Raw genomic sequence first — 57,671 nt, forward strand, 5'->3', positions numbered from 1 at the left:
TCCTGGTACGGGAGGGACACGGCGTACGCCCGGGGCGAGGTCAGGACGTCCTCGATGGCGGTCACGTCGGAGACCACGTCGCCGCCGTCGACGTAGGCGCCGCCGACCGAGCGCACCACCTCCCACCGCAGGGCGTTGCTCGCCGCGGCGTACCCGTGCGGGGCCTCCTTCGCCCGCTCGGCGGCGGTGTACGGGTGCGTCACCGCCGGGTTGCCCGCGTGGAAGTACTCGTCGACGTCGACCAGCACCACCCCGTTGTCCCGGGCCCAGCGCAGCATGGACCGGACCGCGTCCGCCCGCTCGGACGAACCGGTCGCGGCGCGGTGGACCTCGGCCCTGGTCACGTCGGTCCACAGCACCTGCCGCCAGTGCGGGTGCCGGCGCGCCCGGTCCGCCACCCGGTCGCGGAACTCCCGCGTGACGCCCCGGTCGGCCAGGGGTCCGCCCAGCCAGATCGAGTGCATCAGCGCGGGCAGGTGCAGCACCTCCGGGAGCGGCTGGCCCGTCCAGCTCGCCGCGGGCGCCCAGGCGGACAGGTCGGTGCCCCGGCGGTCGTCGACCCAGCACCAGTCGTCGGCGTCCGGCAGTGCCGACGCGGTGATCGGCGCGTCGGGCCCCGCGGACGCCAGGTCCATCGCCTCCAGCAGGCTGACGACCTGACCGGCGGTCAGCGCGTCGTGGTCCAGCCCCTCCAGGAACCACGGCGTCGGCGGCGGCACGCGCAGCCCGAACAGGTCCGGGCCGAACACCTCGGCGTGCTCGGGCGCCGCCCACCGGGCGTCGGTGGACGCCGCGGAGTCGGCGAGCCACCCCGCCCACCGCGAGGCCGACGAGCCGTCGCCGACGGGCGCGACCTCGGCGGTCTCCGGCGCGCGGGGCCGGCGCACCGGCGAAGGCGCCCCTTCCGGCGCCTCCGCCGCCGAGACGTTCCGCAGCAGGGCCGTCATGCGGTTCGCGATCCGCCACAGGTGGCGCGGTTTGAGCCGGGGACCGGCCTGCGCGCCGAGCACCCGGAGGGGGGAGCCCATGATCCCGTCGTCGTGGACCACGGCGCGGCTCGTCGGCCGGTGCAGGAAGACGGGGTCGTTCCACCCCGGCTGGTGGTACTCGTCGTCGAGCCCGAGCGCGTGGCCGATCTCGTGGGCGGCGGTGGCGGGCGCGATGTCCACCGGCCACCGGTCCTGCTCCACTCCCCCGCCCGCCGCGTCCGGATCGGCCAGGCGCACGCGCAGGTGCGCCCGCGCCGGGTCGTCGACGAACTCCACCGTGACGTGGAACTGCTCGCCCCACGGCAACCGGTAGCCCTGGTTGAACACCGCGTCCACGCCGTGCTCGACCGCGCGGCGGACGGCGTCGACCTCCGACGCCGGGACGGGCCGCCGGTCCTCGCCGCCCAGGTGCACCCGGACGCCGAAGTCGCGGACGACGACGTCACCGACCTCGACCACGCGCACGTCGTAGCCGATGGCGCTCTCGACGCGCTCGAACCGGAACTGCCCCGGCCCTGATCGCGCGGCGGACTGGACGTGGACGCTCTCGCCGCGCACCTCGCCCACCACCCGGGCACGCGCCCGCGCCGCCCGGATCGCCGACGACGGCGCGGGCGTCCGGGGCGCGAACCACTCGGCGTCGGGAGCCGTGCTGTGGCGCCAGCCGCGGTCGTCCAGCACCGCGGACGACCCGCGGACCAGGTCCGGGAGGAAGGCGGCGACCCCGGCCGGGAGCGCCGCCGGCCCGGCGGAGGGAACCGGGGGCGCAGGCTCCGCGTCCGGCCCGGACCGCGCCGACTCGACCGGTACCGACTCGACCGGCGTGAACCCGGCCAACGGGGTCCGGCCCGCGACGGGCCGCGCCGCGCCGATCGCGCTGTCGAACGCGACCCGGTGCGCCGCGAACTCCACGCCGAGCCCGGCGCCCCGCTCGACCTCGGGCGCACCCGGCCTCGCGAGCAGACCACCGGCGGCCACGGCCGACACCACGTACCGCACGTCGTCCACCAGGGCCCACCGGTCGGCCAGCGAAGCGCCGACCGAGGCGCCCCCGACCTTCGCGCGCAGCGCCGCCGGCGTCCCGGCCGCGTCCCGGAGGGCGGTCTCCGCCGCCTCCAGGACGGACTGCCCGTCGGGCACCACCGGGGCCCGACCGCCCGTGAGGTCGGTGACGGCCCGGTGCGCGAGCAGTTCGGGCCGCATCCGGATCGAGGGCGGAGGGGTCCCGAGGCCCGTGCGCCACAACGCGTTCTCGACCACGGTCACGAGGTCGTCGAGCGCCCCCTCGTCCAGGTCCCGGTGGTGCGCCGCCGCGACGGCCACGAACTCGCGCGCGCGGGCCCGGAACCCGGTGTCGGGCCGATCGGGCGTCCCGATCCCCGCCGACGCCATCGCCGCCCTGGCCGCGCGGGCGCCCGCCGCCAGCTTCTCCGGCGTCCACGGCCGCGGCGCGGGGCCCTGGCCGCGGGCGGCGGGACCGTCCGCGATCGCCCGGACCGCGCGGACCACGTCCGCCTCGCCGTTCACCCTGGCCAGCAGCGCCGCCGCGAGGTGCAGGACGTCGTCCCGCAGCTCCGGGTCGAGGTCCAGGGCGCCACCGACCCGCGCGACCACCTCGCGCGCCCTCGGGTACACCAGCGCCCACAGCCACGCCGAGTGGTGCTCCAGCATGAACGCGCGGGCTTCGTCGGCCTCGTGCCGGACCCAGCCCCGCGTCCACCGCTCCGGGCCGCGCTCCAGGAGCTCCCGGTCCAGCGGCCGGGCCGGCACCCCGGTGGGGAGCTGGTCGACCCGGGGTGCGCGCGCCGCGTCCGCGACGAGCCGATCGACTTCCACCAGCCGGTCGGCCAGGGCGTCGACGTGCCGGCGCCACGCCTCGCGGACTTCGCCGAACAGCGGCGCGAAACGGGCCTCGACCCGGGCCAGTTCCCCCGACGCCTCCCGGATCGCCTCCTCCACCAGCGCGATGTCCTCTTCGGCGCGGACCAGTTCGGAGCCGAGGAGCGCCAGCTGATGCTCGTTGTCCGCGTGGGCGCGCAGCACCCGCCGCGTCCGGCTGTCCAGCCGGGCCATCCTCGTGAGGATGCGCCGGTCCTCGGCGTCGGCGAGCAGCGGGGTCGCCGTCAGGTTCCCGGCCACCGACCGGCGTTCCAGGACGAGCCGCCCTCGCTCCTGCTGCAGGGCGTTCACCTCGGCGACCAGCCGGTCCCCGTCAGCCATCAGCCTGGACCGCTCCCGCTCGAAGTCCGAACGCCGCCGCCTGAGGATCTGCGCCTGGTCGCGGGCGGCGTCCAATCTCTCCTGCGCGTGGTCCTGGCGGCGGGGCAGTCCGACCAGTTCGCGCATCGCCCGCGAGTACCGCCCATCGGCCAGACCCGACTCCCCCGTCGCCGTCCTGGCCGGCGGGAACGTGCAGGAGAGGGGATGGCTGCCCGCCCCGGGAGCCCAGCGGTCGGGCCATGCGGCGTTCCGGCTCCCCAGGGCCCGCATGGTCTCCTCGACCTCCCGGAGGTCGCGCGGCCCGAAGGCCCCGGGCAGGCTCGGTGCCCGCAGCAGGTCATCGTGCGTGAAGACCGCGCCGACGGGCACCGCGCCGCGACCACTCCCGTCTCCCGGGTGCCGATCGCGCACACCCAGCAGGTGGCCGACGTGGTGGGCGACGGCCAGCGGCGAGGCGTGCACCTCCCAGTCGTACCGGTTCGAATCCCGCCAGTCCGTGAGGCCGATGAGGACGTGCGCGTCCTCGAACGACCTGGCGAACTCGACCGAGACGTTGAACTGCTCGCCGCTCGGCAGGCGGTAACCCCGGTTGAGCACCAGGTCGACCGCGGTCCCGATGTTCTCGCGCACGTGCGGGATCACCTCGGGGCGGAGCCGGTGGGTGTCGAGCTTCACCCTGACGACGAAGTCGCGCACCGGCACGCCGTCGACATCGAAGGCGTACGCGTCGTAGGCGATGATCACGTCCGCGCTCGTCAGGTCCACCTCGTGCGAGAACTCGCGCACGCTGCTCTCGCCGATCGGCTCGCGCTCCCGGGACACCGCCAGACGGCCGGCGTAGCGGACCCCCTCGGTGCGCGGTCGGTTCCGCCGCTCCTCGCGGATGCGCGCCGGTGGAACCGGGTCGTGCGGCAGGAACCAGGAGTCGTCGGCCGCGGCCGGGTGCTCGGCGGTGATCGGGACGGTGGGTCCGCGCTCCTCCCACCGAGGTGGTTCCGGGACCTCGTCGGTCACCTGGTAGGGCGGCGGTCGGCGGTCGAGCTCCCAGTCCACGACCACGTCCACGCCGTCCTCCCGGCCGTCGACCAGGTGCACGCGGGCGAAGGGCAGCGCCACCAGGCGGCCGAAGACCTGTTCGGCAGCGAGCCCCTGCCCGACGACGAAGGCCTCCGGGAGCGGACGACCTGACCGCCGCCGATCCTCCAGGGCGTTCCCGGCGTACCCGAGGAAGGCGGCGAGCCTGTTCTGCTCGTACGGAGTGAGCACGCCGTTGCCCCCGAACCGGCCGGTCAGGGGTGAGTCGGTGATCGACAGCTCGGGGATCGCCCCCGACGGCAGCACGCCCCTCCCCGGTTGCCCGGTGGAGCGCGACGCGGCCGTCCGCAGGTCGTCGGCGATCCACTCGGCGAGCGGGCGGACCCCCCGCTCGTCCCCGTCCCGGTGCGCCAGTTCGGCGGCGATCACCGCGGTGAAGTCGCCCGCCACCTCCGGGGGCACGGGGGTGGTGAGCACGCTGTCGACGACGGCTCGGGCCGGTCGCGGGTCCCACCCGTCCGGGCGCGCACCCCGCTCCCGCTCGCGGCGCGCCAGTTCCGCCCGCGCGTGCTCGGCACGGACCCGCAGAGCCTGCCCGGTCCAGGGCTCGACCGCGCCGGCCAGACCGAGGTCGAACGCGGCCTTGCGCGCGACCGCCTCCGGCGCGGGACCACCCCGACCGGTGGAGCGCATGAGCATGTGCAGCTCGACCAGGTCGGTGAAGGTCCGCTGCAGCCGGTGCGACCCGTCGGCGAGGATCGAGGCGGCCGTGCTCCTCGCCGCGAGCACCACGCGCGCGGGCACGGGCCTCGCGGCATCGGCGAGGGTCAGCGCCAGTCCCGCACCGACGTGGCCGGACAGCGTCTCCTCCGTCCACGGCGCCCACTCGCCGGCGCACGTCAGCTCGGACACGACGCGGTCGGTGACCGCACCCGCCAGGCGCTCGCTGATCCTCGCCACCGCGGTGTCGTCCGACACCAGCTCCACGGAGAATTCCCTCCGGTTCGCCAACTCCACCGTGAGGAACGACTCGAACCCCAGCTGGGTGGCAGCGGGCAGGGAGTGCAGCAGGGCGCGGGAGTTCAGGATCGCCCGAGCCCGCCGTTGCAGCATCATCCTGCGCACCACCGGCATCTCGACCAAGCGGTCGTCCAGTCCGGGGTCCTCGTCCCACGGGTACCGCGGTGCGGCGTCCGGCAGTGCCCGGTCGCCGCGCCGGAGCGCGGCCCGTGCCCGGTTCAGCCAGGCGGGCCTCGTGCTGCCGGAGGACGGGATGTCCCGGGACGTGCGCAGGTCGGCCACGAGGCGCTCGACCTCGGTGCGCGCGACGTCGCGGGACCGGTGCCGGGCCAGGCTGGTGGCGGCGATGTCGGCCAGGGCGGAGCGCAGCTCCGGGTCGACGTCGGCACTGGTGCCGAGGACGCCGGCGACGAGCCACCAGGCGGTGGGCTCGACCACCTCCCGCTCCGACCGGGCGAAGTAGTCGTCCCACCACCGCCGCTGGTGGGCGGCTTCCGCGCGCACCGAGGCGGCCCGCGAACCGCGCTGCCCGGTCACCTCCCGGCCGCGGTCGAGCACGACCGCGCGGTCCGAGCGGGGCGGCCGGACGCCGGGCAGCAGGGTGGTGATGCTGCCGTCGATGCCCACCACCACCTTGGCGTCCATCGCCTCCGCGTCCCCGCGGTGCCCGGCGCCCCTGGCCGCGGCCCTCAGCGCGCGCACGTCGGCGGGCGTGACGTCGCAGGCCGTGACGGTGAGCGTCGCGTCCGGGTCCGCGATGCCCAGCAGCACCACGAGCCGCGCGAACGCCTCGTCGCCCAGGACGGCGGGTGACGAGCCGGCGCTCGGCACCTGGAACCCGGCCGCGTCGTGGTGGGCCAGCACGAAGAACCTGCGCGTACCGCCTCCGGCGGCGGCGCCGAAGCGCGCCGCCGCGCCGTTGCGGAACGCCTCCCGCACCACGTCAGCCTCCTGCCCGCTCAGGAACGCCACGCCGACCACCTCGTCCGCGCCGTCGCGCAGCACGTGGTGCTCGACGTCGTCGACCGGGACGGTTCCCGCGGCGTCGTCCTCCGGCCTCCACCGGTACCGCCGCGAGGCGGGCCCGGCGGCGCGGGCCGGTCGGGCGGGCGGGGGCGAGGTCCGCGACAGGTCCACGAAGACCCCGCGGTCGGTCACCACCCGGTCCAGCACCTCGGTGCGCCGGGGCAGACCGCCGGTGGCCGCCAGGAACGAGACCGGCCCGCCGTCCGCGGCCTCGAAACCCGCGTGGAGGTGCTGGGCGGTCGTGGTCCGGCCGTCGGGCCGGCCCAGTCCGGCGCGGGGGATCCAGGCGATCTTCGCCTCGCCCGGCGGGTGGGGGACGGAGCGGTAGAGCCGGTTCGACGTCACGACCCGCCCGGCCGTCCGGCCGGAGTACACCACCTCGTCGCCCATGACCGCCGGGTGCTCGGTGCGCATCCGCGCCCTCACCCCGTCGGCGTCGCCGTTCATGGCGAGCACCCACGGCGGCACGGTGGCGCGGGCCCACTCCATGGGGTGCTGGGCCGAACGCGGCTTCACCGCGCTGCCGCCGGCCCCGGCCAGGCTGTAGTAGTTCCGGTCCGGCGTCGTTCCGTCCCGCACCCAGTCGAGCGGCACGTGGGCCAGGTCCTCGGTCGAGCCGGGGTAGAACTGGCCGTGCACGCGCCCGGTGAGGGGGTTCACCAGCGGCAGGGAGACCAGGTTGTCCGGTCCCGGCACGAGGCTCGGGACCAGGTCGAAGTCCTCGTCGAGCGCGGTGATCGTGCCGTCGGCCTCGAACACCGCCCTGCCGGGCGCCCAGTGCAGGTCCCGCGAGTAGCCACCGCGGAACATGCCCTCGGCGAACGCACGCGCGTCGACCGCCCCGCCGTCGAGGCCGACGAGCGCGAACGGCTTGGCGTCCGGGTCGGTGCCCGCGGCGGCGCGCACGTGGTCGTCCAGGCGCAGGGGCTCGCTGAGGCCCCGACCGTTGGTGCGCAGGGAGGTGCCGTCCGCGCGCTCGGTCCGGTAGCCGCGCCCGGAGCCGCGCGACGCGAGGAAGAACAGGGGCGGCGCGTCGGGGCGCCACGGCGCGGCGCGCCACCGGCCGGAGGCGTCCCGGACGCGCGCCAGCGTCCGGGGGGTGGCGTTGGCCGCCCACCGCACGACGCGCTCGAACTCCCGCTCGTCGCCCGGCGAGCGCAGCACCACGGCCAGCACGTCCCCGTCCCGGCCGGACACCACGTCGACGACGAGGTCGCCGGGGCGCAGGGCGGAGACCGACGTGAACTTCGGCCGGCCGGCCAGGTCGCGGCCGGTGTAGGCGAAGACGGGGCGGTAGTCGCCCTGCTCGTGCAGCACCGTGCCGTAGTCGTAGGCGGACCCGCCGGGCGCGACGCGCTCGTCGACTCCCCGGCCGATCAGGACCAGCGGCCGGTCGGGGTCGCCGGCGAGCGCCCGGTCGAAGCCCCGGTCGCGCAGCATCCGGTCGGCCACGGCCCGGCCGCCGAGGTGCGCGCGGGCGTCGTCGACGAGGGGGACGTCCACGTAGTACCCGCGGGAGTTCCAGGTCACGACCAGCGGCTTGGCGCCCCACAGCTCCGCGCCGACGCGACCGGCCAGCACGTCCTCGACCAGGGCGGCCGTCTCCCGGTCCGGGCCGTCGGGCCCGGTGAGCCGGAACTCGTCGCCGCGGCGTTCGAGGGCGAGGTCGGCGGGCGACAGGCCGGGCACCTCGACCGGCCGGTGGCCGTCGGCGAAGACCGGCGGGCCCAGGGCCCAGCCCATCCTCCTGCCGTCGCTCACCTCGTCCCACACCGGGCCGACGTAGCGGTAGTGCTGGCGCGGCCCCAGCGTCCGCCTCAGCAGGTCGGTGAGGCGCTGGTCCAGCGCGTCGTCGGGTTGCCCGTCGACGATCGTCACCAGCGGGCGGCGGACACCGTCGTCCTCCAGGTGCCCCAGCCCTTCCGCCCACTCGGCCAGCACGTCGACCACTTCCCGGTCGCTCAGGGTGACGGGCAGCCTGCCGACGTGCGCCCTGGCCGCGTACCCGGTGCCCTCGCGCTCCAGGCGCAGCGTGTACGGGTGCGCGCGGCCCGGTTGGAGGTGCTCCGCCCAGACCGCGGGGAGCGCGGAGGACGGCAGGGCCCGGCGGAGCGCGCCGGGCGGCGCGTGCAGCTCGACCGACTGCACGGTGTCGTCCACGAAGGCGGCGGCGCGGGCCAGCAGCCTGCGCCGGTCGTTGTCGGGGGTGAGCGCCAGGCCGTGGAGCCCGCCGTCGGCGCGCGAGGTCACCGCGGTCAGCAGGTCCCGGGCGAACACCGGTGACACGCGGGTGAAGCGCTCCTCCCACGCGTCGCGGACGTCCTCGACGGGGACGGCGTTCACGACGACGTCGAGGTAGTCGCCCGCGCCGCGCAGGGCGGTGGCGAACCGCGCGGCGGCGACGCGGTAGCGCGCCGGCGGCACCGCGGAGTCGACCAGCAGCATGATCGTGGTGGCCGGGCCGATCCTGTCCATCACCCCGGACCGCCGGACCTTCGCCGCCAGGGCAGGCCCGTCCTGCCACCTGCCGTCGACCAGGAAGCGGTCGCGGTCGCCCACGACGAAGACCTTCAACACGGACAGGTTGCGCCAGTAGGGCGCCATCCTCGACGACAGCTTGTCCCACTTCTCGGCCAGGTCGTGCCGGCCCGATGGCACGACCATCAGGCTCAACGGCGGGTCGGCGTACGGGCTGGGCGCGCGCTCGTCGCCGGGTCCGGGGACGAACCCGGGGCCCAGGTCGCCCAGCACCACGGCGTCCTCGACCCGGTCCGGCGCCTCGTCGACGGGCAGCACGTCCGCCCGCCCGGAGCGGTGCACCACCACGGCCGCTCCGGGGTGGGTGTCCAGCGGACCGTCGTGCCCGAGTTCCCGGCCCCACGCCCGCAGCCGGTCGCCGTCGGCGACGCCACAACTCACCAGGGACACGGCGGCACCGGGTCCGATCAGGTCCATCGCCCGCAGCAGCGCCAGGTACTCGCGGCCGTCGACGACGCGCTCGCCACCGGACTCGAGCGGCAGCGCGAAACGCCCCTCGCCCCGGCCGTGCGCCAGCACGTGGAAGCGGGGCTCCCCGCCGGTCCGCGCCGCCAGGTCGGCCGCGGCGCCGTTGCGGAAGGCGCTGCGCGCCACCTCGGCGTCGCCGGCGCGCAGGAAGCCCACGCCGACGCGGTCGCCCTCGGCGTCGACCAGGTCGACGTGCACGAGGTCGGAAACGAGGGCACGCCGGGCGTTGTACTCGGCGATCCGGCCGTCGACCGCGTTCTTGGCCCGCCACCAGTCGTCCTTCGCGGTGCCGGCCTCGGCGCGCGCCCCGTCCAGCGCCCGCATCTCCTCGGTGAACCGCACGCGCAGGACCGTCGCGCGGTCGGTCGCGTCCGGGTTCGCGGACGCCCGGAGCGCCTCCTCGGCCCGCTCGACGCGGTCCAGTTCCGCGCGCAGCCCCGCGACCAGCTCCCGTTGCTCGTGCAGCTCGAAGCGCAGCACGTTGAGCAACGCGTCCTCGTCGTCGTGGTGGGCGTCCAGCGCCCGCTCGATGGCCCGCTGCTCCCGCTCCGCCGCGTGGAGGGCGTCCCGGGCGGAGAGCACCGCCGGCGGCACCTCCCGCGGCGGGTCCGCCTCGACCTCGGTCGGCGTCGACCCCAGCTCCAGGACGAGGTCCTGCGCAGCGTGCCGGTGCGTGTCCGCGGCGAGTTCGGCGTTGCGCCAGGTGTTCGCGGCGTCGCGCAGGGCGTCCTGCGCCGCCAGCAGCCGGTGGTCGAACGACGTGCCGAGCAGCTGTTCCGCGTCAGCGGCGGGCAGCTGGAGCCGGGCGGCGCGCGGGGCCCGCACGCGGTTCGCCGCGACGCGCCCGTCACCCAGGTCCGCGACGACCAGGTACTCCACGTCGAAGCCGACGACGGCGCTGCGGTCCAGCCTGATGAAGTCCCGCTCCCGGAAGTCGGAGAGCGCGCCCCCGGCGGACCGGGCCGCCTCGGCGCTGCGCTGGACCTCGACGCCGGTCGTCGTGAGGTGAACCGACCGCTCCGGGTCGGCGGTGCCGTCGTCGTGCCGGGCGATGTCGTAGTAGTTGCCGCTGCCCAGGCCGATGCCCACGTCGGTGGTCTCGGACCGCTCCGCGGAGTGCTCGACCGCCGTGGAGTCGGCGGTGATGCCGAAGTCGTACAGGTGATCGGTGAGGCCGCCGAGGACGGGCGCGGTGAGCTTCGCGTACACCCGCACCGCGGCGGTCTCGCCGGGTCCCGTCGACGACTCGTGCAGCCCCGGCACGTCCAGGTGCTCGCCCCGGCCCAGGCCCGGCAGGACGGCCTGGAGCTGTTCGCGGCTCACCGCGGCCTGCAACGCGGTGAACGCGCCGGTGCCCTTGCCGGTCAGCCCCGGCAGCGGGTCCTCGCGGTTGGTGCCCGCGGCCGCCGCGCGGCGCAGCGCGTCGGTGGCCGCCTTCCGCAGCTCCGCCGCGCCCAGCACGTCCTCGACCGACGCCGAGGCGGGCGGCGCGACCGCGTCGGACCGCCACGCGGCAATCCGGTCGTCGGCCGTTTCGCCCGCCGGGAGCGAGGTGATCGCGACCGGCGCGGGCGGCGAGCCGGCGCCCGTGGTCGTCACCGAGTCGGCCTGGCGGCGCAGCAGGAACCGCTCCGCCTCGCTCGCGGCCGCCCCGATGGTCTTCTCGCCCTTCTCCACCACCAGTTCGAACCGAATCGGCAGCGAGTAGCGGGCCATCGGCCCACCGGTGCCGCGCAGGTGGGCGAACACCTCGGAGGTGGCCTCGGCCTCGCCCGTCGAGGCGGTCCGCCCGACCCCCACCGCGGGCATGGCGCCGACGGAGTTGCTGGGCTCGCCGGGTTCGGGGTCGAAGGCGTGCCCGGCGGGCAGCCGGAGGGTGACGCTCAGACCGCTGCTCCGGGCGGCGCCCCTGACGGTCCGGCGGACGCCGGCGGAGAGGTGCTCGATGCTCACGCCGTCGTTGACGACGTCGACGAAATCGGCTTCGTCGGCCAGCTCCGCCTTGAGCGTGACCTGGTAGACCTCCTTGCCCACGAGCCGTTCCGGCCGGTGCAGCGCCAGGGCCGCGCCACCGTCGAACGCGCTGTCGAGCAGTGCCTTGACCCCGGTCGGGGAGGTGAAGTCGGACAGGCGCTGGAGGTTGTTCATCATGTCGTCCAGCACCGAGTCCGGGATGAGCCGGCGCGTCGCGTGCCGGTCGGACGCGGCGATGTCGGCGAGCAGGTGCCGCACGACGCCGCTCAGGTCGGGCTCCGCCCCGGGCTCCAGCATGCCCAGCCCCAGCGAACCCGGCGCACGCGGCACGAGCAGCTCCGGCGCCCGCAGCGCCCTGGCCACCCCACCGCCCCCGGTCGCCCCGCCCCGGTCCGCACGTCCCTCGCCTGGATGCCCCTCGTGCGGGCTCCCATTGGCGGGGTCGTCCACCACCACCGCGGCGAGCGGTTCGGCCACCGGGACGTCGACGACGTCGACGTCGCGCGCCGGACCGGGCCGGAGCACCGCCCGCTCGCCGAGCGGGCGCACCACGTCCTCCCGGACCGCGTCCACGTCGGGCAGCAGGCCCAGCTCCAGGGCGACCTGCTCGGTCACCCGCACGAAGACGCCACCGGGCAGGGTGACCACCGCGCCGGTCCGCCCCAGCGCTCCCCGGTGGAAGGTGTTGGCGTTGCGGCTCTCGCCCACCGCGGTGAACGCGGCGTCCAGCTGCACCAGCGCGGTGCGCCCGGTGGGCGGCGTGAGGCGGTTGCGGTCCACCACGCCGACCACGGTCCTGGCGTCGAACCGGGACCGCAGCCACATCACCCACCTGGCGACCACGTTCGCACCGCCCAGCCCCTCGGGGGACGGGTTGTTCGGCCGCCCGGTGGCGCCCCCGTTGAAGATCAGGTCCACCAGCTTCGTGGACGCCCTGATCCCCGCGACGTGCCAGCCGCCGGTGGTGGAGTTCTCCGACGAGGTGTCGTCGGAGATCGACACCAGCCGCGGGTTGGACAGGGCGACCGACACGCCGAGCGCGCCGACCCGGTCGCTGAGCCACCGGTCGTACCGCAGGCCGGTGTGCACCAGGGCGCCGTCGCGCATGCGGTTCAGGTTGGCCTTGACGTTCGACGGGCTGAGCAGCCGGTCGAGCTGGTCGCGCGCGTGGGTGCCGGGCACGACCAGGGCGCCGTCGCCGCCCGCGGCCCTGGTCACCACCTCCCGGACGGCGTCCTGGAGCCGGTCGTTGTGCGCGACCGCTTCGACGTGCAGCCAGTCGAAGCGCAGCGCTCCCGACCGGTCGGCGGTGAGCATCGAGGCGATCGGCGCGGGCGAGGGCCGCTCGGCCACCTCGGGCTCACCCGGCGCGAACCGCCGCGGGTCCGTGTCCGAGGTGGCCCCGCGGTCCACCCACAGGTGCACCGGGCCGCTGATCGGCGGCAGGGCCGTCGGACCGCCCTCGGTCGCCGGCGTGCCGGGGGCGGCCGTCCGCGCGAGGACCCTCGGTTCCGGCACCCTGCGGTAAGGCGATTCCAGGCCCAGCCGGCGGAGCCAGGAGCGCGGCCGGCTGAACGAGGTGATGCTGACGTCGAACTCGACGTCGTGCCGGAACACCTCCGCGTCGGGGCTGCCGATGCTGAGGGAGGTGTCGCGCGCGGTCGGCCCGGCGTCGGTGCGCGTGGTGTCCACCTTGTGGAAGCGCATCAGCACCTGGAACAGCGAGGTCGCCACGGAGACGCCCCGGTCGACGAAGCCCAGCCGGGCGTCGATGCCCGCGTTCCAGCCCTTGGTGGTGCCGGTGGCCGCGCCGAGTTCGGGGCCGGCGGCAGTGTAGTGGCGCACGTGGCGCTTGGGCGCCGTGCCGAGGTGTTCGCCCGGTCCGAGCTTGGCCTTGACGACGACGTTGACGTACTCGTTGTGGAGCCTGCCCTGGCGCTTGAGCCGGACCTTCACGCCGGAGCCGGTCAGGTCCTCGACGCTCGCCCGCAGTGCCGCGGGTGACAGGTGCGCGGTCAGCGCCCGGAGGTTGGCGACCTGCTCGGCGACCTCGCCCGCGTCCAGGTCGTTCTCGCGGGACGCCGGGAGTTCGCGGTTGAAGGCGGGCAGGAAGTGCTCGAACCCGGGCTGGTCGCGCAGGGCCCGCTCCACCTGGTCCTGCACGCGGTGCGCCGGGGCGAAGCTCCCGACCTTCGCGCTGCCGGTCGCCTGGCCGGCGGCGACGTGCGCCTGCTCGAAGCGGGTGCCGGGGTTCGCGAACCCCGTCGACGCGCCCTCGGGCACCGGAAGGCCCGCCATGGCCGCCTCCCGGAGGCCGACCCGCAGGAACGCCGTGCCGGGCACGACGATGTCCTCACCGTGCTGCGGGCGCACCACGTGGTTCACGCCGACCTCGTAGAGGCCCACCGCGTCGGCGATCTCGATGCCGACCCGGGTGGTGCCGGACGTGCCGGCGACCGCGTCCTCCTGCGTGCGGGCGCTGTAGCCGGTGGTGACGCCGGCCTGGCCGAGCACCGGTTCCGGCAGGCCGTCACCGCCGCCCACGCTCGCGATCAGGCCGAAGCCCGCCGCGGTCGACGCGGTGACGCCGACGCTGGTGGTGAGCTGCTGCCGGTTGCGCAGCTTGCCCCGGTCGTCGACGCCGACCAGTCGCGCGGTGGTCAGCTCGACGCGCGTGCGGACGACGCTCGCGTGCGCCCCCGACGGGCTGGACAGGACCGGTGAGGTGGACCAGCCGCCGAGCATCGACACGAGCCGGTTGCGCAGCGACGCGGGGTGGAAGAGGGCGCGCAGCCGGCTGCGCCCGCCGCCGCCCAGCTTGGTGACCGACCTGTGCATCCGCTTCGACACGAGCGCGGCCACGTGGTCCGGGTCCACGTCGACCACGGCCTCGGGGAACGGGTGATCCAGGTGCTCCCACCAGCGCGGGTCGGCCGGTCGCACCCGTTCGGACAGCGCACCCGCGCGGGCGAAGCGGGGCAGGTCCAGCGGCACGTCGAGGGTGACGCGCAGGTCGGTGTCCGGGCCGCTCGTCACGACCTCGGCGGCCACCATGTCACCGGCGGCGTCCGTGATCGAGACGGTGTAGGTGACCGGCACCTCGACCTCGGCGACCTCCGGGGCGCGCAGGATGTGCTGCTCCTCGACCTCGAAGCCGACGACATTGGTGGTGTGGACGTGCGAGCGCGGCACGCTGCCGATGAACCGCCCGAACGCGCCCAGGCCGGCGCTGACCACGCCGGCGACGGCGAGGTCGCCGGCGGCTTCGCCCGTGGTGGCGGTCGTGCCGCCCTCGGAGTTGGCGAACCTGGTGTCGAGGCCGGCAGGCCGGGCGGGCGGGGGTAGTTCCGCGGCGGTACCGGTGGGCAGGTCGAGCTTCGCCTGGACGCGCACGTCGTACCAGGACCCGCCGACCCGCACCTGGAACTCGCGGCCCTCGCCGAGCAGGGACTCGAAGTCGCGGGTGACGGCCTGGCCGATGGCCTCGACGCCCCTCGGCCGCGCGCGGTCCTCGCCGGTCATGCGCGTCACCACGGTGTCGAGCAGGCCGCGGACCCCCGGTCGGGGCGCCGCGCCGTCGGCGGGCAGCAGCCGCGCCACGGCGGCCACCAGGTGTTCCGCACCGCGCGCCGCCGCGGTGATCGGGCCCAGGGACTGGCTGGTCGTGAAGTACTGCGGCAGGTCGTGCAGGGTCCACGCGCCCAAGGGGCCACCCGCCGCCGGGCTGCCGTCCGGCTCCACCGACGCGACGCCCAGCACCACAGCCGTGGTACCCGGCTCCAGCGACACCGTGTCCGGCTGCACCTGCACGGTGGCCGGTTCCACCGGCGCGGTGACCGGGTCCCCCGGCGCGGTGTCCGACTCCGCCTGCGCGGTGTCCGGTCCCACCTGCGCGGTGTCCGGCTCCCGCGGTGTGGGGTCCGGTCCCACCTGCGCGGTGTCCGGCTGTCCGACTTCGGCGGGCAGGGCGAACCTGACCCGACGTGTCCCACCGGACGGCACGTCGTGGTCGAACGGGCCGTCCTGGTCGAACGGGCCGTTCCCGGCGGGCGGCGCGGCGTCGCGGGCGGTGGGCGCGAGCGGCCCCCTGAGGCCGAGAGACCTCATCGTGTTGTCGACGAGCCACAGGTGCCGGGGCTTGAGCTGCCTCGCCCGCCCCTCGGCCCGGCTGCCCATCAGGCCGCCGTCGTCGACGACGCGGCCCGCGCCCTCGCGGTGCATGAAGACCACCGCTCGGTCGCCGCGCTCGAAGTACTCGTCCTTGAGCCCGAGGAAGTGCCCCACCTCGTGCGCGGCGCTCCCCGGCTCGAGGTCCACCGGCCAGCGGTGCTGGGACGGCCTGGTCCCGGCCGGCGCGACGGTGACGCGGGCGTGGGCGTCCCGCCTCCGCTCCACGAACTCGACGGTGACGTTGAGCTGCTCCCCGTCGGGGAACCGGTAGCCGCGGTTGAACACGCCCTCGACGCCGACGCGCACGGTCTCCCGGAGGATCGCCACCTCCTCGGGCGTGGCCTCGCCGTGCGCCAGGTACAGGCGCACGGTGAGGTCGCGCACGGGGGTGCCGTCCACGTCGAAGCGGCGGACATCGTAGGCGATCGCGACCCGCGCGCGGTCCAGGGCGACGTGCCCGGGGCTGATGGTGCTGGTGATCCGCACGCCGTAGTCCTCGCCCTCGACCGCGCCGGTCACCGGGACCCCGGCCCGGGCGGCGCGCACGCGCGCCGGCGAGACCGGGCCGCGCGGGCTGAACCACTCCGCGTCGGGCACGGTGCTGTGCCGCCACGTCGGGTCGTCGAGCACGGGCGTGGCCACGACCGCGGTGGCCCCCACCGGGGCGGACGGTCGCGCCGTGGCCGCGAAGACCTCCTCACCGCCGAGGCGGGACCTGTCGCGCCTGAGGTCCCAGTCGACGTGGACGTCCACCCCGTCGGCGCGGCCCGGCCGGACCTCGACCACCGCGTGGTCCCCGAGGACCGCGGCCACCTGCTCCGCGAACGCGCCGGAGACCGTCACCAGCGGCGGCTCGTACCCCCGCTCGCCCCGCCGGAGCGCCTCCTCCCCCAGCTCCAGGCGCAACCGGTGCAGGCCCTCGTCCGCCGCGAGGTCCGGCTCACCGGCACCGGGCAGCAGGGTGTGGGACCACTCGGGACTGCCCGGGTGCCCGGTGGAGCGGTCCGCGTCCGCCAGCGAGCGCGGGTCCGCGGCGATGCCCAGGTCGAGCGCGATCCGGTGGGCGTAGGCGACCGCGCCGCGGTAGTAGCCGCGGACGTCGCCGTGCCGGACCAGGTCGTCCGCGACGACCGCGGTGAGGTCGGCCGGCACGGAGGACGTGACGTCGGTCGCGCCGGACGCGGTGAACCCGACGATGCCCCGCGCCCGGCGGACGGCGGCCACGCGCACGTCCGCGTCCAGGGCGGCCAGGTCCGCGACCGCCCGCCGCGCGACGGCGCCCAACCTCGCCGCCGTCCAGCGCGGAGGCGCGGCGGGGCGCCCCGTCACCGTGACCGGTGCACCGCCGTCGGTCCGCAGGTCGGACACGACCCGCCGGGCCAGCGTCACCGCCAGGTCGCTGTCCGCGTACCGGAACAGCTTCTCGGCCGTGAAGTCGACGACCGCCTCGCGCAGGTCCGGCGCCATGGCCGCGGTCCCGGCGAGCCGGTCGACGACCGCCCGGCCGGCGTCGCGGGCGACCGCGCGCATGTCGTCGGGGTAGGTGGCCAGCCGGTCGCGCGACCACGCGGCCTCCGCCCGCACCTCGTCGGCGGTCCAGCGCGAGCGCGCGGGGACCACCGGGCGACCGCTCGGCGCGTCGTCGGCGGCCTCCTGCGCCTCCCGGTCGTCCTCCGGGGACTCGGACCGCGACTCCTCGAACCGGAAGTCGCCCGTGAAGGCGATGCCGAGGACGCCGCCTTGGGCGTCCCGGATCGGCCGACCCGCACCCAACCGGACGACGTCCGCGTCATCCTCCAGGTCCCACGGCCGACCGGAGGGCTGGTCGAAGCGCGGGACCGGGGGCGCCACCTCACGCGGCGGACCGCCGTGCGCCACACCGGTCCGGGTGTCCCGTTCCGGGGCGGCCCGGTCCCAGACCTCCTGCTCGCCGAGCTCCCGACTCCAGCCCCGGTCGCCGTAGCCCTCCCGGTCCGCGAGCACCGCGTGCCACGCCCCGGCGTCCCGCTGGGCGCGCTCGAAGAGCTCCCGGTTCCAGGTCCGCTCGTCCGGGGCGTCCTGGACGTCGACCTCGTCGTCCCGCGTGCCGGGGGCGAGCAGGCCGGGCTCCGCGGTGGGATCGGCGACCGCCGCCCCCTGCCCCGGCGCCGCCGCCGGTTCGGGCTGTGCCACCGGTTCCGCCTCGGCGGGCCACGGTCGGGGCATCGAGAACCACAGCGCGTCGCGGAGTTCGGCGGGCACGACGACGTCCTCCGTCAGGTCCCGCTCCTGCCCGCGCTGGAGCGCGTCGGCGAGCTGGTCCAGGGAGAAGCCACCCTGGAACAGCATGGACATCTCGGGCAGGATCACCGGCTGGAAGCCGTTCTCCAGCAGCAGCCGGGGCAGCAGCAGGTACACGTTGGTCCTGCCGTTGCCGTCCGAGAACGGGTGGATGACCTGGAGGCTGCGCACCGCCGAGCCGATGGCGCGCAGCCGCTCGCGATCGGTGGTCGCCCGCTCGATCTCGTCGTAGTAGGCGTCCAGCACCCCGTCGATCAGCGCCGGCGTTTCGTGGGCCCGGTAGTTGGTCTGCACCTGCTTCATCCAGTGCCCGACGTCGAAGACGGCGGTGATCGCACCGTCTCCGCTCTCGCCCATCAGCCTCCTGCCGTTCACGGTGTGCGTCAGCACGTCAGGAGCGGGAGCGTCGGTCCAGAGCCCGAAGTACGCCTTCCACGGCGCCAGGAGACCTTCCATCCCGTTGGGTTCGATCGCCTTGCCCAGCTCCCTGGTGACGAGCAGGTGCATGTTCATGTAGTCGGCGGAGGTCAGCCTCCGGCTCGTCATGACAGGTGGGTCGAGGATCGCGTCGTACGCCTTGACCATGCCGGCCCGGAAGCCCGGGGACTCGGTGCGGTCGTACAGCAGACCCGGGTCGTCCGCGCTCTCGCGCAGCGCCCGGTGGTGGTGCCTCGGGTCGATGTAGAGCCGCCACCACTGGTCGCGCGGCAGCACGTCCCGCAGCCGCAGACCGGGCGTGCCGACCTCGCCTTCGACGGGTGCGGCGAACGTGCTCGCCAGCCACTCGTCGTTCTCGTGCTCCGGAGTCAGGGCCCGACGGGCGAAATCGACCCGGGACAGCGCCTCCCCGATCGCGGCCTCGGCCCGCTCCACCTCCGCCTTCAGCTCCGGCAGCCGGGCGGGGTCCCCGGCGCGCAAGCCCTCCACGGCGCGGTCGTGCTCCCGTTGGGCCGCCCGCAGCGCCTCGCCCGCCCGCGCCCGCGCCCGGTCCCCGGCGGACAGCCGCGGCGAATCCGGGTCGCGATCGACGTCGACACCGGGCGCCACCTGGCCGCGGGCGACGAGGCGGTTGATGATCGCGACCTGGAAAGAGGCCTGTCGGTGGGCGGTCCACTCCCGGGAGCGGACCGCGTACCCGGGCGTCGTGGCGCCGTCCGCGGCACCACCCACCCGTCGCAGCTCGGCCTCCGCCGCCGCCAGGGCACGGCGTGCCGTCACCCGCGCACCGTCGATCTCGGCCGCGCGCAGGATGGCGATCACGTCGACGTCGGCGACGCCGTGCTCGTGCAGGTCGTCCCGGGTCTCCGAGGCGATCCGCACCTGCCACCCCGCGGCGCTCAAAGCCGTCTTCGCGCTGTCGACCAGGTCCTTGGTCTGCTGGAGGACGTGGCGGTCCGAGTCCGACCCACGAGCGCTGTCCAGCGCGATCCTGGCCAGCTCGTGGTAGCGCTTCGCCGCCACCAGGCGGTCAACGGCCAGCTCGCGGGCGCGCTCGGCGGCCGTGCGGGGTTGGACCGCCTGGTCCGGCTCCGCGACGATCTCGACGATCTCCACCTGCCATGCGGTGGACCGCTGCACCGCCACGGCGTACGCCACGTCCCCGCGCAGGCGCCGGATGACGCGTTGAGGCGCGTCGTCGGCCAGCGCGGTGTGCAACCGCCGCACGGCCCGGTCGCGTTCGTGGACCGCCGCGACGGCGAGTTCCCGCGCCCGCGCCCGCGCCCCGTGTTCCGCGGCGAGTTGCAGGGCGCCCCTCACGTCGACCCCGATGTAGGAGGACGACTCCTGGTAGTAGGAGGGATCGGTGTAGCGGGTGATCTCCCACAGCCACCAGGCCACGCGGATGTCGGTCGCCAGGTCGTCGGGGGTGCCTCGGTCGTCGCTCTCGGCGACCTCGACGCCGTTGCGCAGGTCCTCCAGCAGGACGGAGTACTCCTCCACGGCCTGCTCGTACAGCATCCGGGCGTGGCGCTGGGCGGGCTCGTCCTCCGTCGCGAGCACCGGCAGGCGGTCGGGACCCGATCGGGTCGCGGCCTCGGCGGCGAGCTGCAACTGCTCCCAGGCGTACTCCGCCACGTCTTCGAGCGCCGACGCCTGGACGGTGTCACCGGCCCGGATCAGGTCCAGGACCTGTCCCTCCACGTACGACAGGTGCCTCAGCGCGGTCTCGTGGACGTGCCACAGGCGCGCGACCGCCCTCCGGGGCCGGTCGCCGGGGTCGCCGGTGCCACCGTGGTCGTCCCGGCCGCCGGGGACGTCCGCGTCGCCGCGATCCCGTGCGCCACCACGTCCCTCCGCGCCACCACGTCCCTCCGCGCCACTGGGACCCCCCACGCCACTGGGACCCTCCGCGTCATCGAAGTCTTCCGCGTGATCGGGGCGTGAGCCGTCATCGCCGTCGGTGTCCGTGTCGTCCGAGTCGTCCGCGTCATCGACGTCCGTCGAGCTGTCGGACTCGTCGTCGGGCTCCGCGGGCGGCAGGCTGTCCAGTTCCTCGACCCGCTCACGGGCGGCGTCGACGTCCTGGCGTGCCGCGGCGACCGCCTCGGTGAGCCGCGTCAGGGTCGCGAGGTCGGCCTCGTCGTCCTCGGCCTGCCGCGCCTCCGCCAACGCCCGGTCGAACACGGCCACGGCGCGTTCCAGGTCGAGCGCGGCGTTGGCGCGGTCCAGCTCGTGGGCGGCGAGGTCCATCTCCCTGGTGAGGGCGCGCGTCAGCGCGTCGTCCGGGTCCTCCGCGTCCAGGAACGCCCTGTTCGCGGCCTCGAACCGGGCCACGGCCGCGTCGACGGCGGCGGACGCGCCGAGCCGCTCCGGCGCGGGCTCGGCCACCGGGGTGCGCGGCGCCGGGTCCTGCCCGGCGGGCGCGGGGCCGTCCGGGGTCGGTACCGCGTCCGGGGGCACCACCACGTCGGCGGTCAGGTCCGCGTCCTGCCCGCGCCACAGCGCGTCGGCGATCTCCGAGGCGGAGAAACCGCCCTGGAACAACCGGAACGCCTCCGGCAGGACCACCGGGCGGAACCCGTTCTCCAGCAGCAGCCGGGGCAGCAGCAGGTACGCGTTGAGCCTGCCGTTGCCGTCCGAGAACGGGTGGAGCACCTGGAGCGTGCTCACGACCCGGCCGATGGCCCGCAGCCGGTCGTGGTCGGTGGTCGCCCGCGCGATCTCGTCGTAGTAGGTGTCCAGTGCCGCGCCGACCAGCGCCGGGATCTCCTCCGCGCGGTACTGCGTGGCGATCCTCGGCTCGCCCCCGACGGTGACCGGGTAGGTGATCGGCTTGCGCGGGTCCGACCACTGCTCGGCCATCAGCGGGCGGCCGAGCAGGGTGCGCGCCATGACCTCGGGGTGGGGGCGGTCGGTCCAGAGCGGGAAGTTCGTCGTCCGGTGCGCGTCGCCCTGCGGCAGCCCGGTGGGCCGGGGCGCCTCCTCCAGCGCACGGGTGACCAGGCGGTGCAGGTCCAGGTAGTCGGCCGCGGTGAAGCGGGACGGCGTCATGGCCGGCGGGTCGAGCAGGCGCTCGAACGCCGCGACCATGCCCTCCTGGAAGCCCGGCGACTCGGTGAGGTCGTAGAGCAGGCCGGGGTCGTCCGCGCTGTCCTCCTGGGCCCGCTGGTGGTGCCTCGGGTCGAGGTAGAGCCGCCACCAGTGCTCGCGCGGCAGCACGTCGCTCAAGCGCAGGGGCGCGGGCCGGTCCCGCCGGTCCGGCACCGGGCCGTCCAGGTCTGGGCCGTCCAGGTCTGGGCCGTCCAGGTCTGGGCCGTCCAGGTCTGGGCCGTCCAGGTCTGAACCGTCCGAAACCGGGGTGCTCCCGTCGTCGTCGCGTTCGGGGGGCGCGATGCCGGACTCCGGTTCGGGGAACCCGAGGGCGCGGTTGACGTCGTCGACCCAGGCGCTGATCCGGTCGTCCTTCGACCGCGCCGCGGACCGCTCGGCGATGGGGTCCACCAGGGCCCTCGCCATCAACTCCACCTGCCAGAGGTGGCTGGGCGTCAACCGCGGCGTCCCACCGGACAGCGGCTCCTCCACGCCGAGGTAGCGCGCGACCTGCTCGGCCGCTGCCACCGGGTCGACGTCAACGGGCCAGCTCGCCTGCTCGACCTCCCCGCCGGGACCGGTGAGGTCGATGACGTCGTCCGCGTCGTCCGGTTCGGCCACGAACTCGACGGTGACGTGGAGCCGGTCCCCGCCGATCAGCCGGACACCGCCGTTGAACACCTCGTCGACGCCGGCCGAGACCCGGTCACGCAGCTCGGCCACGTGTCGGTCGGCCACCCCGGTCCCCGGGTCCAGGTGGAGCCGCACGGTGAGGTCGCGGACGCGGACGCCGTCGACCTCGAAGGCGCGCGTCTCGTAGGAGACGGCCCACCGGTCCGAGACCGTGCCGTCCACGCGCCCGGTGGCCGGCCTGCGCGAGCGCTCGTCGCGGATGCGGTCGACCGACGGGACGTCCGGGTCGGCGGCGGGCCCCCACGTGCGCCCTTGCGCCTCGCCGAGCACCCAGGTGATCTCGTCCAGCGAGAACCCGCCCTGGAAGAGCGCGTAGAGCCTGGGCAGGTTCACCGGGCGGAAGCCGTTGTCCAGCAGCAGCCGGGGCAGCAGCAGGTGCACGTTGACCCTGCGGTTGGCGTCCCGGAACGGGTGGACGAGGTGGAGGGCGCGCACGGCCCTCGCGATGGCGCGCAGCCGCTGCCGGTCGTCCCGGGCACCCGCGACGTCGCGGTAGTAGGTGTCCAGCACCGCGTCGACCAGCTCCCGGACCTCGTTCGCCGAGTAGGCGGTGACGAGTTCCCGCGCGCCGCCGTCCTCGTACCGGAACGGCTGGAGCACCGCGATCGGCCGCCGGTCGTCGGTGGCGGCGTCGCGCCCGGCCGCGTCCACGACCAGCGGACGCCCGGCCACCGTCTCACGCAGCACCTCCGGGTGGAGGGGGGTGTGCAGCGGGAAGCGGGTGTCCCCGGAGTACGCCGTGGCCCCGGACCAGCCCGACCGGCCGGGCAGGTACCTGGTGACCGCGGCGTGCATCCGCTCGTAGTCGTCCGACGTGAAGCGGCTCGGCACCCGCGTGCCGAGGAACGCCCGGTAGGCGTCCACCATGCCGGCGCGGTGGCCGGGCTGCCACGAGTCGTTCAGCGCGCCCGGGTCGTCGGGGAAGTGCCGGACGGCGTCCTCGTGGTCCAGGGGGTCCAGGTGGAGCCGCCACCACTGGGAGGGCTCCAGCACGTCGGCCAGGCCGAGGGGCGGACCGGCGGGTTCGAACGGCGCGGGCGCGACCGGGGCGTTCCCGCCCCGCGCGGTCCGCTCGTCGTCACCGCCCCGGGCCCACCCGCCCCGGTCGCGCGCAGTCGGCTCACCCAGGTCGCGCGTGGCCGCCTCGCGCCGGTCGCGCACAGCAGGCTCGCGCCGGTCGGGCCGGACCGACCCGTCCCGGCCACGCTGGGCGGACTCGTCCCCACCGCGCCGGTCCGGCGCGCGTTCGTCGAGGACCGGGCGGGGCGTCCGGTCGACCCGGATGTCCACGCGACCGGTCCGGCCCTCGTCGGAGGGCACGATGGCCACGCCGCCGAGGGCGGTGAGCACGTCCCGCACCTCGTCCGCCGCCCGGCCGCCGCCGACGACCTCCACCACCGGGGGTCGGTAGCCGCGCTCGGCGTTCACGCGCCTGGTCTCGGCCAGTTCCGCGCCCAGCACCCGCACCCGCGCCATCCCCGCCGGCCCGGTGGGCTCACCCGGTGCGGTCGTGATCGTCAGGTCCACACCGGTGAACGACGGGGGCTCCGGGTCGGCGACGCCCAGGTCGTGCGCGATGCCATAGGCGAGGACCGTGCTCCGCCTCGTGCTGCCGTGCCGCGCGAGGTGGTGCGCGACCGTGGCGGTGAAGTCCCGGCGCACGACGTCGTCGAGGGCGGCGTCGGGGGCGAGGACCGCGGTCACGATCGTGCGCGCCTCGCGCCAGGCCGACTCGGCGGCCTCCGGCGAGGTCGACGCCGAGGCCCACCGGTGCGCCGTCTGGGCGAGCAGGGACGCGGTCCAGGGCGGTCGGGGACCGGTCCGGTCGTGGTCGGCGCCCCGCAGCAGCGCCTGCACGCCGAGGCGCGCGGCATCGGGCGAGGGCACGTCGAAGACCTCGTACGCGCTCTCCGGCGCCCTCGTGCCGAGGTCGTCCGCGATCCGGCCCGCGAGGGCGGTGGTGTCGGCGAAGGACGCGCCCGACACCAGGTGGTCCGCGACGACGTCGACGACCGCCGCCCGCTCGTCCGCCCGGTCCGGGGACGCGGGGGCGGTGGTCAGGTCGGTGACCCAGGCGGCGCGGCGCACGACCTGCTCGCGCGTCGTGCGGTCCAGCGCGTCCAAGCGCGAGCGCGCCTCCCCCGCCCGCTCCACCAGGCCGTCTCGGGTCCACGCGGTCCGCGCCGGTTCGGGTGCCGCCTGCGACTCGACGATCTGGAACCGCACGGGTTCCACCCCGACGGGCCGGCCGCCCGCGACCCTGCGCCGCCACAGGGCCACCCGGCCGCGCAGGATCACGATCCGCGCCAGGTCCCTGGGGGACCTGACCAGCCGCGCGCGGGGCGGTGCGGCCGGGACCTCCAGCAGGTTCGCGGTGAACTCGATCGGTCCCACCGGCGAGGTCGGGTCTTGGTCGTCCGCGCCGTCGTCCAGGCCGAGCAGCCGGCCGACCTCCCGCGACCCCGCGTCGGGCGTCGGGACGATCGGCGCCATGTCCGCGCGGGGCCCGGCGAACTCGACGGTGACGTGCAGCAGGGAGCCGTCCGACAGGGCGAAGCCCTGGTTGAACCGGCGGTCGACACCGGCGCGGAGGTCGGCCTCGACGCCCTGGTCACCCGGCGAGGGGAGCACCGCGGTCAGGTCGGTCACCGGGACGTCCGCCACGGTGAACCGGCGCACGTCGTAGCGCACCGGCGACACCCGGGCGTTCCGGTCGACCCGGTGCCCGTCGCCCTCCGGCACGAGCAGGCCGGCCACGCGCTCGCCGCGCACGCGGCCGGTGACCGGCTGGAGCGCCCGCGCCCGTCGGACCAGCGCCGCGGGCGGGCGCGGCGACACCCGGCGCGGGGCGACGCCGTCCCCGCCCCGTTCCGGCCGCTCGACCACCGGCAGCGGAGGCGCGGAGAGGGCCGCCGCCGCGGGTCCGGTGCCCAGCAGCGAACCCCGGGCTCGCCGCGGCGTCCAGTCCACGTACACGTCGGCGATCCGGCTCCGGCTGTCGTGGACCGCCCGCACCCGGACGCCGTCCACTCCCCCGGCCAGCACGTCGGTGATCGCGTCCACCGCCGCGCGCGGTCCGAAGACGACGACCCCCGGGGCTTCGAAGCCCTGGTCCCGCCGGGTCCGCGCGCTCGCCGCCAGGTCGGCCGCCAACTCGTGCACCAACGGCGTCCCGCGGTCCAGCAGGCCGTCCTCGGGCACGACCAGCGACAGTTGCGGGCGCAGCCGCGTGCTCCCGGTGGCGGGGGACGCGGTGGCCGGGGACGCGGTGGGCGACAGGCCGAGGTCGCGGGCGATCTCGGCGGCGAGGGACCTGGCGCGGTCGCCGGCCGGTTCCGCCGCGACGACGAAGGACAGCGAGTCCACCAGCTCGACGTCGGCCCGGGCCGTCACATCGAGCACCGACGCCACGACGCCACGCGCCACCCGCACCCGCTCGTCGCGGACCGCGTCGGGCAGGAGGCGGACGTCGACCGACGCCCGCTCCGCGCGGGCGTGCAGCACGTCGCGCGTCCACGTCCCGGTCGGGGCGGCGGTCGGGGCCGCCGGGCCGGCGGTCACCTCGTGGTCGGTCTCGTGACGGGTCGACCCGCTGTCCGCCGTCCCGCTGTGGGGCGTCTCGTTGTGGGGCGTCTCGTTGTGGGGCGTCTCGTTGTGGGGCGTCTCGTTGTGGGGCGTCTCGTTGTGGGTGGGCCCGTCGGCGACGAGCGCCACGGGGGCGTCGTCACGACGGCTCGGCGCCGACACCCGTGCCTCGATCGCGTCGAGGTCCCGCGGCGACAACCCGCTCGCGCCGGTGCCGACGCGGCTGTCGTCCACGCCCAGGAGACGGGCGACGTCGCGCGCCGGCGCGGACCTGTCGCCGTCCTCGGCCCAGCCGAACCAGCGGGAGGGGGTGCCGGCGGGCAGGACGTCGATCGAGGCGTGGGCGTCCTCGGCCCGGTCGGTGAACTCGACGGTGACGTGGAGCAGCTCGCCGCCGGCCAGCCGGTCGCCGCGGTTGTAGAACTCGGCCACGCCGCGTCGGGCGCGGTCGCGCAGCCGGGCGTTGCCGGCCAGGTGCAGCCGCACGGTGAGGTCCACCACGGGGTCGCCGTCCACCTCGAACCGGCGGACGTCGTAGCCGATCGGCCACTCGCCCCGCACCCGGTCGCCCACCGGCGCGGACGAGCGGGCGACCGCGATCCGCCGTTCGAGGCCGGCTCGCTCGGCCGCGAGGTCGTCGCGCACCCGGCGCGCGAGGACGCGCTGGTCGTCGGCGTTCGCACCCTCGGCGAGGTTGCCGGAGACCAGGACCACGAGGTCGTCGCGCACCCCGCGGTCACCGACACCCGCCTCGTCCACGATCGAACTGGCCAGGTCCACCACACCCGCGTCGCGGACCACCGGGTCGCGCCGGGCCTCGTTCGCCTCCAGTCGGAGCAACGCCCGCGTCCACGGGTGCGCCGCGTCCGTCAGGTCGGGCAGCGCCCCGTCCCCGATCACCCCGTCGTCGGGTGCCCGGTGGTCCTGTTCGGGTGCCGTGACCGAGGCGGCGAGTGCTTCCACGACGTCTTCACCGCGCGACACCCACTCGGGGAGCGCCCGACGCGGCTTCGGGTGCGTGATCTCCACCTTGGCCACCGCATGCTCGGGCTCTGGTTCCGGCGTCGACCGCTGCTCCGGCGTCGACCGCGGCTCCACGGCGGGACCGCTCACCACGACGTCGACCGGCGTGACCCCGGACTCCACGGCCAGGTCCGTCAGCACCCGCCGGGCCAGGGCGACCACGTCGGACTCCGGGACCTGTCCGAACAGGTCGGACGCGACCACCGCGACGAGGTCCTCGCGCACCTCCGGGTCGACCTCGCCCAAACCGTCGACGAGCACCCGGGCCCGCTCGTACTCGGCCGGCGCCCCGTCCCCCAGCTCGTCCCTGACCAGGTCCGCGTCCGACCGCAGCAGTGCACGGGTCCACGGGACGGCGCCTTGCGAGAGGTCGCCCAGCACCCCGTTCGGGTCGGTCGGGGGCATCCCCGCGGCGGCGAACCCCGCCGGGTTCCCACCGGGGCGAGGCCGACCGGTCGACTCGCTCCGGGTCCCGTCCGCCGGCGCGGCCGGGGTCCTCGGGCTCGCCTGCTCCGTCCTCGGGGTGTCCCCGCCGACCTGCCCGGCGAGCGGCACGTCCCGCTCGGCCACCGGGCCCGGGTCCGCGGTCCCCTCGTCGGCGGCCCGCCGCTCCTGCTCCGCCAGGTAGTCGTCGGCGAACCCGTCCGCCCGCAGCCACGGCGTCGCGTCCACTGGGAACTTCGGCCGGATCTGCGCGTTCAGCTCGGCGGGCCGGCTGTCGACGTGCTTCACGACCAGGTCGTCGCCGTGCTCCCGCCGGAGTTCGGCCGCCGCGTCCTCGTTCAGGCCGACCGCCAGGAGCGGCTGCCGGCGACCGGTCTCCTGGGTTACGTCCTCGCGGGCATCGGGCTCCTCCGGCCCCACCGCGGCCGGTGCTTCCCGCTCGACCGGGGTGGTGGTGTCACCGGTCAGGGCCGACAGGTCGGCCACTTCCCCGTCGGGGGTGATCCCAGTGGTGGTTCCAGTGGTGGTTCCCGCAATGGTGCCCGCGCCGTTCCCGGTGCTCTGACCCGCGCGCTCGGGCGCGGACCTGGCGGTGCCCTGCGGGTCCTGCCGTCCGGGGTCCGACTGCTGCTGCGCCGGCGAAGGCTGGACCGGTGCCGACTGGACCGGTGCCGACTGGACCGGTGCGGACTGCGCGGGAGGTTGTGCCTGCGGGGCGAACAGGTTGTCCGACAGTTGCGGCAGCGCCACCGGGTTGCCGAACGCCGACCTGGCCTGGCCCTCCACCTGGTGCACGGGTGGCGCGTCCTGGAACGGCAGTCGCTCGTTGAGCGGCAGCGGACCCGTCTGCCCTGCGGGGCGATCCTGGCCGGGAGCCTGGCGCTCCGGCGCGGCCACGTCGTCGCGACCGAGGGCGTCCCCCGGGGTGTCGTGGATGTCGATGCCCTGCGGCGAGTCGGTGATCCGGGGAGCGGTGACCTCGGGAGCGGGCTGGTCCCACGCGTCGAGCAGGCCGGGCACGTTCGCGGGGTGCGGCGGGAGCAGCACGTCCGGCCGCGCCGACAGGTCCGACGAACCCGGGAGCGGGTCGAAGCCGCTGCCCGGCCGCAGGCCCGGTCCCTCACCCGCGTCCGACGGCGAACCGGTCCTCGAACCCGGGTCGTCCTGCCCGAGCCGCTGCGGCGGCACGTCGCCCGGACGACCCGGGGCAGGCGGGTTCGCGCCGTTGGTGGTGGAACCAGTCGCCGCCAGGCCGGTGGCCGCCACCCCTCCGACGGCGAGCGCGGCCGCCGCGCCCGTCACCGCGGCACCCACCTTCGCACCGGGGATCGAACTGCGGCCGGACGAGCCGGAACCGCTCTCCTCCTGGGCTTCCTGCTCCGCCTGCCCGCCCGGTGCGGTCTCCTGCGCACCGGGCGGCGGGACCTCCTCCGCGGTACCCGGCGGGACCTCCTGCGCGTCACCCGGTGCGGCCCCCTGCTGATCGCCCTGGCCGGTCTCCGGTTCCTCTACGGCACCCTGTTCCGGTTGGGGCTCCAGGTCCCGCCAGACGCCGGTCCCCTCCTCGGACTGACCGGTGTCGGTGTCCACGAGCACCTGCGAGTCGTCGCCACCGGTCGGCTGCTCCTCGGGCGCGGGTTCCGGTGCGGTCTCGCCGCCACCGCCGGGACCGTCCTCCGCGCCGACAGCGTCTCCACCGACATCCCCACCGACGTCTTCACCGGCCTCCAGGCCGCTCAGGTCGAGCTGCGGCGGCAGGTCGATCTCCTCGCCGCCCAGCACGTTCTCCAGGACGGCGCCGCCCGTGCCGCTGACCGCGCCGTTCGCGGTGCTCATCCACAGGCTGTCCAGGCCCTGGCCCATCGCCACGTTGACGATGGTGGTGATGAAGGTCTCGACGGTGCCCTCGACGGCGCCAGCGAACAGCGAGGACTTGACGAGGTCCGGGAAGTAGCGCTGGGCGGCCGAGTAGAGGCCGCCAATGGCGGCGCCCGCACCGAAGCCCGCACCCGCCGACACGGTCAGGGACTGGCCGTCCAGCGACTGCCGTGTGTCGGCCGCGAGCTGCCCCAGCTGCACGGACAGGTCGAGGAGGACTTCCTGCGCGGCCTCCTTGGCGCCCATCGCGACCAGGTGGACCCACGCGGCGAACCGTTCGAGCAGCCTGGCGATCGCCAGTCGCGCGCTGGTGATGATGGCGGGGATCAGCACCGGGCCCCACGGCGTCCCGATCAGGGACATGACCTGCGTGGCCACCACCATGATCTCCGCGAGGAGGGTGCTCTCGTTGGTGTCCGCGCCCAAACCGAGTTGCTGGTGCAGCCACGCCGGCGACTCCACCGCCCCGTTCAACAGCCGGCCCACCCCGCGGAAGGCCTTCATCCTCGCCTCGATCGCGGCCGCGGTCTGGTCGCTGACCACCTCCTCGTAGGAGGTGGTCAGCCCTTCGACGTCGTTCCACAGCTCGGTGACCTGAGCACCGGCCTCGCGCCACAGCTCCGCCAGTTGGAAGGCCGCGCGGGCGCTCACCTGGGGGATCGGCTGTCCCGCAAGCAGGATCGCGGCGATGCTCCCGGGGAGGGAGGACTCGAACTCGACGGGCACGGCGCTGCTCCTGTGAGGGCGAGGAACGAGGTGGACCGGTGGCGGATCGGTGGACTACTCGACAGTCCTGGGCGTCAGCCCCTGCGCGATCCACTCGGGCTCGACCGTCGTGTCGGTTCGCTCCGACGCCACCAACAGCCGCTCACCCGAACCCGGCTCACGCGTGAACGTCACCGGCTCATCCGGATCACCCGGCGCCACCGACTCACGCGGCACCACATCACCGTCCACCACCGGAACCCACCCCGGACCACCGTCCACCGGCTCCCGCAAACCCAACCGCGGCCGCAACTCGTCACCATCCACACCATCCGCCGGCCGCAGCGGCTCCGCGATCCACTCCGGCTCCGCCGTCGCGTCGGTCCGCTCCGACGCCACCAGCAACCGCTCACCAGAACCCGGCTCACGCGTCAGCACCGACGTCTCACCGGAACGACCGCCCGGCGAATCCCGAAAACCCAACCGCGGCTGCAACTCGTCACCATCCGCCGGCCGCAACGGCTCCGCGACCCACTCCGGCTCCACCGTCGCACCGGTCCGCTCCGACGCCACCAACAACCGCTCGTCACCCGACGCGGGATCGGTGGTGCGGAGTTCCTGCTGCCCCCGCCGCTCGGGTGGCGGGAGCTGGTACAGCGCCGTCCGCCCGACCGCGACGTTGTTGTCCTCGGCCTGCTCGTGCGCCTTGGCGAGCGTGGTCAGGCCCTTCGCGACCCCGGTCACCGCCGCCCCGGCCGCGAGCACGCCGGTGAAGAAGCCCGTGAGCAGCCCCGCCACGACGGGAGCGGCCTGCTGCCACGACTCGTCCTGGAGGCTCCCCTGGTCCCCGGACTTGAGCGGCTTCTGGCTGAGCACCGGGTACCAGGAGTCGGCGAACTTCTTGATGCGCTCACCGAACACCTCCGAGTTGTACGCCCGCTTGCGCAGCTCGTCCGTGTCGGCCTTCAGCTCCCACGAGCCCGTGGTCGGCACCGAAGTGGTGCTGCCACCGGACTGGGGCAGGTCGGCGCCGGGGTCCTCGCCGTTGCCTGGGTTCGTCTTGACAGCCACGGTCGTCTCCTCAGTTCCTGGAATCGGGCAGCAGGTCGCGCAGCACGTCGGACAGGCCGGAATCCGGCACCTCGAACGACGCCGCGTCGACGTCACCGGTGAACAGCGCCTTCGCGTCGAACCCGGCGGGCATGTGCGGCGACATGACCTCCGCCGCCTCTTCCGCGACCCGGCGTTGCGCGGCGGCGATGGCGTCCACGAGGACGCCCGCGAGTTCGGCCGGCGGCATCCTCTTGTAGGCGGCGGTGGGGAACTTGACGTCCTCGACGGCGCCGCCGTGGCGGACGGTCACCGAGACGACCTTGCGCGGCGCGGTCTCGGTGACGCGGAGTTCCCGCAGCCGCCGCTGCGCCTCCCCCATCGCGCGCTGCGTTTCCCGCAGCTCCGACATCAGCCGGTTGAGATGTTCACTGTGCGGATTGGACACCACGACCTCCTTGATCCAACGGTGGGGTTCCGGGGCCTGCGCCACCAACGCCCGCCGGCCCGGACGACCCGATGGCGCAAGCGGCTCTGCCCGATGGACCCGGGACGCCGCGGCGGGTGGGACGGCGGCGCTAGCGGGGACCGGCGGCCGTCAACACCTGCGCGGCGGTCCTGGTGTTGTTCTCCTCGGCCAGCTCGTGGCGCTTGGCCAGCTCGGCGAGCGCGGTCTCGGTGCCCTCCAGCGCGGCGCCGAGCACGAGCACCGAACCCACGACCCCGGTGACGGCTTCGTGCAGGAACGGTCCGAACTGCCGCCACGACTCGTCCTGCTCGGCGGAGGCCGGGTCGCGCTTGATCGGCTTCCGGCCCAGCACGGGCTCGACGGCCGCGGCGAACGCGGTGATCCGGCGGCCGACCTCGCCGATCCCGTACGCGGACCTGCGCATCTCCCGCGTGTCGACCTCGATCCGCGCGCCGGTGACCGGTGCGGTGACCGCCGTCGTCCCGGTGCCGGGCAGGTCGGGTGCGGTGTGGTGGGAACTCCTGTGCTGGCCTGGCGTGGCGGCCACGTGCGGTCTCCTCGGTCGGTGGGATCGGCGGGGCGGTCGGCCGGACGAGCGGCGGTCGCCCCGGTGAGCACTGTGCGGTGCGCGGGGCACGCCGCCAACGCCGACGGGCCCTGGTCGGCCCGTTGGCGCACGCGGTCGTGCCCGGTCAGCCCACGGCCGCCAGGCCGCCGGAGATCGGCGAACGCAGGTCGGCCGCGGTGAGGGTGCGGGACGCCGCCGTGGCGGCCAGGCGGTCGGCCAGCTGGTGCGCGCCGCGCGCGGTGCGGTCGGCGGAGCCCTCGACGCGGGCGCGCAGGGCCTCCACGGCGTCGTCGGGCACCTCGTGGCCGCTGCGGACCAGGTGCCGCACGGCCATGCGGACCAGGTCGTCCACGTCGTGCTCGGTGAACTCCCACGCCTCGGCGAAGCACTCGGCCAGGGCCCGGTCCAGGGTCAGCAGCTCGCGGACGGCGTGCCGCTCCCCGAGCAGGAGCACGACGACGCTGTCGGCGTCGCGGCGCACGGCGTCGACCAGGGCTTCGGCGGTCTCGGCGCGGCGCTCGGCGGAGTCGGTGAGCCAGCCCGCGTCGGCGTCGAGCACGAGGACCCCGCCCGCGGCGTCCTCGAAGGCCCGGCCGACGAGGCTGGCCGCCTGGCCCGGCCAGCGCGGGCAGAGGTCCAGGCCGACGCGGACGCGCACCACGTGCCCGCTGCCGATCAGGTCCAGCTCGGTCAGCGCCTGGGCGTAGAGCCGGGCCACCTCGCTGCGCCCGGTGCCGCGCGGTCCGGTGAGGACCGCGCCGGCCTGCCGCGCCAGGGGCCGGCGGCGCTGCTTGAGCGCGCACAGCCGCAACGCGTTGTGCCCCAGCGCTTCCCGCACGCCGTCCAGGCCGTGCAGGTCACCGAGGCGGCGCCAGGCGCGGCTGGCGGCGAGCGCGGCGGCGGGGTCGGTGGCGACGTCGGGTCCGCCCGCCGGGGGCGCGGCCTGGCCGAGCGCGGCGATCTCGGGCGCCAGGTCGGCGGCGGTGAGCCGGTTGAGGTCGGCGTCCTTGGCGGGCGGTTCGTTCGCCAGGCGGGACGCCTGGTTGTTGACCATCGCCTCGAACAGCTTGCGCGCCACGCGGCCGTTGCCGAAGGTGTCGTTCTTCGGCACGCGGTCGAAGTAGTCCCCCAGCGCGGTGATCGCGTCGTCGGACAGCTCGTAGTAGTGCTTGCGGCACAGGTTGGCGGTGATGGTGACCAGTTCCTCGACGCTGTAGTTCGGGAACTCGATGGTGCGGGTGAAGCGCGAGGCCATGCCGGGGTTGGAGGCCAGGAACTTCTCCATCAGCCCGGAGTAGCCCGCGACGATGACCACGATCTCGTCGCGGTGGTCCTCCATCATCTTCATCAGCGTGTCGATGGCCTCCTGGCCGAAGTCGGGGCCGTTGCCGCCGGACTGGCTCGACAGCGTGTACGCCTCGTCGATGAACAGCACCCCGCCCATCGCCTTGGTGACCACCTCGGCGGTCTTGATGGCCGTGGCGCCGATGTACTGGGCCACCAGATCCGCCCGCGCGACCTCGACCATGTGCCCCTTGGCGAGGATGCCCAGCTCCGCCAGCACCGAGCCGTAGAGCCGGGCCACCGTGGTCTTGCCGGTGCCGGGCGGGCCCGCGAACACCAGGTGCCTGCTCATCGGCGGCATCGGCAGGCCCATCTCCTTGCGGCGCTGGCTCATCCTGATGAGGTTGATCAGGCCCAGCACCTCCTGCTTGACGCCGTGCAGGCCGATCAGGGCGTCGAGGTCGGCCAGCGGCCCGTCCAGCGCGACCGAGCCGAGCCGGTCGCCCTCCGCGCCCGGGGACGGCGGCCCGCCCTGGTCCGACCGCCCGGCCGGCGCGGCCCCGATGCCGACGGCGACCTGCCGCTCGTCGGTCACCAGGTCGGTGACCGTGAGGCGCGCGTGGTCGACGCGCCGGTGCACCGGGGCGCCGCCGCTGCCGGTGACGGTGCAGCCGACGACCGCGGATTCCGCCTCGGTGTCGAGCAGCACGCCGTCGCCCGCGCTGCCGGTGACCTCGCTGTCGTGCAGCTCGACCTGGCCGCCGGTGTGGGCGTGGACGCCGTGGCGGCGGGCCTCGCGGACGCGGCACCGGGTGGCGCGCAGCGACCCGCCGGCCACCTCCAGGCCGTCCCCGGCGGCGGCGACGACCTCGCAGTCCCGGAGCTCGACCCGGCTGTCGGCGCCGACGCGCAGGCCGCCGCCGCGCAGCAGCGTGGAGGCGAAGGTGGCGCGGGCGCCGTCGGCGAGCGCGACGAGGTGTTCCGCGCGGCCCGCCAGCCGCAGGTCGGTGACGTCGGCGCTGACCGCCTCGGCCAGGTCGAGGCCGAGGGCGTCGCCCGCGGTGACCTCGGCGTCGGCCAGCACCAGGGTGGACTGCCCGGTGAGGACCAGCACGGGCCCGGAGGAGGGTTCGGCCCGGACGCCCCGCAGCTCGGCGCGGGCATCGGCGCGCAGCAGCACCGCGCCGTGCGTGGAACCGCCGATCCACAGCTTGGTGAAGCGCGGCTTGGCCTCGCCGTCCACGACGACGCCGATCGGGCTGTCCTCGACCCGGCAGTCGTCGAAGTGCGGTTCCGCGGCACCGGTGACGTGCACGGCGTTGCGGCCGGCCTCGGTGAACCGGCACCCGCGCAGCACGGGCCTGGTCTCGCCGGCGAGGTGCGCGGCCTGCGCGCCCGCGCCGGTGAACCGGGACCCGGTCACGGTGACCTTCCCCCGGCTGGTCAGGTACAGGTCGAGGCTGCCGCTGCCGGTGACGACCAGGCCGCGGAGGTCGGCGTCGGCGTCGCCCTCGACCACGACGGCCGGCTTGGCGGTGTCCGCGACCTCGCAGTCCTCCACGAGGGCGCGGGCGTTGCCGTTGACGCAGATGCCGTTGCCACCCGCCCGGCGCACCTTCACCCGGCGCAGCACCAGCGCGCCCCGCTCGGTGACCACCACGCCGGACGACGAGGCGTCCACGATGTCGGTGTCCTCGGCGCTGCTCTGGTCGGGCGAGGTGACCACCAGGCCCGCGCCGCCGGCGGCGGTGAGCGTGCAGCCGCGCAGCGACACCCGCCCGCGGCCCCTGGCCAGCACCGCCGCCCAGGACGAGCCGGCCACGTGGCAGCCGTCCATCGCGACCTCGCCGCGCCGGGCGTCGAGCGCCGGCGCGTCGGTGGCGGCGCCGGTGATGACCAGGCCGGTCAGCCGCACCGCCTCGGCGTCGACCACGACCGCGCTGCCCGTCGTCGCCCGCACCTCGACGGTGCCGGGCCCCTCCTCGGCGGTGAGCGTCACCACGCGGGTGAGCACGAGGTTCTCGTCGTACCGGCCGGGGAGGACGCTGATCATCGCGCCGTCGCGGGCGTTGCTCAGGGCCGCGCCGATCGTGGGGTAGGCGTCGGGGCGGTTGCGGTCCACCACGAGCAGCTGTCGGTTCATTCGCCTGTCACCTCTCCACGCGGGCGAGGCGGACCAGGCCCGGCAACGTCTGGAACCGGGACGCCGCGCCCTCGGGGGTGCGCGCGTCCCGCTCGGCCGACGCCCACTTGTCGGCGCTGGTGCGCAGCGCGGTCGTGGCCAACTCGTCCAGGGACACGCGGTTGCCGTCGACCCGGCCGTCGGCGTCGATCTCCCCCGCGCCGAGTTCGCGCAGCAGCACCCGGCCGCGCGCGTCCGGGGTCGGCTCGGTCAGGCCGAGCACCTTGAAGCTGGTGCCGGGCACGAACAGCACCCGGTCGGGCACACCGCCCGCGTCGGGTTCGAGCAGCCTGGTGCGGCGTCCGGTCATGGACCACAGCAGGACGTCCACGTCGCCGCCCTGGCGGGCGCACGGCGCGGTGAGGGCGTTGAGGAAGCCCCACTCGGTGACCAGCTTGCGGCCCCGGTACAGCGCCCACTCCTCGTCGGTGAGGGAGGTGGAGTAGACGGCGATGCCGCGGTGCGAGGGCAGCCGGCTCAGCCCGGCGACCGCGCAGCGGGCGAACGGGACGTGCGGGCCCGCGGTGGCGCTGCGCAGGGCGGTGTCGAGCCCGTCGCCCTCGGCGGACAGGTAGAGGCGGACCGCCACGGCGTCGGTCAGCAGTTCGGCCGACCGACTGCCGGTGCCCTGGAAGCTGGGGTGCTCGGACAGCACGCGCGCGACGGAGTTCGCCACCGACGCGAACTGCTGGTTGAGCGCTTTGCGCAGCCAGGTCCGCTCCTCCTCCAGCCCGCGCTTGGGCACGACGGCCGCCGCCGACGCGGCGGGCACGGGCTGGGGGCGGGTGGTGGCGGCGTTGGTGGTGACAGCGGCGGCGGCGTTGGTGGTGGCGGGGCGGGTGTCGGCGGGGTGGGAGTCGGGTGCCGCGTCGCCCGAGGTGTTGGGCGACGCGGCGGTCCGGGGCTCGCCGGGTGCGGCGGGCGCGGCCACCGGCGGGGTGTCGACCGGTGGGGCCACCACCGGAGGGGCGCCGGCGGGCGGGCTCGCCACCGGAGGGGTGTCGACCGGAGACGCCCCGATCGGCGGAGCGGCGGCGGGTGTCACAGCGGCGGGCGGGGCGACCACCGGCGGAGTGCCGGCGGGTGACGGGGGCATCGGAGGGGCGACCACCGACACCGCGGCAGGTGGCGGGGCCATCGCCGCAGCCCCGGAAGCCGGCGAGGCGGAAGCGGCAGGGGCGGCAGGCACGACGGGGCCAGCGGGGGCGGCGGGAGTGGCGACCGCCGCGAGGGCGGGCCCTTCCACGGCTGGCCTTTCCACGGTGGGCCTTTCCACGGTGGGCCTTTCCACGGTGGGCCTTTCCACGGTGGGCCCGACCGGGGCTCCGACCACCGGCGGAGCGCCGGCCGACGCCCCCGGACCGGGGAAAGCCGAGCCCGGGCCGGGCGGGAAGGCGGGCGGCGTGGGCGGGTCGTCGGCGTCCGGCACGTCCGGGGTCGGGGGCGGCCCGGTCACCGGGCCCTCCGGGCTCAGCCGCCGGGAGATGCCGGTCGACGTGCCGACCCCACCGTCCGGCCCGCCGGTCCCCACCGGGTCCACCACCGGCACGGGCACCGGGCGTACCACGAACTCCGTCGCGGCCTCCGCGAGCCCCTGCGGGAACCCGGTCCCGGGCTCCTCGGCGTGCTCCTCCGCCTGCTCCTCGGTGGACTTGCGCGGCGGCTCGTGGTCCAGCTCCGCCAGCGCAGGCCCGGCCGCCGGCGCGGGGGTCCGCCCACCGGTGGCCACCAGGTCGCTCATCCACCGGGTGGTCGGGTCGAGGCGGGCGACGAGGTCCTCCGCGAGCACCTTCATGCGGGTCGCGACGGCGTCGGTGGTCGCCTCGAACAGCATGAGGTGCCGCTCGGGGTCCGGGGTGGTCGTGCGCACCGACTCGGCGTGCGCGGGCTCGGCGGGCGGGCGCACCCACAGGCCGGCGGGCACGACCTCCACGACCGCGTCCGGCGCGTACCAGTAGGTGGCTGGGGCGACCTCGGACACGCCGGCCAGCGGCGGCCGGTGGCTGACGATGCGCGGCGGCGGGTTCGCCCCGGCGGGCTGGGGCCGGTACGCCACCTCGCGCACGGCGCTGCGCCAGCCCGGCAGGCCGTCCGCGCGGATCGTGTAGACGTCCGGGTCCACGACCGAGCCGACGGGCAGCCCGGTGTACCAGACCAGCTCCTCGCCGATGAAGTCGGCCAGCGCCTGCGGCGACCCGCCGCCCGACCCGGTCACCGGCCCGTAGCGCAGCAGCCTGGCCCGGCCGCGCAGCTGCGCCGGCAGCCGCGCCCAGAACCGGGCCACGTCGTCGAACGAGATCGGCGGCGCGTCCGGGCAGCCCAGCACCAGCGTGAGCACGTCGAGCTGGCACGGCAGGCTCTCCTGCAACCGGGCGCGGTGCACGCGCAGCCGGGCGTCGTCGACGGCCGGGCGGATCCACGTGCCGCCGCCGAGCGGTTCGGCGATGCCGGACGCGCTGGTCGGCACGGCCTCGGCCAGCGCCTCGGACTCCCACACCGGTCTGGGGAAGCGCTTGGCCTCCCAGCGCGGCTGCTTGCCCGGCTGGAACCTGATCCAGCCACTGCGCTGCCCGGCGTCCACGAACAGGGAGCCGCCGACGCCCGGCAGCACGGCGCCGTCGGGCGCGATCACCGGCCGGTTGAGGCGTTCCGCCAGCCACTGCCCGGCCAGGGCGGTGGTCTCCCGGGAACGGCCGCCGATGACGATCCGCACACCGCGCCGGGGACGGGGCATGAGGTCGGCGACCGATTCCCAGGCGGAGAAGGGGCTGCCGGTGGGCAGGTCCACCACGACGAGGTCGTGGTGCGGGTCGGTGGCCACGACGAGGGCGAGGTTGCGCGCCTCGGCCGTCAGGTGGTCGCGCGGGTGGACCACCAGCGCGTTGCCGATCATCCGGCTGGTCATCTCGACGTCGCCGCGGCGGTCGGTCGCCTGGCTCATGTCAACTGCCTCCCTTCTCCACCGCGGTCACGGCGCCGCGCGCCAGGACCGGTCCGCTCGGCACGGCGGCGAGCACGTCGGCGCCCACGGGCACCGGCGTCACGCCGCCGTACCCGAGGGCGGCGACCGACTCGTCGTCGGCCAGCGGGTACTTCACGCCCTGATCGGTGATCAGGTAGCGGTCGGGCTTGCGCCCGTCGGCCACGGGCACCGCGGCGGCCAGCACCCCCGACGCCGGGGCCAGCCGCACCGCCGCCTCCGGCTCGGCGGCCGTCCGCGGCCGGTGCCCCGGGTCCGCGGTCACCAGCTCGCTGACCACCCGCACGCCGCTGGGCTGCTGCCTCAGGCACAGCGCCCGCTCCGGGCCGTTGGCCTCCACCAGCGACCTGGTGGCCGCCAGGTCGGGCAGGCGGGAGACCAGCGAGGTGTCCGGCGAGCGGGGCGCGGCGGCCAGCGCGGCGGTGTCCAGCGGCGTGGCGGTGCGTCCCCGCTCGGCCTGGATCAGCGCCGACTCGGTGCGCGACAGCGGGGCCAGCCCGTCGGGGCGCAGCACGAAGTGCTGGGTGCCGCTGGGCGTGGCCTGCTCGAACAGGTCGCCCACCAGGTGCGGGGCGTCGGCGACGCGCGGTCCGCTCGTCCGGTCACCGGGGATCTGCGCGGCCCCGACGTCCGGGCCGTCGGGCAGCGCGCCCAGCCACGCGGCGGGCGCGGTCGCGGGCGGCCCGGCGCCCAGGCCGAGGGCGACCGGCGTGCGGCCGCCGACGAGCCGGTGCTTGCGGTGGCCCCACACCACGTACTGCGTGCCGTCGGCGGCGGCGACCCACAGGTGCCGGTCGTCGCCGGCGGTCTCGGTGCGCGCGTCGGGCACCAGGTCCAGCCCCATGCCGCCGCCGGAGGCGGCCAGGCACAGCAGCCACGGCCCGGTGACCAGGGCGCCGCGGTCGGGCACCGCCTCCGGAGCGCCGACGATGCCGACCGCGGGCGCGCGGTCGAGGCCCGCCAGGGAGGCGCGCTTGATCGTCTCGACGTGCCCGCCGGGACCGACGAGCAGCAGCGCCGACGCCTGGTTGACCACGGGCACCAGCACGCCGCCGCGGTGGACGTAGGTCGCGCCGGTCTCCTCCTCCACGAGGATCGCGGCCGGGTCCTTCCACACCTGCGAGCCGCCGGGCTTGATCAGCCCGTACACGCCGAAGCCGATGCCGATCAGCAACGCCAGGACGACGCCCAGGACCAGGCCGAACAGCGCGCGTCGCGCGGGCGGTTCGCCGTGGCTGGTGTCGCCGAGCAGCAGGGCGGAGCTCATCCGCCCGACCATGACCTGGTAGGCGTGCAGGTGGTCGCGCTGGGTCTGCACGGCTCACCCGGCCAATCCGCGGGCCCAGGCGTAGACGGCCAGGATCTGCAGCAGCACGGGCAGCAGCGCGACGCCGGCGCAGATCTCCAGCACGTTGGCCAGGTGGCCCCACACCGGCAGCGGGCGGCGGTGCAGCGGGCGCAGCGCCGCGGTGACCAGCAGCACGGCCACGCCCAGCAGGGCGGCCACCCCGGTGATCCGCCACACCGGGTCCAGCCCCTCCCCCAGCACGACCACCTGGGCGACCACGCCCCACGCGCCGGCCAGCGACAGCGCGGTGCGCTGCGCGACGTTGCGGAACTCGCGGGCCCGCAGCAGCACCATCGTGGTCAGCAGGCCCAGCACGACGTGCTCGGCCCACCCCGTGCCGGCGAGCAGGCCGGGCACCACGGCGGCGAACACGAGGGCCGCGCCGACGGCGAGCACGGTCAGGTACCGGTCGGCCTGCCGGGTGCGCGCCACGAGGTCGGCCGCGGGCTCGGGCTCGACGTCGATCTGCAGCTCCTCGGCGGTGCGCGGCAGCTGGGGGCCGCGCAGCCGGGCGGCGCGGGTGGCGAGCTTGGGCGTGAACAGGGTGAGCAGCAGCAGCACCGCCCCGGTGACGGCGGCCGTCTGCGTCCCGGTCAGGTCGAGGCCGAGGTGCAGCCACCCGGCCAGGACCGCGCCCAGCGCGGCGACGACGACCACGCCGAACGGCACCACCGGCAGGTCGGGCACCACGAGCCGTTGCAGCACCAGCGGCAGCACCCCGCCCGCGAGCGCGACGACCGCGCCGACCAGCCCGCCCACCGGGGTGAACGACCCGTCCGCATCGGCGAGCGCGATCAGGCCGCCCAGCCACGCGTAACCGCACCCGGCCACCCCGGCGACGGCGGCCAGCGCCTGGTCCCCGCTGGTCCGCGCCACCGCGACCGCCCCGGTGAGCAGGACGAGCGCGAGCACCGCGGCGGTCGCCGCGAGCGCCGCGGCGTCGGCGGCGGTGACCAGGGCCGTGCCGATGGTGGCGAGGGCGACCGCGGCCAGGCCCAGGAACAGCCGCCGGTTCGCGGTGTCGCTCCACCGGTCGCCCTGGCGGCTGATCGCGGTCGCCATGCCCTCCGCGACGTCGTCGAAGTCCAGCTCGGGCAGCGGGTCCCGCGCGGGCGCCAGGTGGAACCGGTCGCCGTCCAGCCAGTCCAGCGTCTCGGGCGTGCCGTCGGGGTCGAGCGGGGCCTCCCCGAGCCGCTGGAGCACCCAGGAGCCGTACTCGGCGGTGGCGGCCCGCTGCTCCTCGGGCACGACGTGTCCGACGAGCAGGGGGATCAGGTCGGCCACCGTGGTGCCGACCGGCACGGCCAGGTCGGCCTTGCCGCCGGGACCGACGACGGTGACGCGGCACAGCTCGGCGGCGGTCACGGCCGACCACCCGCCGGGCGCGCCGCGGGCGCGAGCCCGGTCTGCACGAGCTTCACGCCGCGCCTGGTGACGAGCTGGGCGCGGCCGGGCGGCAGGGTGCGCGGCGCGGCCTCGCCGAGGAACTTGCCCTCCTCCTTGGGGTAGGAGAACAGCAGGGCCGGGGTGCCCAGCTCCCAGAGCCGGCGCAGGACGGGGTCCATCATCCCTCTCATGGCGTTGGCGCTGCTGCGCGCGACGATCAGGTGGAAGCCGATGTGCACGCCCTGGGCGAGCATCGGCAGCAGGGCGTCCAGCGGCGTGCCGAGGCCGGAGCCCGCGCCCATCAGCTCGTAGTCGTCCACGACCACGAACAGCTGCGGGCCCTCCCACCAGTCGCGGCGGCGCAGCCGCTCGGAGGAGATGTCCGCGCCCGGCACGCGCTTGTGCAGCGACACGGCGGCTTTGGTGGCGAGGTCGGCGAGCGCGTCGGCGCCGATCGCGTGCCCGATCAGGTACTCGTCGGGCACGGCGCCGTCCAGGTCGCGCCGGGAGTCCCCGAGGACCACCTTGGCCCGCTCGGGGGTGTAGCCCCGCACGACGGAGTCCAGCACCAGGCGCAGGGCGTTGGTCTTGCCGGTCTCGGCGTCGCCCATGGCGATCAGGTGGGGCACGGCGGAGAAGTCGTGCCACACCGGGGCGAGCCGCTGTTCGTCCTGGCCGAGGCAGATGCGCAGGTCGCCGTCCGGGGCGGGCAGGTCGGCCACGGGCAGCCTGGTGGGCAGCATCCGCACCCCGGGCGCGACGCGGCCGGGCCAGAACGTGCGGATCTCCTCGGCGGTGGCCTTGGTGACCTCGGTGAGGTCGTCGGTGGCCGAGCTGCCGTCGAGGCGGGGCAGGGCGGCGAGGAAGTGGTAGCCGGAGCTGGTCAGGCCGCGACCGGGCTGGTTGGGCACGGTGGCGGCCTTGCGGCCCTGCACCTCGGACTCCATGGCGTCGCCCAGGCGCAGTTCGAAGCGGGTGCCCAGCACGTCGCGCAGCCACGGGCGGATCTCCGACCAGCGGGTCGAGGACACCACGAGGTGGACGCCGAACGACAGGCCGCGCGCGGCGATCTCGGTGAGGCTGCCCTCCAGGTCGCCGTAGTCCTGCCGCAGGGTGAACCAGCCGTCGATGACCAGGAACACGTCGCCGTGCGGGTCGTCGACCGCGCCCTCGCGGCGGGCCTTGCGGTAGGCGTTCATCGACTCGAAGCCGCGCTCGGTGAACAGCGCCTCGCGGCGCTCGATGACCTGGATGACCTCCTGCACGGTGCGGTTGACGCGGTCGCGCTCCATGCGGGTGGCGATGGAGCCGACGTGCGGCAGGCCGCCGATCGACATCAGACCACCGCCGCCGAAGTCCAGGCCGTAGAACTGGACCTCCTCGGGCGTGTGGGTGACCGCGAGCGCCAGCACGAGGGTCCGCAGCAGGGTGGACTTGCCGGTCTGCGGCGCGCCGACCACGCCGACGTGGCCGTCGGAGCCGGACAGGTCCGCGCCGAGCAGCTCGCGCACCTGCTCGTAGGGGCGGTCGACCACGCCGACCGGGATGCGCAGCCGCCCGCGCACGGCCGGGTCGAGCACGGTCGTGCCCAGCTCGGGGTCGGGCAGCACGCTGGGCAGCAGCGTGTCCAGGGAGGGCGCCTGCGCCAGCGGCGGCAGCCACACCTGGCGGGCCGCCGGGCCCGCGCCCGCGAGCCTGCCGATCAGCACCTCGGCCAGGCTCGGCGCGTCCTCGGCGGGCGCGGGCGGCTCCTCCTCGGCCTCGGCCTCGGCGGGGTCCGGCTCGGCGGGCAGGTGCGGCGCGGGGTGCGCGTGGGTGTGGAACGGGACGACCGCGCCGGGCGCGGCACGGGGCCGTTCGGGGTCCGCGCCGACCGGCGCGGCGAGGGCGGTCGGCCCGGAGACGTAGGCGCCCTTGAACCGGACCAGCGTGGACGTGTCGATCTTGAGGTACCCGTTGCCCGGCGCGGAGGGCAGTTCGTAGGCGTCGGCGACGCCGATGACGCTGCGGGATTCCATCGAGGAGAACGTGCGCAGCGCGATGCGATAGGACAGGTGGCCCTCGACGCGGTGGATGCGGCCCTCGTCCAGGCGTTGCGAGGCCAGCAGCAGGTGCACGCCGAGGCTGCGGCCCAGCCGGCCGATGGAGACGAACAGGTCCATGAACTCCGGCTTGCTGCCCAGCAGCTCGCTGAACTCGTCCACCACGACCAGCAGCGTCGGCAGCGGCGGCAGGGTGCTGCCGGCCAGGCGGGCCTTCTCGTACTCGAACAGCGACGCGTGGCCGCTCTCCCGCAGCAGCTCCTGGCGGCGGACCATCTCGCCGTTGAGGGAGTCCTGCATCCGGTCGACCAGCGGCAGCTCGTCGGCCAGGTTGGTGATCATGGCCGAGGTGTGCGGCAGGCGGTCCATGCCCAGGAACGTCGCGCCGCCCTTGAAGTCGACCAGCACGAGGTTGAGCACCTCCGAGGAGTGCGTGGCCACCAGCGCGCACACCAGGGTGCGCAGCAGCTCCGACTTGCCCGAGCCGGTGGCGCCGATCAGCATCCCGTGCGGCCCCATGCCGCCCTGCGCCGACTCCTTCAGGTCCAGCTCCACGACCTCGCCGTCCTCGGTGACGCCGATGGGCACCTGGAGGCGGGCGCGCTGCGGCGTCTTGAGCCGCCACTGGTTGGCCACGTCGAAGGTGTGCGGGTCGCGGATGCCGAGCAGCGTGGTCAGCTCGAAGTCCTCCTCGAACGGCCGCTCGACCACGTCCACCGTGCCGCTGGTGCGCTTGGGGGCGAGCAGCCGCGCCAGCGCCTCGGCGCGCGTCGGGCTCAGCCGGTCGGGGACGGCCGAGCCGGTGGCGTCGCCCGCCGGGTACTCGACGCGGTCCTCGTGGCAGGTCAGGCGGAGCACCTTCGCGCCACCGGGCAGCACGCCGGTGACGTCGAGCAGCACGACGTTGCGCAGCCCGCCGCCCAGCAGCGGCGAGTCACCCGGGAGGTGCGCCAGGTGCGCCACCACGACCACGAACGGTTCGGTGACGCTGGGGAACGCGGACCTGTCGTGCTCGCCGCGCCCGGTGACCTCGGGACCGAGCACGGCCATCAGCTCGTCGTGGTCGCAGGCCAGCACGGGCAGGGGGCCGGTGCCGTCGCGCGCGGTGGGGTGGTTGTTGTGCGGCAGCCACTTCACCCAGTCCCACGCGGCGCGGGTGGCCTCGCCGGTCAGGACCGCCAGCCGCAGCTCGTCGGGCGCGTGGAACGCGGTGAGCTGGCCGATCAGGGCCCGCACGAGGCCCACCGCCACGTCCGGGTCGCCCGCGAACTCCACGCTGGTGAAGCTGCGCAGCCCGACCGAGATCGGGATGCCGCCCACCGTGCGGTAGGTCTCGCTGAACCGGCGCAGCGAGATCGCGGACAGCGGCTCCAGGTCCTCGATCGGCTTGGTCGACGGCGGCGTGAACTCCATGGCCGCGTGCTGCGCGCCCAGGCCGATGCGGACGCGCGCGAAGTCGTCGTGGCTGCCGCGCCGCTCCCACAGCCGCGGGCCGGACGCGATCGACCACAGCCACGACGGGTCGGGGTTGTTCCACGCCACGGCGGCGCGCTGCTCGTCGGCGGTCTTGCGGGCGCGGGTGCGCAGCTGGCCGATGTAGCGCAGGTAGTCGCGGCGCTCGGCGTTGAGCTTGCGCTTGCGCTCGGACCCGGCGCGGCCGAGCTGGCTCAGCCCCATGGTGATCATGGCGATGCCCATCGCGCCGCCCATGACGTAGATCAGCGGGGAGCCGCCCGAGCCGGCGGAGGAGAACACCAGGATCATCGCGATGGGGCCGATGGCCATCGGGATGAACATCAACACCTGGCCGAAGTCCCGCACCGCGGGTTCCGGCATGACCGGCGGCTCCTGCAGCTCCTCCTCGCCCTCGGGCAGCGCGGGTCCGGTGGCGCGCGGGCGGCGCTTGACGGTGGTGGTGCTCATTCGATGACCCCGGTCGCGCGCGGGGTGGGCGCGCCCCACGCCCGCTGGTCCTGCTTGAGCAGGTCGAGGGCGGTGCGCTCGTGCTCCTCGGCCTCGCCGTCCTCCGCCTCGACCGGCTCCTCCGGTTCCTCCGGCATGTCCTGCTCGCCGGCGGTCGGCAGGTCCTCGGGCGGCCGGGTGGCGCGCGGGATCACCTGGCCGCCGTCGGAGCGGACCGGGCGTGGCAGGGCGGTGGCGGCGGCGCTGGAGCTGTGCAGCCAGGGCGAGGCGTCGCGCAACGCGTAGTCGGGCGTGAAACCGGGGTCCTCGTCCTCCTCCGCGCGGTCGCCACCGCCGCCCAGCCAGAGCAGGCCGACGCCGGTGTTCCACGAGCTGGTGTCGTCGTCGTCGACGACGACCACGGGCACGACGTCGTCGTCCACCGGTGGGGCGGGCAGAGCCCCGGTCGCGACCGCCTCCTCCCGGCGCTTGGCCGGGGCGCCCTCGCCGCCCGACGCGACGGGCAGGCCCGACGTGCGGGGACCACCGTTCCCGGGCTGGGGCGGCGGCGCGGCGGACAGTGGTGGCACCACCGGCGGCACCGGCACCACTGGCACCACCGGCGGCACGGCGGTCGGCACGCCCACCGGAGCCGGTGCGACGGGTGCCACGGCCTCGTGCTGGGCAACGGGTTCGGGGATCACCGGCTCGGGTCGGGCGACGGGTTCGGGACTCACGACCTCCGGCACCGCGACGAGGTCGGCGCCCGCGGGTTCGGGCACCGCGACGAGGTCGGCACCCACGGGATCGGCACTCATGCGTTCGACACTCATGCGTTCTGGCACCGCGACGGGCTCGGGCGCCGCTTCGGGCGGCCCCAGCGGAGCGGGTGAACCACCCACCTCGGTCTGGCTCCCACCTCGCCAGGTCTCGACGTCCTCGCCGACGAGTTCGGAGGCCGCCGAGCGCTCGGGAGCCCTGATGGGGGCGGGACCCGCCGGGGGCTGGGCGATCGGGGGCGTGACGGCCGCCCACTGCTCGGGCGCGACCGGCGGCGCCTGCACCAGTTCCCCGGGTCCGCCCACCCCGGTCAGGTCAGCGCTCTGCCAGGGCTCGACCTCACCACCGATCAACCCCGACGCGTCCGAACGCTCCACACCAGACCCAGCCCCACCAGAAGCACCAGGCGACATCGGAGACATCGGCGGCACCATCGGCGGCACACCCGACCCCAACCCCTGCTGCTGCCCCACCGGAGCAGCCCACTCCTCCGACTCCACCGACGGCACATCCACCAAAGCCTGCGGATCACCCACACCCGCCAAACCCTCACCCGCCCAAGGCTCGACCTCACCACCAATCAACCCCGACGCATCCGAACGCTCCACACCAGACCCAGCCCCACCAGAAGCACCAGGCGACATCGGAGACATCGGCGGCACCATCGGCGGCACACCCGACCCCAACCCCTGCTGCTGCCCCACCGGAGCAGCCCACTCCTCCGACTCCACCGACGGCACATCCACCAAAGCCTGCGGATCACCCACACCCGCCAAACCCTCACCCGCCCAAGGCTCGACCTCACCACCAATCAACCCCGACGCATCCGAACGCTCCACACCAGACCCAGCCCCACCAGAAGCACCAGGCGACATCGGAGACATCGGCGGCACCATCGGCGGCACACCGGACCCGAGGCCGCCGGGCAGACCGGCGCTCCCCTTGCCGGCCCACTCCTCCGGGAGCTGCGGCGGCGCGTCCACGAGGGATTGCGGAGCGCCGAGGCCGGGCGGTTCCGCGCCCTGCCACGGTTCGATCTCGCCACCGATGAGGCCCGACGCGTCCGAGCGGTCCAGACCGGACCCGTTCGAACCGGGAGCACCCGGGGACAACGGCGACATCGGCGGCACCATCGGCGGCACGGCGGTCCCGCGCTCGTCCTGCCCGAGGCCGGAGCCCCGGGGTGCGTCGACCGTCCAGTTGGCGGGCGGCTTGAGGTCCTGCGGCAGGGGTGGCGCGTCCAGCTCCGGCGGCGTCACGCCGCCGAGGTCCGGCAGCCGGGTCGGGCTCTGGGGCGCTTTCTGGCCGTCGGAGCGCGGCGAGGTCGACAGGGGGCCGCCGCCCAGGCCGGGGAACGGCGTGGGCCCCGGGAGGCTGCCGGGCACCACACCGAGCGGCGGGGCGCTGCCGGGCGCGAGCGCGTCCAGGTCCGGCGGCACGATGCCACCGGGTGAGCCCAGACCGGGCAGTCCACCCGAACCGGGCCCGTTCCCCAATCCCGGTCCCGGCCCGAGGCCAGACCCGGGACCGTCTCCCAGCCCAGGCACGTCACCCAACCCGGGCACGTCACCCGAGCCCGGGCCGTCGCCCCACTCCGGTCCGTCGCCCAGGCCCGGCACGTCGCCCAACCCGGGCAGCCCGCCGGGACCGGGCAGGTCGCCCAGACCGCGCGGACCGTCCGTGCCGAACCCGCCCGTGGGCGGCGGCGTCGACGTCAGGTCCGGGACGTCCTTCCCGCCGAGGTCGGGCGGCGGGACCTTGACGAACTCCTGCGGGTCGGGGACGCCCGGGCCGTCGCCCACGTCGTTGAGCTTCTTCTTCAGGTCGTCCCAGTTGATCTTGTCCGGGCCGGGGGACCCCGGACCGTCGCCACCCGGGTCGAACTTGTTCTTCAGGTCGCCCCAGTCGATCTTGAACGGGTCGGGCTTGCCCTTGTCCAGGTCGGGGTTGTCGAAACCCAGGTTCGGCTTCTGGTCCAGGCCCGAGGACGGGTTCGGCGCCTTCACGGCCTGGGGGTTCGGCTTGTACTCGACTCGTTCGTAGTGCTGGGCGAGGGTCTTGAGCACCTGGCGCATGTCGTTCGTCATCATGTCGACGATCTGCTTGTTCCAGTTGATCCAGATGTTGCCGTTGGGCATCTTGTACTCGATGACCCCGTCGGCGACGTCGTACTCCCACTGCCCGGTGGCGAAGTTGAACGTGGGGTCGTCGTGGACCTCGGCGTTGTAGAGCGCGCCGATCCGCTCCGCCTCGCCCGCGTAGTACTGGTTGATCTTCCAGACGGTGTCGCGGGCCCAGTCCAGGTAGAAACCGGCGTCCCACAACTGCTGCGGCACGTTGAACATGCCGGTCGGGCCGCCCGCGAACTGCTCGCCGATCCGGTGGAAGCTCTGGGCGAGGGGCTGCATCAGGGTGCGGAAGGCGGTCGCGGCGTCCCCGCGCCACGGCCCGTCGTCGCCGGTGAGCGCGTCCACCTGGGCGGTGAGGTTGTTGCCCACCTGGACAACGGCCTCCTGCACCCAGCGGAGGTCGGTCGCGGCGTTCCAGAGCGACTCGGGGTCGGACAGGGCCTTCGCCTTGGCTTCGATCTCCGCCCTGGTCCGGTCGTCGACCTTCCCCACGGCGGCGTTCCCGGTGATCACGGCCTGGATCTGCTTCCAGTCCATCGTGTCGTAATCGTCCCGGGAGCCGTAGTCGCCGGTCGCGTAGACCGCGCCCTCGTCCTCCTTCGTCGGTTTCGCGACGCCCTGGGGGGTGTTCGTGTCGTCAGCCATCGCCCGCCGCCTTCAGCCGGTCCCAACCGTGCCCGTCCGCCCGCCCGCTACTTCCCCTCGTCCTTCCCGGACTTCCCGTCCTCGCCCTTGCCGCCCTTGGTCTCGCCGTCCTTGGTCCCGTCGTCCTTCGTCCCGCCGTCCTGGCCGGTGTCGCCCTCGGCGGTACCGCCCTGCGGCGCCAAGGGGTTGTCGGGCGGCAGGAGCGACGCGCCGGGCAGGCCGGTGGTGCTGCCGATGTAGTCGACGGCGTCCTGGATGTGCTCGGCGAGCTTCGTGGACGTCAGGCTGTTCAACTCCTCGGCGGTGTCGTAGTCGTGCGCGAGCTTCTCCAGGCTCTGCGCGGTCGCCTCCAGCGCCTCGATCGCCTTCTTCAGGAACTCGGCGGTCGGCTCGACGATGCCGGTCAGCGTGCCGGACCCGGTTCCGCCCGAACCGCTGCCGCGCAGCTTGAGGATCATCTGCTGGGCGTCGTAGAACGCGCCGGGTGCGATGTCGACGTTCCGCAGCTTCTCCAGCGCCTGGGTGAGCAGCTCGTTCAGCTTGCGCAGGTTCCCGGCGAACACCCTGAGCGCGTCGGTGCTGACCGCGGTGCTCCCGCTGCCGTCGACGCCCTTGCGCGGCGGCGGTGGGACGTGGTCGTCCAGGTCCGGCGCGTTGAGGGGGTAGTCGTTCATCCTCGTCGGCTCGTCGAGCTTGTGCTCGCCCTTGTTGGGGTCCTTGTCCGAGCCGAACTGGTTGGCGTCCTGGACCTTGTCCCACTTGATGCCCACGGTGCTGGGTTCCTCTCGCGATCACTCGGTTGCGACCCGCCCGACCGCACCGGGTGGTCTGCCCCGGCGCGGTCGGGCGGGTCGCCTGCGTCGACGCCGCCGAAGCGTCGACAGCGGTGTGGTCGTCCTCGCACGGTCGGCCTCGGGCCGCGGTGCGGGCGGTTCGGGCTCGGCGGGCGGTGAGCCCGGTTCGACGGGCGGCGGGCCCGGCTCGGCGGGCGGCCCGGTCACCGAGCGGCGGTTCGGACCGCGGGCGCCTTCCGCGCGGGGTCGCCGCCGGACCGGCCGCGGGCGCGGACCGCAGGCACGGGCCGGCGGTCGGGGACCGCGCCGGGCGGCGACCCGCCCGGCGCGGTCCTCGCGGTCACGGCGCCCGGTAGTCGCCGAAGCTCTGGACGCCGGCGCGCTCGACCCTGAGGTACTCCTCCTCGATCCGGGTCAGCGCCGTGTTCGCGGACTGGAGCGTGAACGGCATCCGCTGCGCCGCCTGGACCCACAGCTGCCTGGCCTCGTTGTAGGCCTGCTTGGAGGGGCCGTCCCAGTCCTGCGTCAGGGGGTCGACCATGCCTGGCAAGTTGTTCAGTTCGTTGACCAGGTGGTTCTTCACCTTGGTCATGTCATCGCGCACCTGGGCGGCGATGTTGCGGTCGTAGCCGTACTCGGTCATGGTCGCGGTGCTTCCTTCCCGTGGTCTCGGGTGTTGCGGGTCAGAGGCCGGTCAGGCCGGGGCCGACGGGGATGGAGCCCGCGATGGCCGTGTTGGCGTCCTCACCCCGGGACGCGGTGGTCGCGTGGTCCCTCATCAGCTGCACCATCACGGTGAGCGATTTCGTGATGTCGTTGCAGTCCTTGTCCCAGGCGACCATGGCCTCCTGGAACGCGATGGACGCCGTGCCGGTCCACGCGGTCCGCAGGTACTCGACCGAGCCCCTGACCTGTCCGATGCCCCGGTCGGCGGTGCTCTTGACCTCCTCCAGGTAGCCGGCGGCGCCCAGCACTCCGGCGGAGTTGATGGAAATGGGTGCGTTCATGGGTGTTCCCCTTGGTCGGCAAACCACTGCTCTACGCGCCGACTGGCGCTTCGGTGCACGGCCCAGTCTCGGCAACCGGTCACCGCCGGGGCAGCGGCCGGCGACCGGCGGTGCCCCAACGACCGGGGCCCGCTGCCCGGACAGGCGAGGTGCCCCCGGGCCGCTTCCGGAGGCGGGTGACAAGATGGCGTCACCGTTTGAACGGAAACGCCGCGAGGCGCGGGTGCACCCGCGCCGGCCGAGGCCGATCGGAGGAACTGTGACGGAGCCCGGGACCTCCTCGCTGCGCCTCGAGGTGCTGGGCCCGCCGCGCGCGTGGCTGGGCGACCACGAGCTGCCGCTGGGCTCGAACCGGCAGCAGGCGGTGCTGGCGGTGCTGAGCGCGCACCCGAACCGGCTCGTGCCGCTGCGCACGCTGATCGCGGGGGTCTGGGGTGCCGAGGCGCCCGCCAGCGCCACCGGCAACCTGCACACGTACCTGTCGGGGTTGCGGCGGGCGTTCGGCCCGGCGCGGGACCTGCTGGTCTCCGGAGCGGCCGGCTACTCGCTGCGGCTGGACGAGGCGGCGTTGGACAGCGCGGTGTTCGACCGGCTCCGGCTGGAGGCCGAGCGGCGGTACGCGGCGGGTGACCGGCGCGGCGCGGTGGCGGCGCTCGACGAGGGGTTGGCGCTGTGGTCCGGCGAGGCCTACGCCGGGGTGCGCGGCCCGTTCGCCGAGCAGGCCCGCCGCAGGCTGGAGGCGGTGCGACTGGAGGCGGTGCGGCTGCGCGCCCGCGCCCGGCTGGAGCTGGGCGAGCACGCCGAGCCGGTCGCGGAGCTGACCGACCTGGTGCGGCAACACCCGCTGGACGAGGCGGCGCACGAGCTGCTGATGCTCGCCCTGCACCGCGGCGGGCGGCACGCGGAGGCGCTGGAGGCGTTCCGCACGGCTCGGCTCTCCCTGGCGGCGGCCGGCCGCGAACCCGGTCCGGCGCTGCGCGAGCTGCACCAGGTGGTGCTGTCGGGTCCGGCGGCGGGGTCGCGGCCGGAAGTGCCCGTGCTGCGGGTCGCGCCGCCGCGCCCGCCCCGGGTGCCGACCGGGCGGCTGCTCGGGCGCGCCGCGGAGCTGGCCGCGCTGACCGGCGCGCTGGACGACGTCCTCGCCGGTCGCGGCCGGGCGGTGTGGGTGGAGGGCGAGGCGGGCATCGGCAAGACCGCCCTGCTGGCCGAGGCCCTGGGCGGCGCCGTCGAGCGGCCGTGCCACCTGGCGTGGGCGGTCGCCGACGAGGTGAGCGGCCGGTTCCCCCTCCAGGTGGTGATGGAGGCGCTGGACGTGACCCCCGCCGCCGCGGACCCGCGGCGGGCCGAGCTGGCGGTGAAGCTGCGCGAGCCGGCGGCCCAGCACGGCTGGAACCGCACCGCGCCGGTGGACCGCCTGCTGGCGTTCACCGGCGAGCTGTGCGCGACCGCGCCGCTGGTCCTGGTGGTGGACGACCTCCAGTGGGCCGACGACGCGAGCCTGCTGCTCTGGAACCGGCTGGCCACCGCGACGGAGCACCTGCCGCTGCTGCTGGTCGGCGCCTCCAGGCCGGGGGCGCGCGGTCGCCCGGGGCGGCTGCGCCGGGGCGTGCTGGAGGCCGCCGGGCTGCTCGTGGCGCTGCCGCCGCTGGCCCCCGCGGACGCCGAGCGCCTGGTGGGCGCCGTCATCGGCGCCTCGCGCGGCCCCGGCCTGCGGTCGCTGGCCTCCGCGGCGGGCGGCAACCCGCTCTACGCCGTGGAGATCGCGGAGCTGATGGCGCGCGACGGCGGCGTGCGCGTGGTCGACGGCGCGGCCGAGGTGGACGACACCTCCCCGGTCGATTCGCTGTACCGGGACCGCGGCGGGGTGCGCAACGTGCTCGCCGACCTGTCGGAGGGCGCCCAGGAGGTGCTGCGGTCGGCGGCGCTGCTGGGGATGCGGTTCGACGTGGCGGCCCTGGCGGCGGTCAGCGGGCGCTCGCCGGTGCACCTGCTGCGCGAGCTAGACGAGGCGGTCGCGGCGCAGATGGTGGTGGAGTCGGGCGACGACCTGGCGTTCCGCCACCCCTACGTGCGGTGGGCCCTCTACAACCAGGTGCCGCAGCCGTTGCGGGTGGCGCTGCACCGGCAGGCCGCCGAGGACCTGGCGGACGCCGGCGCGCCCCTGGAGCAGGTGGTGGAACACCTGGGCGTCGCCGCGGTGGACGCCTGGGTGGCGCGCTGGGTCGCGGAGCACCGCGAGGAGCTGGCGGACCGGGCGCCGGAGGCGGCCGTGGAGCTGCTGCACCGGCTGCTGGCCACCGGTCTGGTCGGCAACGGCGAGCGGGCGGCGCTGGTGATGGTGCTGCTGCGGACGCTGTTCCGGCTGGGCCGCGACGTGGAACAGGTGGCCGCGGAGGCGCTGGCCGGGGTGATCGCCCCCGGGGACGCCGCCGAGGCCCGGCACCTGCTCGCGCGGTCGCGGCGCCACCGCGGCGACGTGGCGGGCGCCATCGCGGCGCTGGAGGGCGCGGTGCGGATGCCGGGCGTGCCGGAGACGTGGCTGACCCGGCACCACGCGATGATCGCGGCCCTGCGGCGCGGTCACCTGGCGGACCTGGACGAGGTCGACGTGGTCGCCCAGCGGGTGCACGCCGAGTCGGTCGCGGCGGGCGAGCCGCGCGCGGCGGCGTACGCGCTGCGGGACCGGTGGTTCGTCGCCTCCGCCCGCCGGGACCACGAGCGGGCGCTGCGGCACGTGGACGACGCGCTGGCGCTGGTCGGCGAGGAGCGCGGGATGGCCGAGGCCAGGTGCGACCTGCTGGACAACAGGGCGTTCACGCTCCGGAACCTGGACCGGCTGGCCGAGGCGGAGGCCGCGCTGATGGAGGCGCGGCGGATCATCACCCGGTACGGGCTGCCGACGGGCATGGAGGTCCCGCTGGCCGTGCAGCACTACTGGACCGGCGCCTGGGAGGGCGCGCTGGTCGAGATGGGCGGGGTGGACTACGACGCGCCGGGGCTGACCTTCTACGGCATCCGCGAGCGCGGGTCGGCCCAGGTCCTGCGGCACGGGCTGTCGGCGTTGATCGCGGTGCGCCGAGACGAGTGGGCCAACGCGGCGGTGCACCTGGACGCGGTGGCGTCACCGGGGGACCTGGTCGGGGCGGAGCGGGAGAGCGGCGACTACCTGCTGGCCGCCGCGGCGCTGGCGGCCGAGCGGCGGGGCCGGCGGGACGAGGCGGTGCGGCTGCTGGCCTCGGTGCCGGGCCCGGAGGAGGCGCCGGTGCTGCTGCGCCACCAGTGGATGCCGCTGCTGGTGCGGCTCGCGCTCGACGCCGACCGGCCCGCCGAGGCGCGGCGGGCGGTCGAGGTCTGCGAACGGGAGGCCGCCGCGGAGGTCCGGCCGGGCCGGGCCGCCCGGGCGGCGGCCTGGTGCCGGGCCCTGGTGGCGGGGGACGTGGGCGCGCTGCTGGCGGTGGCCGAGGAGCACCGCTCGGTGGGCCGCGCGGTGGAGCTGGCGGAGGCCCTGGAGGACGCGGCGGTCGCCTGCGCCGCGCGCGGTGACCGGCACGCGGCGGCGGACCTGTACGCGCGGGCCGCGGCCGGTTACGAGGGCCTGGGCGCCCGGTGGGACCTCATCCGGTCCCGCAGGCGCCTGGACGGAGCCAGGCGCTGATCCGCGGGGTGCGCGGGCGACGGGGGCCGGCGCGGGACCGGCCCCCCGCGGCGTCAGGCGCCCGGCACGGCGAACGCCACCTGCTCGACCGGGGCACCGACCTGGAGGTGCCAGCACTCGCCGCTGTCGGGCGAGCCGAGGACGGTCTCGAAGGCGTCCACCACGTCCGAGACCTCCAGGATCGGCATGCCCAGGTCGTGGATGACACCGCGGAAGCCGTCGATGATCGGGGTCTCCGCGAAGCCGGGGCAGAGCGCGTTGATCCGGATGCCCTCGTGGGCGACCAGCGGCGCGTAGGACCGCACGTAGTTGACCACGGCCGCCTTCGTCGCGCCGTAGACGGGGTCGAACGGCACGGGCACCAGGCCCGCCAGGCTGGACATCGCCACGACGGTGCCGCCGCCCCGCGCCCGCAGCGCCGGCAGCACGGCCTCGATGCCGTAGACCACGCCGTCGAGGTTCGTGGCCACGACCCGCCGGTACCGCTGCGGGTCGAACCCGTCCCCACCGGTCACCACGCCGGCGTTCAGCACCGCCAGGTCGAGCCCGCCGAAGCGGGCCACGGCCGTCTCGACGGCGGCGCGGCTGTCCGAGGGGACGCGGACGTCGCACTGCGCGAACGCGCCGCCGATCTCCTCCGCGACCGCCTCGCCGCGCTCGGCCACGAGGTCGGCCACCACGACCCGCGCGCCGCCCTCCGCCAGGCGCCGGGCGATGGCCTCGCCGATGCCGCCCGCCGCACCGGTCACCAGCGCGACCTTGCCGAGGTACTCGTTGTTGCCCATGGACGTCCTCTCCTTCCGTGCCGTCCCGGGCCGGACCGGCTGCGCGCGCGGTCCGGCCCGGCGGCTCGCTCAGCTGTAGAAGAACGCGGGCGCCGGCTGCGCGAAGGTGCCCCACGCCTGGACGAGCGTGGTGGCGCCGCGCGCCTGGAACTGCGCCGACGTCCGGTACCGCTTGGTCTGCTTCTCGGTGTAGCGGAGCTGGTACCACTGCCCGGTGGACACCGAGATGGTCGCGCACGTGCCGTCGTTCGGCACGGTCGGGGACAGCGCGGACAGCATCGCGTTGTCGGGGAACACCGCCTTCACCTCGTAGTCGGCGCTGTAGTTGCACAGCTTCACCTTGGTGGTGGTGGCGGCGGTGGCGGTGGCGGTCGGGACCGCCAGGGGGATCAGGGCGAGCAGCAGCGCGACGACCGCCGCCCGCGTGGTGCGGGGCTTGGACACGGGATCACCTCGTCGGTGTGGGTGGCATTGGCTGCGTGGATCGTGTCGCCCCGGCCGGTACCGGACGAGGCGCGGGACGCCGGTGCTGCTCGACCGCCGCGACGCCGTGCCCGAACGGGCCAGGCCGGTCCCCGGTGGCGGTCGTCGGCGTCGGAGGGGAAGCCGCGTGAGCGCCGCCGGACCGGAGGAGGTCGCGCCCGCTCACTCGATGAGCTTGTCGCCCAGCACGTCGCGCAGGAACGCCAGGCTCCGCTCCGCCTCGTCGACCTTGCCGCACTCGACGCTGAGGAAGATCTCCCGGTCCAGCGGTTCGAGGACGTCGAAGACCCGTTCCCAGTCGACCTCGCCCTCGCCGAGCGCGCAGCCGACCGGGGTGCCGGTGACCAGGCCGCGCTCCGCGGCGCTGTGCTGCGCGCTGATGTCCTTGGCGTGCATGTGGACCACGCGGTGCTTGACCCGGTCCAGGCCCTCGTAGAGGTCCTCCAGCGCGGCGAGGTGGAAGTTGCCGGTGTCGAAGTTGACGTTGATCCACGGCGACGGCGCCAGGTCGGCGATGGCCAGCAGCCCTTTGGAGGTGCAGCTGAACGTGCCGTGCGGCTCGATGCACACGTTGACCCGGTGCCGCTCGGCGACCATGGCCGCCTTGGTCAGCGTGTAGCGCATGACCTGCCAGGCGAACTCGTCCTCCATCCACTCCGGCTTGATCATGTCGTCGGTGTTGACGAACTCCGCACCGCAGGCGGCGGCGAACACGATGGCCCTGGTCAGCCTCGGCACCGCCGCCTCGGGCTTCATCAGCGGGCTGTGGCCGCTGATGCCCGAGACCCGCACGCCGGCCCGGTCGCAGATCTCCTTCATCAGCAGCGGGTCCTCCTCCATGGAGAAGGAGTGGAAGAAGTCGACCTCGCTGAGCAGGTCCCACCCGGTGTGGACCATCGGCTCCACGTACCGGTAGCCCAGCTCGGCCGCCTTCTCGACGCCCCAGCGGAACCCCTGGGCGGCGTCCTTGATGTACTCCATGTTCAGGGTGGCGCGGTAGCGGGCCATGGCTCGTCAGACCCTTTCCGTGACGGTGCCGCGGTACGAGGACCAGTGGGCGTGCATGGCCGCGAGGGTGTCGTCCAGGCCGTGCTCCGGTTCCCACCCCGGGTAGTGGCGGCGGAACTTGCGGGTGTCGGTGATCCAGCAGCGGGCGTCGGTGAACCGGGCGTCCGGCTCGTACCGGACGTTCATGGGGCGGCCGGTGAGCCGCTCGCACCTGGCGACGGCCTCCAGGATCGAGGTGCTGCGCTCCCGCCCGCCGCCGGCGTGGTAGACCGCGCCGGGCTGCGGGTCGAGGTGGTAGTGCCAGAACATGCGGACCAGGTCGCGGGCGTCGATGTTGTCCCGGACCTGCTTGCCGCCGTGGCCGATGATCGTGTACTCGCCGCCGGAGACGGCCGTGCGCACCAGGTGCGACAGGAAGCCGTGCAGCCGCACGCCCGCGTGCCGGGGGCCGGTGATGTTGCTGCACCGGAAGACGCCGACCTTCATGCCCAGGTGCCGCCCGTACTCCTGCGCGGCGAGGTCGGCGGACAGCTTGGAGACGCCGAAGAAGGTGCGGTCGGTCCCGTCCAGCTCCATCGTCTCGTCGATGCCGAACGGGTAGTAGGGGTGGTCGGGGTGGATGTCCCAGCGGGTGTCCAGCTCGACCAGCGGCAGCGCGTTGGGCTTGTCGCCGTAGACCTTGTTGGTGGACGTCACGACGAGGGTCGCGTCGGGGCAGTGCCGTCGGGCGGCCTCCAGCACGTTGAGCGTGCCCACGGCGTTGATGGAGAAGTCGTCGAGGGTCCGCTCGGTGGCCCAGTCGTGGCTGGGTTGGCCCGCGGTGTGCGCGATCAGCTTGACGTCGGTCCCGTAGGTGCTCAGCACCTGGGCGACGAGGGCGTAGTCGCGGATGTCGACGTCGTGGTGGCGGTAGTTGGGGATGAAGGACATCTCGGCCACGTTCCCGCTCACGTCGCCGTCCGCGCCGAACAGGGTGCCGCGGATCCCGTTGTCGAGCCCCACCACCAGGTCGAACCGGTCGCGGAAGAATCGCACGGCTTCGGTGCCGACAAGCCCGGCCGCACCGGTCACAACAGCTATTTCCATTGATTCATCTCCCTCTTCCCGGCGTGCGCAAACAATGCGCCGCACCGCGTCCGGCGACAATGACGGGAGAGAGCGCCCGTGCGCGAAGAGACCCCTACTTCGCCCGTTCGGGCAACACCGGGACGTCAGAGGTGGTGGGGCGATGACGCGCAGGTGAACAGCGGTGATCGCGGGCGCGGGACGCCGGTCGCCGGCGGACCGGGGCCGCCGGCGGGGAGCACGTCAAAAAATGATCTTCCCGGAAGGGAAGAATCACGCGCACCGATTGTGAGACGCGCATGGCGTTTTACCGGGCGTGCCGACGGGACGATCTCCGTCCGCGCGGGTCGAGATCACCGGGGGCGGCGCTCACCACACCGCTCCCCCGTTCCGCTCCGGCACGCCGCCAGCTCGCGGCGCAGCGCCGCGAGCCCCTTGGCGCACTGGCTCTTGACCGTTCCCTGGCTGCACTTGAGCAACCTCGCCGTCTGCGCCACCGACCGGTCCTCCCAGTACCGCAGCACCACGGC

The 57,671-nt window shown here is 75.3% G+C and carries 19 protein-coding genes (2 of these 19 running past the window's edge); 1 reads left to right on the forward strand and 18 read right to left on the reverse strand.

Annotation, left to right across the window (positions count from 1 at the left end; all coding sequences use genetic code 11):
* The 13 genes from ACIGNX_RS22365 to ACIGNX_RS22425 all read right to left on the reverse strand — a co-directional run.
* On the reverse strand, positions 1-29,600 hold the 5' portion of the coding sequence (locus ACIGNX_RS22365; RefSeq protein ID WP_396542598.1) for a hypothetical protein. The gene continues 6,529 nt to the left of window position 1, outside the view; only the first 29,600 of its 36,129 coding nucleotides appear in the window; the start codon lies at positions 29,598-29,600; the stop codon falls past the left edge of the window.
* 54 nt (positions 29,601-29,654) lie between these two features.
* Positions 29,655-30,650 carry a hypothetical protein gene (locus ACIGNX_RS22370; protein WP_396542599.1) on the reverse strand — a complete coding sequence of 332 codons (996 nt, stop codon included), beginning with the start codon at positions 30,648-30,650 and terminating at the stop codon, positions 29,655-29,657.
* Between the two features lie 10 nt (positions 30,651-30,660).
* Positions 30,661-31,077 (reverse strand): YbaB/EbfC family nucleoid-associated protein, encoded by a 417-nt coding sequence (locus ACIGNX_RS22375; protein WP_396542600.1) that lies wholly within the window; start codon positions 31,075-31,077, stop codon positions 30,661-30,663.
* Between the two features lie 130 nt (positions 31,078-31,207).
* Positions 31,208-31,645 carry a hypothetical protein gene (locus ACIGNX_RS22380; protein ID WP_396542601.1) on the reverse strand — a complete coding sequence of 146 codons (438 nt, stop codon included), beginning with the start codon at positions 31,643-31,645 and terminating at the stop codon, positions 31,208-31,210.
* A gap of 145 nt (positions 31,646-31,790) precedes the next feature.
* The gene (locus ACIGNX_RS22385; protein WP_396542602.1) at positions 31,791-35,093 is read right to left on the reverse strand and encodes a right-handed parallel beta-helix repeat-containing protein; all 3,303 of its coding nucleotides are present in this window, start codon (positions 35,091-35,093) and stop codon (positions 31,791-31,793) included.
* Positions 35,094-35,100: 7 nt separating this feature from the next.
* Positions 35,101-38,073, reverse strand: coding sequence for a hypothetical protein (locus tag ACIGNX_RS22390; protein ID WP_396542603.1), 2,973 nt, complete (start codon positions 38,071-38,073; stop codon positions 35,101-35,103).
* Position 38,074: 1 nt separating this feature from the next.
* The gene (gene eccB / locus ACIGNX_RS22395; protein WP_396542604.1) at positions 38,075-39,430 is read right to left on the reverse strand and encodes a type VII secretion protein EccB; all 1,356 of its coding nucleotides are present in this window, start codon (positions 39,428-39,430) and stop codon (positions 38,075-38,077) included.
* Positions 39,431-39,433: 3 nt separating this feature from the next.
* Positions 39,434-40,825 carry a type VII secretion integral membrane protein EccD gene (gene eccD / locus ACIGNX_RS22400; RefSeq protein WP_396542605.1) on the reverse strand — a complete coding sequence of 464 codons (1,392 nt, stop codon included), beginning with the start codon at positions 40,823-40,825 and terminating at the stop codon, positions 39,434-39,436.
* Entirely contained in the window at positions 40,822-44,811 is a 3,990-nt protein-coding gene (eccCa, locus tag ACIGNX_RS22405; protein ID WP_396542606.1) for a type VII secretion protein EccCa, read from the reverse strand. The genes eccD and eccCa overlap by 4 nt, the downstream gene beginning before the upstream one ends.
* Positions 44,808-48,344, reverse strand: coding sequence for a hypothetical protein (locus ACIGNX_RS22410; RefSeq protein ID WP_396542607.1), 3,537 nt, complete (start codon positions 48,342-48,344; stop codon positions 44,808-44,810). The genes eccCa and ACIGNX_RS22410 overlap by 4 nt, the downstream gene beginning before the upstream one ends.
* Before the next feature lie 47 nt (positions 48,345-48,391).
* The gene (locus ACIGNX_RS22415; protein WP_396542608.1) at positions 48,392-49,114 is read right to left on the reverse strand and encodes a hypothetical protein; all 723 of its coding nucleotides are present in this window, start codon (positions 49,112-49,114) and stop codon (positions 48,392-48,394) included.
* Positions 49,115-49,478: 364 nt separating this feature from the next.
* On the reverse strand, positions 49,479-49,781 hold the full coding sequence (locus tag ACIGNX_RS22420) for a WXG100 family type VII secretion target (RefSeq protein ID WP_396542609.1): 303 nt from the start codon (positions 49,779-49,781) through the stop codon (positions 49,479-49,481).
* A 40-nt stretch (positions 49,782-49,821) separates the two neighbouring features.
* The gene (locus ACIGNX_RS22425; protein WP_396542610.1) at positions 49,822-50,145 is read right to left on the reverse strand and encodes a WXG100 family type VII secretion target; all 324 of its coding nucleotides are present in this window, start codon (positions 50,143-50,145) and stop codon (positions 49,822-49,824) included.
* 259 nt (positions 50,146-50,404) lie between these two features.
* Between ACIGNX_RS22425 and ACIGNX_RS22430 the strand changes: the two genes are divergently transcribed.
* Positions 50,405-53,800 carry a BTAD domain-containing putative transcriptional regulator gene (locus ACIGNX_RS22430; protein WP_396542611.1) on the forward strand — a complete coding sequence of 1,132 codons (3,396 nt, stop codon included), beginning with the start codon at positions 50,405-50,407 and terminating at the stop codon, positions 53,798-53,800.
* A gap of 53 nt (positions 53,801-53,853) precedes the next feature.
* Here ACIGNX_RS22430 and ACIGNX_RS22435 read toward each other — a convergent pair whose 3' ends face one another.
* From ACIGNX_RS22435 to ACIGNX_RS22455, 5 genes are all read right to left on the reverse strand, one after another.
* Positions 53,854-54,585, reverse strand: a complete 732-nt coding sequence (locus ACIGNX_RS22435; RefSeq protein ID WP_396542612.1) for an SDR family NAD(P)-dependent oxidoreductase — start codon at positions 54,583-54,585, stop codon at positions 53,854-53,856.
* 69 nt (positions 54,586-54,654) lie between these two features.
* Entirely contained in the window at positions 54,655-55,029 is a 375-nt protein-coding gene (locus ACIGNX_RS22440) for a hypothetical protein (protein ID WP_396542613.1), read from the reverse strand.
* A gap of 201 nt (positions 55,030-55,230) precedes the next feature.
* Positions 55,231-56,076: a sugar phosphate isomerase/epimerase family protein gene (locus ACIGNX_RS22445; RefSeq protein WP_396542614.1), complete on the reverse strand. Its 846-nt coding sequence runs from the start codon at positions 56,074-56,076 to the stop codon at positions 55,231-55,233.
* Positions 56,077-56,082: 6 nt separating this feature from the next.
* A complete protein-coding gene (locus ACIGNX_RS22450; RefSeq protein ID WP_396542615.1) occupies positions 56,083-57,162 on the reverse strand; it encodes an NAD-dependent epimerase/dehydratase family protein in 1,080 nt (359 codons plus the stop codon).
* Positions 57,163-57,494: 332 nt separating this feature from the next.
* On the reverse strand, positions 57,495-57,671 hold the 3' end of the coding sequence (locus tag ACIGNX_RS22455) for a SigE family RNA polymerase sigma factor (RefSeq protein WP_396542616.1). 345 nt of this gene lie beyond the right edge of the window; only the last 177 of its 522 coding nucleotides appear in the window; the start codon falls outside the window, past its right edge; the stop codon is at positions 57,495-57,497.

Origin of the sequence: Actinosynnema sp. NPDC053489 (assembly GCF_044544865.1) — a bacterium.
Classification (GTDB): Bacteria; Actinomycetota; Actinomycetes; order Mycobacteriales; family Pseudonocardiaceae; genus Actinosynnema.

Bases quoted from the DNA above. Each gene is read 5' to 3' on its own strand.
- ACIGNX_RS22385 (WP_396542602.1), bottom strand. From the start codon at position 35,093: ATGAACCGACAGCTGCTCGTGGTGGACCGCAACCGCCCCGACGCCTAC.
- ACIGNX_RS22390 (WP_396542603.1), bottom strand. From the start codon at position 38,073: ATGAGCCAGGCGACCGACCGCCGCGGCGACGTCGAGATGACCAGCCGG.
- eccCa (WP_396542606.1), bottom strand. From the start codon at position 44,811: ATGAGCACCACCACCGTCAAGCGCCGCCCGCGCGCCACCGGACCCGCG.
- ACIGNX_RS22410 (WP_396542607.1), bottom strand. From the start codon at position 48,344: ATGGCTGACGACACGAACACCCCCCAGGGCGTCGCGAAACCGACGAAG.
- ACIGNX_RS22420 (WP_396542609.1), bottom strand. From the start codon at position 49,781: ATGACCGAGTACGGCTACGACCGCAACATCGCCGCCCAGGTGCGCGAT.
- ACIGNX_RS22425 (WP_396542610.1), bottom strand. From the start codon at position 50,145: ATGAACGCACCCATTTCCATCAACTCCGCCGGAGTGCTGGGCGCCGCC.
- ACIGNX_RS22435 (WP_396542612.1), bottom strand. From the start codon at position 54,585: ATGGGCAACAACGAGTACCTCGGCAAGGTCGCGCTGGTGACCGGTGCG.
- ACIGNX_RS22445 (WP_396542614.1), bottom strand. From the start codon at position 56,076: ATGGCCCGCTACCGCGCCACCCTGAACATGGAGTACATCAAGGACGCC.
- ACIGNX_RS22450 (WP_396542615.1), bottom strand. From the start codon at position 57,162: ATGGAAATAGCTGTTGTGACCGGTGCGGCCGGGCTTGTCGGCACCGAA.